Annotated in this window: 46 protein-coding genes, 1 tRNA gene and 1 pseudogene (1 of these 48 running past the window's edge); 16 read left to right on the top strand and 32 right to left on the bottom strand. The window is 35.4% G+C overall.

Annotated elements, in window-relative coordinates; translation table 11 throughout:
* A protein-coding gene (locus WFK35_RS00245) for a hypothetical protein (protein ID WP_336730808.1) crosses the window boundary here: on the top strand, positions 1-50 show its final stretch. The gene continues 427 nt to the left of window position 1, outside the view; only the last 50 of its 477 coding nucleotides appear in the window; its start codon lies off the left edge, out of view; its stop codon occupies positions 48-50.
* Here WFK35_RS00245 and WFK35_RS00240 read toward each other — a convergent pair.
* From WFK35_RS00240 to lpxB, 9 genes are all read right to left on the bottom strand, one after another.
* A complete protein-coding gene (locus tag WFK35_RS00240) occupies positions 47-712 on the bottom strand; it encodes a DUF6048 family protein (protein WP_235131826.1) in 666 nt (221 codons plus the stop codon). The genes WFK35_RS00245 and WFK35_RS00240 overlap by 4 nt on opposite strands.
* Positions 678-1,160: a DUF6452 family protein gene (locus WFK35_RS00235; RefSeq protein ID WP_235131825.1), complete on the bottom strand. Its 483-nt coding sequence runs from the start codon at positions 1,158-1,160 to the stop codon at positions 678-680. The genes WFK35_RS00240 and WFK35_RS00235 overlap by 35 nt, the downstream gene beginning before the upstream one ends.
* A gap of 76 nt (positions 1,161-1,236) precedes the next feature.
* Positions 1,237-2,649 (bottom strand): 23S rRNA (uracil(1939)-C(5))-methyltransferase RlmD, encoded by a 1,413-nt coding sequence (rlmD, locus tag WFK35_RS00230; RefSeq protein ID WP_336730806.1) that lies wholly within the window; start codon positions 2,647-2,649, stop codon positions 1,237-1,239.
* Positions 2,650-2,754: 105 nt separating this feature from the next.
* On the bottom strand, positions 2,755-4,320 hold the full coding sequence (locus WFK35_RS00225; RefSeq protein WP_336730804.1) for a TlpA family protein disulfide reductase: 1,566 nt from the start codon (positions 4,318-4,320) through the stop codon (positions 2,755-2,757).
* A gap of 135 nt (positions 4,321-4,455) precedes the next feature.
* Entirely contained in the window at positions 4,456-5,223 is a 768-nt protein-coding gene (locus WFK35_RS00220; RefSeq protein WP_076390676.1) for a succinate dehydrogenase/fumarate reductase iron-sulfur subunit, read from the bottom strand.
* 25 nt (positions 5,224-5,248) lie between these two features.
* Positions 5,249-7,261: a fumarate reductase/succinate dehydrogenase flavoprotein subunit gene (locus WFK35_RS00215; protein WP_336730802.1), complete on the bottom strand. Its 2,013-nt coding sequence runs from the start codon at positions 7,259-7,261 to the stop codon at positions 5,249-5,251.
* 15 nt (positions 7,262-7,276) lie between these two features.
* Positions 7,277-7,939: a succinate dehydrogenase cytochrome b subunit gene (locus WFK35_RS00210; protein ID WP_336730800.1), complete on the bottom strand. Its 663-nt coding sequence runs from the start codon at positions 7,937-7,939 to the stop codon at positions 7,277-7,279.
* 142 nt (positions 7,940-8,081) lie between these two features.
* Positions 8,082-9,857, bottom strand: coding sequence for a ComEC/Rec2 family competence protein (locus WFK35_RS00205; protein ID WP_336730799.1), 1,776 nt, complete (start codon positions 9,855-9,857; stop codon positions 8,082-8,084).
* A 142-nt stretch (positions 9,858-9,999) separates the two neighbouring features.
* Complete coding sequence (lpxB, locus tag WFK35_RS00200; RefSeq protein WP_336730797.1) at positions 10,000-11,103, bottom strand: lipid-A-disaccharide synthase; 1,104 nt, start codon at positions 11,101-11,103, stop codon at positions 10,000-10,002.
* Positions 11,104-11,181: 78 nt separating this feature from the next.
* Between lpxB and WFK35_RS00195 the strand changes: the two genes are divergently transcribed.
* Together WFK35_RS00195 and WFK35_RS00190 are read left to right on the top strand one after the other, a co-directional pair.
* Positions 11,182-11,691 (top strand): DUF2480 family protein, encoded by a 510-nt coding sequence (locus WFK35_RS00195; protein ID WP_214591023.1) that lies wholly within the window; start codon positions 11,182-11,184, stop codon positions 11,689-11,691.
* A 123-nt stretch (positions 11,692-11,814) separates the two neighbouring features.
* Complete coding sequence (locus WFK35_RS00190; protein WP_214591024.1) at positions 11,815-12,468, top strand: DUF937 domain-containing protein; 654 nt, start codon at positions 11,815-11,817, stop codon at positions 12,466-12,468.
* Between the two features lie 55 nt (positions 12,469-12,523).
* Here the strand turns inward: WFK35_RS00190 and WFK35_RS00185 are convergent, their stop codons facing one another.
* Positions 12,524-12,643 carry a 30S ribosomal protein THX gene (locus WFK35_RS00185; RefSeq protein ID WP_214591025.1) on the bottom strand — a complete coding sequence of 40 codons (120 nt, stop codon included), beginning with the start codon at positions 12,641-12,643 and terminating at the stop codon, positions 12,524-12,526.
* Positions 12,644-12,830: 187 nt separating this feature from the next.
* Positions 12,831-14,225, bottom strand: coding sequence for an MATE family efflux transporter (locus WFK35_RS00180; RefSeq protein ID WP_336730792.1), 1,395 nt, complete (start codon positions 14,223-14,225; stop codon positions 12,831-12,833).
* Between the two features lie 203 nt (positions 14,226-14,428).
* Between WFK35_RS00180 and WFK35_RS00175 the strand changes: the two genes are divergently transcribed.
* The 7 genes from WFK35_RS00175 (at position 14,429) to WFK35_RS00145 (ending at position 21,090) form a co-directional block, all read left to right on the top strand.
* The gene (locus tag WFK35_RS00175; protein WP_336688423.1) at positions 14,429-15,025 is read left to right on the top strand and encodes a DUF2975 domain-containing protein; all 597 of its coding nucleotides are present in this window, start codon (positions 14,429-14,431) and stop codon (positions 15,023-15,025) included.
* A 3-nt stretch (positions 15,026-15,028) separates the two neighbouring features.
* A complete protein-coding gene (locus WFK35_RS00170) occupies positions 15,029-15,235 on the top strand; it encodes a helix-turn-helix domain-containing protein (RefSeq protein ID WP_039365153.1) in 207 nt (68 codons plus the stop codon).
* A 132-nt stretch (positions 15,236-15,367) separates the two neighbouring features.
* Positions 15,368-17,548, top strand: coding sequence for a S41 family peptidase (locus WFK35_RS00165; protein WP_336730790.1), 2,181 nt, complete (start codon positions 15,368-15,370; stop codon positions 17,546-17,548).
* A 57-nt stretch (positions 17,549-17,605) separates the two neighbouring features.
* Positions 17,606-18,037 carry an ankyrin repeat domain-containing protein gene (locus tag WFK35_RS00160; protein ID WP_336730789.1) on the top strand — a complete coding sequence of 144 codons (432 nt, stop codon included), beginning with the start codon at positions 17,606-17,608 and terminating at the stop codon, positions 18,035-18,037.
* A 138-nt stretch (positions 18,038-18,175) separates the two neighbouring features.
* Positions 18,176-19,930: an aspartate--tRNA ligase gene (gene aspS, locus WFK35_RS00155; protein ID WP_336730788.1), complete on the top strand. Its 1,755-nt coding sequence runs from the start codon at positions 18,176-18,178 to the stop codon at positions 19,928-19,930.
* Positions 19,931-20,101: 171 nt separating this feature from the next.
* A complete protein-coding gene (locus tag WFK35_RS00150; RefSeq protein WP_336730787.1) occupies positions 20,102-20,494 on the top strand; it encodes a hypothetical protein in 393 nt (130 codons plus the stop codon).
* Between the two features lie 50 nt (positions 20,495-20,544).
* A complete protein-coding gene (locus WFK35_RS00145; protein WP_336730786.1) occupies positions 20,545-21,090 on the top strand; it encodes a hypothetical protein in 546 nt (181 codons plus the stop codon).
* A 295-nt stretch (positions 21,091-21,385) separates the two neighbouring features.
* On the opposite strand, the gene WFK35_RS00140 is transcribed toward WFK35_RS00145, so the two are convergent.
* Positions 21,386-21,712, bottom strand: a complete 327-nt coding sequence (locus WFK35_RS00140) for a DUF4870 domain-containing protein (protein ID WP_336730785.1) — start codon at positions 21,710-21,712, stop codon at positions 21,386-21,388.
* A 169-nt stretch (positions 21,713-21,881) separates the two neighbouring features.
* Positions 21,882-23,555, bottom strand: a complete 1,674-nt coding sequence (locus WFK35_RS00135) for a helix-turn-helix transcriptional regulator (RefSeq protein ID WP_336730783.1) — start codon at positions 23,553-23,555, stop codon at positions 21,882-21,884.
* Positions 23,556-23,752: 197 nt separating this feature from the next.
* Here WFK35_RS00135 and ku point away from each other — a divergent pair, with 197 nt between their 5' ends.
* The 3 genes from ku to ligD all read left to right on the top strand — a co-directional run bounded on the left by ku (position 23,753) and on the right by ligD (position 27,098).
* Positions 23,753-24,538, top strand: a complete 786-nt coding sequence (gene ku, locus WFK35_RS00130; protein WP_336730782.1) for a non-homologous end joining protein Ku — start codon at positions 23,753-23,755, stop codon at positions 24,536-24,538.
* Complete coding sequence (locus WFK35_RS00125) at positions 24,538-25,140, top strand: DNA polymerase ligase N-terminal domain-containing protein (protein ID WP_336730781.1); 603 nt, start codon at positions 24,538-24,540, stop codon at positions 25,138-25,140. The genes ku and WFK35_RS00125 overlap by 1 nt, the downstream gene beginning before the upstream one ends.
* A gap of 77 nt (positions 25,141-25,217) precedes the next feature.
* Positions 25,218-27,098 carry a DNA ligase D gene (gene ligD / locus WFK35_RS00120; protein WP_336730780.1) on the top strand — a complete coding sequence of 627 codons (1,881 nt, stop codon included), beginning with the start codon at positions 25,218-25,220 and terminating at the stop codon, positions 27,096-27,098.
* A 2-nt stretch (positions 27,099-27,100) separates the two neighbouring features.
* Here ligD and WFK35_RS00115 read toward each other — a convergent pair whose 3' ends face one another.
* From WFK35_RS00115 to nusB, 5 genes are all read right to left on the bottom strand, one after another.
* Positions 27,101-27,562 (bottom strand): hypothetical protein, encoded by a 462-nt coding sequence (locus WFK35_RS00115; protein ID WP_336730779.1) that lies wholly within the window; start codon positions 27,560-27,562, stop codon positions 27,101-27,103.
* 8 nt (positions 27,563-27,570) lie between these two features.
* Positions 27,571-28,302 carry an SDR family NAD(P)-dependent oxidoreductase gene (locus WFK35_RS00110; protein WP_336730778.1) on the bottom strand — a complete coding sequence of 244 codons (732 nt, stop codon included), beginning with the start codon at positions 28,300-28,302 and terminating at the stop codon, positions 27,571-27,573.
* 655 nt (positions 28,303-28,957) lie between these two features.
* Positions 28,958-29,320, bottom strand: coding sequence for a preprotein translocase subunit YajC (yajC, locus tag WFK35_RS00105; RefSeq protein ID WP_214591145.1), 363 nt, complete (start codon positions 29,318-29,320; stop codon positions 28,958-28,960).
* Positions 29,321-29,330: 10 nt separating this feature from the next.
* Positions 29,331-29,828: a DUF1573 domain-containing protein gene (locus tag WFK35_RS00100; protein ID WP_336730777.1), complete on the bottom strand. Its 498-nt coding sequence runs from the start codon at positions 29,826-29,828 to the stop codon at positions 29,331-29,333.
* A 9-nt stretch (positions 29,829-29,837) separates the two neighbouring features.
* Positions 29,838-30,743 carry a transcription antitermination factor NusB gene (gene nusB, locus WFK35_RS00095; protein ID WP_302718328.1) on the bottom strand — a complete coding sequence of 302 codons (906 nt, stop codon included), beginning with the start codon at positions 30,741-30,743 and terminating at the stop codon, positions 29,838-29,840.
* Between the two features lie 91 nt (positions 30,744-30,834).
* Here nusB and WFK35_RS00090 point away from each other — a divergent pair, with 91 nt between their 5' ends.
* Both WFK35_RS00090 and WFK35_RS00085 read left to right on the top strand, forming a co-directional pair.
* A complete protein-coding gene (locus WFK35_RS00090; RefSeq protein ID WP_336730774.1) occupies positions 30,835-32,496 on the top strand; it encodes an ABC transporter ATP-binding protein in 1,662 nt (553 codons plus the stop codon).
* Positions 32,497-32,595: 99 nt separating this feature from the next.
* A complete protein-coding gene (locus tag WFK35_RS00085) occupies positions 32,596-32,931 on the top strand; it encodes a DUF3276 family protein (RefSeq protein ID WP_002976288.1) in 336 nt (111 codons plus the stop codon).
* 279 nt (positions 32,932-33,210) lie between these two features.
* Here the strand turns inward: WFK35_RS00085 and WFK35_RS00080 are convergent.
* From WFK35_RS00080 to WFK35_RS00055, 6 genes are all read right to left on the bottom strand, one after another.
* A protein-coding gene (locus WFK35_RS00080) for an IS3 family transposase (protein ID WP_336730773.1) occupies positions 33,211-34,367 on the bottom strand; the annotation gives its coding sequence in 2 pieces (ribosomal slippage) (positions 33,211-34,112 and positions 34,112-34,367; 1,158 coding nt in all).
* Between the two features lie 297 nt (positions 34,368-34,664).
* Positions 34,665-35,015 carry a hypothetical protein gene (locus WFK35_RS00075; protein ID WP_336730771.1) on the bottom strand — a complete coding sequence of 117 codons (351 nt, stop codon included), beginning with the start codon at positions 35,013-35,015 and terminating at the stop codon, positions 34,665-34,667.
* A 49-nt stretch (positions 35,016-35,064) separates the two neighbouring features.
* On the bottom strand, positions 35,065-45,453 hold the full coding sequence (locus WFK35_RS00070; protein ID WP_336730770.1) for a SpvB/TcaC N-terminal domain-containing protein: 10,389 nt from the start codon (positions 45,451-45,453) through the stop codon (positions 35,065-35,067).
* Positions 45,454-45,567: 114 nt separating this feature from the next.
* A complete protein-coding gene (locus WFK35_RS00065; RefSeq protein WP_336730769.1) occupies positions 45,568-47,532 on the bottom strand; it encodes a T9SS type A sorting domain-containing protein in 1,965 nt (654 codons plus the stop codon).
* 99 nt (positions 47,533-47,631) lie between these two features.
* Positions 47,632-49,869, bottom strand: coding sequence for a S8 family serine peptidase (locus WFK35_RS00060; RefSeq protein ID WP_336730767.1), 2,238 nt, complete (start codon positions 49,867-49,869; stop codon positions 47,632-47,634).
* Positions 49,870-49,887: 18 nt separating this feature from the next.
* Positions 49,888-50,778, bottom strand: a complete 891-nt coding sequence (locus tag WFK35_RS00055; RefSeq protein ID WP_336730766.1) for a hypothetical protein — start codon at positions 50,776-50,778, stop codon at positions 49,888-49,890.
* A gap of 566 nt (positions 50,779-51,344) precedes the next feature.
* Here WFK35_RS00055 and WFK35_RS23255 point away from each other — a divergent pair.
* Positions 51,345-51,868 (top strand): annotated as a pseudogene (locus WFK35_RS23255) (transposase).
* Between the two features lie 63 nt (positions 51,869-51,931).
* Here the strand turns inward: WFK35_RS23255 and WFK35_RS00040 are convergent.
* The 8 genes from WFK35_RS00040 to WFK35_RS00005 all read right to left on the bottom strand — a co-directional run.
* Positions 51,932-52,007 (bottom strand) — tRNA-His (locus tag WFK35_RS00040).
* A gap of 35 nt (positions 52,008-52,042) precedes the next feature.
* Entirely contained in the window at positions 52,043-52,762 is a 720-nt protein-coding gene (gene bshB1 / locus WFK35_RS00035) for a bacillithiol biosynthesis deacetylase BshB1 (protein WP_214587378.1), read from the bottom strand.
* A gap of 78 nt (positions 52,763-52,840) precedes the next feature.
* Positions 52,841-54,490: a tetratricopeptide repeat protein gene (locus WFK35_RS00030; RefSeq protein WP_336730762.1), complete on the bottom strand. Its 1,650-nt coding sequence runs from the start codon at positions 54,488-54,490 to the stop codon at positions 52,841-52,843.
* Positions 54,491-54,585: 95 nt separating this feature from the next.
* Positions 54,586-55,458, bottom strand: a complete 873-nt coding sequence (locus WFK35_RS00025; RefSeq protein ID WP_336730761.1) for a PstS family phosphate ABC transporter substrate-binding protein — start codon at positions 55,456-55,458, stop codon at positions 54,586-54,588.
* A complete protein-coding gene (locus WFK35_RS00020) occupies positions 55,448-55,645 on the bottom strand; it encodes a DUF308 domain-containing protein (RefSeq protein ID WP_250902056.1) in 198 nt (65 codons plus the stop codon). Before WFK35_RS00020 ends, WFK35_RS00025 begins: the two co-directional genes overlap by 11 nt.
* 75 nt (positions 55,646-55,720) lie before the next feature.
* Positions 55,721-56,563 (bottom strand): energy transducer TonB, encoded by an 843-nt coding sequence (locus tag WFK35_RS00015; RefSeq protein WP_214587381.1) that lies wholly within the window; start codon positions 56,561-56,563, stop codon positions 55,721-55,723.
* A gap of 24 nt (positions 56,564-56,587) precedes the next feature.
* Positions 56,588-57,163, bottom strand: a complete 576-nt coding sequence (locus WFK35_RS00010; RefSeq protein WP_214587382.1) for an ExbD/TolR family protein — start codon at positions 57,161-57,163, stop codon at positions 56,588-56,590.
* A gap of 12 nt (positions 57,164-57,175) precedes the next feature.
* Positions 57,176-57,671 (bottom strand): biopolymer transporter ExbD (locus WFK35_RS00005; RefSeq protein WP_336730760.1); only part of this gene is annotated, 496 nt, incomplete at its 5' end.

Genomic DNA, 57,671 nt, shown 5'->3' with positions numbered 1-57,671 from the left:
TATTGAAGGGTAAATCCGGATCAATTACAAAATTACCGGGATCCCGTTAAAATTTATACGCCAGATTCCAGGCAAAGCCCATTCCGAATTTAGACGAGCTTCTGCCGAATCCCGGCACGATCATGGGCTGGATTTCATCCTGCTTTGTGGTATATACCAGATATCTCGGCTGAAGATTGACATCAATGTAGAAATTAGTTTCAAAAAGCTGTACTCTTCCTCCCAGTGTTCCTTCCAGCCAATAAGATGACTGTGTAGAGGAAGGAAAAGATATTGCAGAGCTGCTTCCACCGTAACCACGAACCGGAACTGCCATATATTCCTGTTTGTAAAATGAACCGGCTACTTTTCCCCCCGCATAGAAACCATTAAATTCATTTTCAAGATCTTTAGCCAGCATATAAAAGGCTCCGATCTTTACGAAAGGTCCATTTGCTTTTCCGTCATACCCATTCTTTTGATAAACATTAGATTCGAAACCGGCTTCTGCGATGGCATGAAGATTATCTTTCAGCTTTGAAGACACAAATCCCTGATACAGCTTTCTGTCTGAAAAGAAAGAAACTCCCGTATTCAGAACATCAAAACCGATCATGAAATTCGGTTCATATTTCCATTTTTCCTTTGCAATTTCCTTATCTTTCTTCTCCTGAGCAAAACTCAAAAGACTGATTACACTAAAAAAGAAGGAAAAGATTAGTCTTGTCTTCATTCTCTATAAAATTTTGTCCGGCCTGAATTTCCTTTACCGGAGTCGTTGTGTTTGGATCTAATACAGAATTTAAATTTTCGTAGGTAAGCTTTATTCCGCATCCCGGAGAAACATATGCAGATTTCGTAGTGTAATTTACTCTTACTTTAGATTCCGCACCTTTATTGGTAGTTCTGAAATAAATATCTGTATACGCAGAATTGTCTACCCTTAAAGGAATAACCCTTGACGTAATTTTAGCCTGTCCTCCCAACTGCACTTTTCCGGAACCGTAATCTACCGCTACATAAAGAGAATCCAGCGTTCTTTCCTTATCGGTTGCCTGTGTTTTGAAAGAAACTCTCATTCGTGGGGTTCCTTCCCCGCTTTCGCAGATATCGTTATCTCCTCCGCATGAAAACAGCAGACTGATAAAGGAAATGGCAATTAAAAATTTAAAATATTTCATCTGAACATTTTGTTTTACTTTACCGGACAAATCCGGCATTTCATCTTAAGATTTGATTCCTTCAAAAGTAATTAAATTATTTCTTAATCAACAACGCAATATTTTCTACGTGATGTGTCTGCGGGAACATATCCACAGGCAAAATCTTCACGACATTATATTGTTCTTTCATTAAGGCTAAATCTCTTGCCTGTGTAGCAGAGTTGCAGCTTACATAAACCACTTTTTCCGGAGAAAGCTTTAAAATCTGTTCAACCACTTTCTGGTGCATTCCGTCTCTTGGCGGATCCGTGATCAAAACATCTGCTTTTGGATGATTTGCGAGGAAATCATCATTGAAAATATCTTTCATATCTCCGCAATAGAATGTTGTATTCGTAAGACCATTCAGTTCGGCGTGTTCAATCGCTGCATCTATGGCTTCCTGTACAGATTCTATCCCGATCACCTGCTTTGCATTTCTGGCTACATACTGAGCAATTGTTCCTGTTCCCGTATAAAGATCATATACTACTTCATCTCCTTTTAAATCTGCAAATTCAAGCGTTTTTCTGTATAATTCCAAAGCCTGTTTGTAGTTGGTCTGAAAAAATGATTTCGGGCCGATTTTAAACTTCAGACCATCCATTTCTTCCATTAAATAACCTTCCCCGAAATACACATTGATATCCAGATCATAAATAGAATCATTGGCTTTAGGATTAATCGCATACACTAAAGTTTTGATCTGAGGGAATTTTTCAAGCAGGAAGCTGAATAATTTTTCTCTGCTCTCTTTTTCTTCTCTGAAAAGCTGGAAAAGAACCATCCATTCGCCTTTCGAGTTTTGTCTCATCATTAAAGTTCTTAAAAAACCTTCGTGATTGCGGACATCAAAGAAGTCTAAACCTTCATTTACAGCATACTGTTTTACTGCCAATCGGATCGCATTCGAAGGATCTTCCTGAAGGAAACATTCTTTAAGGTCTAGAATTTTGCTCCACATCCCCGGAATATGAAATCCTAAAGCGTCTCTGCTTCCGAAATTTTCTTCGGAACTGATCTCATATTGGGTTAGCCAACGGGAATTGGAGAAAGAAAACTCCATTTTATTTCGGTAAAAATACTGTTCTTCCGAACCTAAGATGGGAACGGTTTCAAAGTTTTCAATCCCTCCAATTCTTTTAATATTATTGTACACTTCCTCCTGTTTGAAAGCAAGCTGTTTCTCATAGCTCATATTCTGCCATTTGCAGCCTCCGCAAACTCCGAAGTGAACACATTTCGGCTCTACTCTGTAAGGCGATTTTTCCAGAACTTCCAAAGCTTCACCTTCAAAGTATTTGGATTTTGCTTTTTTCACTCTTACATTCACCACATCTCCCGGAATTGCGCCGGAAACCATTACGGCTTTCCCTTCTTCTGTTCTTCCTATTGCCACTCCTTTAGCTCCTGCATTTAAGAGTTTTATATTTTCAAGAATTAAATTTTTCTTATTCTTTCTGCTCATTATCTATTTTCTATTTTCCTAAAGAAACCTTACGTTTCAGTCTGCAAAAATACAATAAAAAAAACCTTATCCGAAGATAAGGTTTATATCTGTACTCAATTTAAATTATTTCGTCTGAGCCGGCTGAGGATTTGCCTGTTGCTGAGGAGCCTGTTGCGCTGCTGCCTGCTGAGCCGCAACCGCTGCAGGATCCATTCCTAATCCCGGTTGTAACTGAACGTTAGGATTTACCTTTGGTGCAGAAAGACCTGTTTGCTTGTCTAAAACCGTTACCAATTCAGGATCTCCTAAGTTAAAGAACGGCTTGCTTGCAATTTTACCGTCTTTGTCTACTACGATAAAGCAAGGTAACTTAAATGCATAAACTCCGTATTTTTTAGCAATATCAGAATTTAGCCCGTTCTCGCCATATACATTTGTTCCTGTAATTCCTTTTAATAAAGAGCTGCTTGTTTTTACAAACTGATCTTTTGTATCGTCAACATTTACAAAAACAAAGTTCATTTTAGATTTGTAGAAATTCACAACTTCCTTTAATACGGGAGTTGTAGCTTCTCCGATGTATGGATTCCATGAAGCGTAGAACGCCAATAAGTATGGTTTTCCTTTATTTTCAGAAAGATTGTAAGATTTTCCGTCTGCTTTTACCAAAGAAGCTTCAGGAGCCGGTTCTCCAACTTTGAATCCGTTGATGGCAAACTGAATTTTCTTTAGATCTTCTTTAATGGTAGCATCTTTAATATCTTCATCGATAATTTTTTTGATCTTCTCAACCGTTTTCTCAGGTGAACCCGGATGAATATCCGACTGCGCCATTACAAATGCCAGTAAATAATCTTTAGCGGTCTGTGAAAGATCTTTCTGATTTTTCTTTAGATATTCTGTGAATAGTTCTGAAGTAGTAACATCCGTTTTCCCTGCAGTTTTTGCCTGAGCATATTTCTGGAAATCAGGGCTCATTTTTGTTAAAAGATATTCTCTGTATAAAGGATGTTCTTTTACCAGTACATCTTTGTTCTCTTCCAGTTTACCGGCAAAGTCCGTGAAAGCTTTAGTCACTTTAAATGAAGGATTCCCCATCTGCTTATGACCCATTTCATACTGGTTCAGGATGGTAAGCAACGTTGTTGAAAGATCATTTTTCTTCCAGGTTACCACTTCATTGTCAGGGCTGAACTTCTTAACGTTTTCATCGATATTTTTGTTAATATCTGCCTGAACTTTTTCCATTCCTTTAAGGAAGGTTTTTTCGTCTTTAGACATCAGCTCATTCATATTAACCGTCTGAGCGTATGTTGCAAGATATTTCTGGGTAGCCATAAAGAAATCGTTGTTATTCTTCGCATCTCCCGTAATCACATATTCTGTCGGGAAAGTCATTGCATTTCCTGAAATTTCAAGTTTCTGACCTCCTTTAAGGTAGATTAAATTTCTTTTTCCTCCGTAAGAAAGCAGATACATTCCGCTTTTCGGAGCATCGAAATTTCCTGTGAAAGTTCCGTCTTTATTAACTCCGATGTTCATTAATGGTAAAGTAGCTACTCCCGAAGCTTCTATTAATTCGATTCTCTCCAGTGGAGAACCTCCCGTGATTTTTCCTTTTACTTCTACTTTTTTAGAGCAAGACATCGCAAAAACCGCGATGATAAACAATAAAAGATATTTTTTCATTTTGAATTTTATAATTACGCAAAAATAGTTTTTTCAATAAACTAAAAGCAATTAAATGTTACTTTTATGAAAGATTTAACTAAAAAAAATCGCCATCCGGTGAGGAGACGATTTTTTATGTTATCTCAATAGGTTTTATCCTCTGTCAGCAAAAGCTGTGATGAACTCTCTGTTCATTCTGGCAATGTTTTCAAGAGAAATCCCTTTCGGACACTCTACTTCACAAGCTCCTGTGTTTGAACAGTTTCCGAATCCTTCTTCGTCCATGGCTTTCACCATGTTCAGCACTCTTCTCTTCGCTTCTACTCTACCCTGCGGTAAAAGTGCGTACTGAGAAACTTTAGCTCCAACGAAAAGCATTGCAGATCCGTTTTTACAGGTAGCCACACAAGCTCCGCACCCGATACAAGCTGCCGCGTCCATTGCTTTGTCTGCATCTTCTTTAGGAACCGGAATTGCATTGGCGTCCAGAGTATTTCCTGAAGTGTTCACCGAAATGAAACCACCTGCAGCCATTACTCTGTCGAATGCGCTTCTGTCTACCATTAAGTCTTTAATAACCGGGAAAGCCGCACTTCTCCAAGGTTCGATAACGATGGTTTCACCGTCTTTGAACATTCTCATGTGAAGCTGGCAGGTAGTGATCCCTGTATCCGGACCGTGCGCTCTGCCGTTGATGTAAAGAGAACACATTCCGCAGATTCCTTCACGACAATCGTGATCGAAAGCTACCGGCTCTTTTCCTTCGTTAATTAAACTCTCGTTAAGGATGTCCAACATCTCCAAAAATGAAGAATCTGTAGAAACATCCGATATTTTATAAGTCTCAAACTGACCTTTAGATTTATTATTTTTTTGTCTCCAAATTTTCAGCGTAAGATGTAAGCCTTTTTTTGCACTCATAATTGTATATTTAAAAGATTGGAGATTATTTGTAACTTCTTGTTTTAACTTCGATGTTGTCGTAGATCAGTTCTTCTTTATGCAACACTTCCGCGTTGATATCGCTTCCCTGATATTCCCAAGCTCCTACATATTTGTAATTTTCATCATCTCTTTCAGCCTCTCCGTCCGGAGTTGAGTGGTCTTCACGGAAATGTCCTCCACAAGATTCGTTTCTGTGCAATGCATCGATAGCCATTAACTGTCCAAGTTCTAAGAAATCGGCAACTCTGAACGCTTTTTCAAGCTCAGTATTCATTCCGTCGTTATCTCCCGGCACTTTTACATCTTTCCAGAAATTGTTTCTTACTTCTTCAATTTCTCTGATGGCTTCTCTTAACCCTTCAGGGGTTCTTCCCATTCCTACTTTATTCCACATAATGTTTCCTAACTGCTTGTGGAAATAATCTACCGAATGGGTTCCTTTATTATTTAAGAAGAAATCAATTTTTTCTTTAATTCCTTTTTCAGCCTCTGTAAAAGCAGAAGAATCTGTAGGAATTGCTCCTGTTCTGATATCTGCTGAAAGATAATCTGCAATGGTGTAAGGAAGTACGAAGTATCCGTCTGCAAGCCCCTGCATCAAAGCGGAAGCTCCCAATCTGTTGGCTCCGTGATCTGAGAAGTTCGCTTCCCCGATAACGAAACATCCCGGAATAGTAGACTGTAAGTTGTAATCTACCCAAACTCCACCCATGGTATAGTGAACCGCAGGATAAATCTTCATCGGAGTTTTGTAAGGATCGTCTGCTGTAATTTTCTCGTACATCACGAAAAGGTTACCGTATTTCTCCTCAACCCACTTTTTACCCAAATCATAAATCTGATGATCGGTAGGATTGCTGATGTGTTTCTCAATAGCGGCTTCTCTACCTTTTTTCATGATCTCTGTAGAGAAATCAAGGTAAACACCTTCCTGAGTATCGTTATTTTCGATTCCGTATCCGGCATCACATCTTTCCTTAGCTGCTCTTGAAGCAACGTCTCTAGGAACAAGGTTACCGAATGCAGGATATCTTCTTTCCAGATAATAATCTCTGTCTTCTTCTTTGATGTTTTCAGGTCTTAATTTTCCTGCTCTGATTGCTTGTGCATCTTCAATCTTTTTAGGAACCCAGATTCTTCCGGAGTTTCTTAAAGATTCAGACATCAAAGTAAGCTTAGACTGCTGTGTTCCGTGAACCGGAATACACGTCGGGTGAATCTGTACATAGCAAGGATTTGCGAAATACGCTCCTTTTTTGTGAATCTTCCATGCTGCAGAAACGTTGGAACCCATTGCGTTTGTAGAAAGGAAATATACGTTTCCGTATCCTCCTGAAGCAATAACCACTGCGTGTGCAGAGTGTCTTTCGATTTCACCTGTCACAAGATTTCTTGCGATGATTCCTCTTGCTTTTCCGTCTACGATCACAAGATCCATCATTTCATGACGGTTGTACATTTTAATTCTGCCTTTACCGATCTGGCGGCTCATTGCAGAATAAGCACCTAATAATAACTGTTGACCTGTCTGTCCTTTTGCGTAGAATGTTCTTTTTACCTGAACCCCGCCAAATGAACGGTTATCTAACTGACCTCCGTACTCACGCCCGAAAGGAACTCCCTGAGCAACGCACTGGTCGATGATATTTGCAGAAACTTCAGCCAATCTGTAAACGTTTGCCTCTCTTGCTCTGTAGTCTCCCCCTTTAATGGTATCATAGAACAATCTGTACGTAGAGTCACCGTCTCCCTGATAGTTTTTAGCTGCGTTGATACCTCCCTGAGCTGCAATAGAGTGTGCTCTTCTTGGAGAATCCTGATAACAGAATGCTTTTACGTTATATCCCTGCTCAGCTAAAGTAGCTGCTGCAGAACCACCTGCCAAACCTGTACCTACAACAATAATATCAATCTTGTCTCTGTTGTTTGGTGCAACAAGGTTCATATGGTCTTTATGATTTTTCCATTTATCCTTAAGAGGACCCGCTGGAATTTTTGAATCTAATTTACTCATATTAGTATATTGATATTATTGAGTTACAAAGTGATAAATTGCGATAAAGATAAAACCTGCAGGAATCAGGATAGAATACCATTTTCCGAAAGCCTTAATTACCGGCGTATATTTTGGATGTCTTGCCCCGATTGACTGGAATGAAGACTGGAATCCGTGAGCCAGGTGTAATCCTAATAAAACGAAAGAAATTACATACAAAGCCACTCTCCAGATATCTGCAAACTTCTCGTGAAGTTCCGGCCAGAAACGTTCAGCATCAGGAGCAATTCCCTGAACATACTTGTAGTTGATTTCGTGTAACCAGAAATCATAAAAGTGAAGCGCCAGAAAAGCCAACACTACAGATCCGGAAATAATCATATTTCTGGACATCCATGAAGAATTTGCAGAAGCGTTATTTGCTTCATACTTCACAGGACGTGCTTTGTTATTCTTAATTTCAAGAACAAATCCCATAATGAAATGGAAAAAGACTGCAAAACCAAGAATAGGCTGCATTAAGAACTGCACAAAAGGATTATAGCCCATGAAATCTGATGCGGTATTGAATGCATCACGGTTTAGGACTGATAACAAATTGGTCGTCAAATGCAGTATAAGAAAAATCAGCAAAAACAGAGCTGATAATGCCATAGCATATTTTCTACCTATCGTAGAACTCGTTAAACCTGCCATATAAGTTTAAATTTGATTTTCCACAAAATTAAGAAATGTTAACAACATCAAAAAGTGAGAAATCTCACAAAAACCCAGTTTGTAATCTTTCTAAATAAGAGTTAAAATATTATAAATAAAGGAAAAATAGAAAATGTAATGATTAATTAAAGTTATAAATTTTGCCATTATAAACTACTTTTTTTACATCTTTCGGGAAGGTTTTAATCTTATAATTACTGATCCTTCTTGAAGAACAATATGGATTAATTATAAACTGAATAATTTTTCTCTGATCTGAATTTTCCTCAATCCAGAAACAGACATTGTTTTCTTTTTTTACAGATAAAACTTGGTTTTTAGAAAAATCATGAAACAGAACTTCCTCACGCTCGTTTTCGTAAGAATTAAAACCAATTCTTAAAATATAAAAAGCAAAAACTGCTGTCATTACGATTGTAAAATTTTTCAATTTCGGTTTCAGAATAAAAAATCTCAGAAAATAAACGATTAGAAATAAAGCAAAAACTTCAAAAAGATTCATGGGAATATTTTCAAGGAATAAATGATTAAAATCTGCAAACCAATGAATAACTTTTAATAATAGCTGAATGATGAAATCATACGCAACATTCATCAGATTAAAATCAAGATTTAAAGTAATGAAAATGGTCATTAAAAATGAAAAAACAATGATTGCTTCAGAAAAGGGAACAATAAAGAAGTTCGCAGCAATTGAAATAAACGAAAACTGATGAAAATAGTACAGAACCAAAGGAAGCGTTGCCAACTGGGCAGAAACAGAAATGGAAACGGTATTAAAGATTAACTTTTTCAACCAGTTATCCTGTATCGGAAAATAATTTAAAATCAGCTGATTCAGCCAGTAAATTCCCAGAACCGCACAAAAGCTCAACTGAAAACCGACATCAAAAAGCTGCTGAGTATCAAATATTAAAATAATAAAAGCAGACAGGGAAAGTGAATGCAGCAGATCGGGTTTCCTTTGCAGCAAAACGTAAACAAAATAAATACTCAGCATTAAACCTGAACGCAAGACGGAGCTTCCGAATCCGATAAAAATTATAAACAACCAGATAAAAATTAAACTGGAAATTATTGCGTATTTTCTGAATTTTAATGGTAAAATTTTAATTAGTAAAAGATAAAACAATCCGAAAATGACGACAATATGTGTTCCTGAAATGGCAAGAAAATGCACCAGTCCGGAACGGTTAAAATCCTGAACCGTCTGCACATCCATTTCCGTTCGGTCGGCAAGAATAATTCCTTTTAAAAATTCTTTCGACCTTGAAGACATTCCGGCTTCGTCTATTCTTTGCAAAACTTCCAGTCTTTTCTGAGAAAATTTCTCCGTGAAGCTTAAATCTTTTCTTTCCGCTTCCGCAATTTTATCATTGATATAACACTGGTATTCAATATTTTTCCTTAAAAGATATTTCGAATAATCAAACTGAAAATCATATTGTGGCGGCTTCGGCTTTGAAATGTAAGCCTGAGCCTGATAATAATGTAAGAAATCAAGTTCCTTTTCGCTTTTCGGGATGTAAATAACAGCATTGAAAGTTTGCTTTCCGGCTTGTATCACGCCTTCATACTTCCGATTTTTGTCACTGGAATTCAGTTTTTTAGCTATTTTAAAAATAATGGTTTCATTTTTAGAAACCGAAACATTTCCGGAGGCAAAAGCATTGAAAAAATGCAGAATGATTCCGATCCCGAAAAACATAAAACCGAGTAAATATGGTTTTGCTTTATGGAGATAGTAATTTTTAAGAAAAGTGATGGCTAAAATGAAAGCACAAATAATGATAATGAAGTAAACAAAATTTTGATCCAGAGAAAAAAAGTCCTGAATAAAAATACCCAAAATAAACAAGATGGCAAGAATTAAAATCGGCTGTTGATTCAATTTCAAAATTTGTGCTTCTCAAAAATATTTAATTGAATAACAATCGGCAAATCAAAATTTTAAAATCTTAAATTTTGACCTCAATTCATGATATAAAAGAAAAATCGCAGAAAAATTTTCTACGATTTTTTATGGTTTGTTTGATTTTTTAAACTTTCAAAATAACATCAGCCGCATTTTCACTGGCTCCTTTTCCGCCTAGCTTTTCTCTCAGCAAATCGTAATCTCTTAAAAGCGGTATTCTTTTATCAGTTTCTAAAATCTTTTTCAGTTCTTCCACCAGATTCTTCGTGTTAAGGTCATTCTGAATCAGTTCTTTAACAACCTCACGATCCATAATCAAATTCACCAGAGAAATATATTTGATGTTTTTAACGAGTCTTTTCGCAATTGCATAAGAAATTTTGCTTCCACGGTAGCAAACCACTTCCGGAACATTCAGTAAAGCAGTTTCTAACGTGGCTGTTCCCGATGTTACCAAAGCTGCTTTCGAGCACCTCAGCAAATCATACGTTTTATTTGAAACAAAATGCACATTTTCGTCTACATAATTCTGATAAAATTCTTTAGGCAAACTCGGCGCTCCTGCTATAACGAACTGATATTCTTTAAAATAAGGTCTCACAGAAAGCATCATTTCCAGCATTTTTTCAACCTCCTGTTTTCTGGAACCCGGCAATAGCGCAATAATCTCTTTTTCGTTTAAATTATTTTCCTTTTTAAAATCTTCAACGTCAATATTTTGAAGCGTTGAAATCGCATCCAACAAAGGATGACCTACAAAATGCGAATGTACCCCGTGTTTTTTGTAAAAATCTTCTTCAAAAGGAAGAATGACCATCATTTCATCCACATATTTCTTAATGATCTCTACTCTACCCTCTTTCCATGCCCAAAGCTGCGGCGAAATATAATAAACGACTTTAATGCCCAGTTCTTTGGCAAATTTTGCAATCCTTAAATTGAATCCGGGATAATCCACCAGAATTAAAACATCCGGTGTGTTATTTCGGATGTCTTCCTTGCAGAATTTAATATTATTGAGAATCGTCCGAAGATTTCTGGCTACTTCCAGAAATCCCATGAAAGCTAAATCACGATAGTGCTTCACCAAGGTTCCGCCCTGTGTTGCCATTAAATCTCCACCCCAGAATCTGAATTCTGAATGGGGATCTTTCTGCTTTAAAGCCTTCATTAAATTGCTTCCGTGCAAATCTCCGGAAGCCTCTCCTGCGATGATGTAATATTTCATTTCTATAATCAGAATAGAGAACAAATAAGACGTTGTACGATCTTAATTTGTAAATTTGTCCAAAGATAATGATAAAAAATGTCAGAAGAATTTGAAATACGGAATAAAGTTGCGGAAAGCGGTTTAATCAATTTTGATCTTACGGATCTTGTTCCGAAGGGAGCCAGAAAAGGAATTGATCTTAAAGATTTTCTTTTCATGGAAATGATCTTAAAGGAAAAAGACTTCCGCGAAAAAGTGGCAGCCATTGATGTTGAAGAATATCGTGATGCGTATGTATATGTATACAATTCTGCGGATGCGATCGTTCCGCTTTGGGCGTATTTTTTAATCACGGCAAAGCTTACAGGGGTAACCAAAAAAATAGTTTTCGGAAACCGTGAAGATCTGGAAGTTATTCTGATGCACAACGCTATTCAGAGTCATGATTTTGATGAAATGCGCGGAAAAAGAGTGCTGGTAAAAGGATGTTCAGATAAAGAAATCCCTGAAAACGCCTACATCGAACTGGTTGAACAACTGCAGCCGATTGTTAAGTCGCTGATGTTTGGAGAAGCGTGTTCCAATGTTCCGATTTTAAAAAATTAAACCCTAAAAATCAACAACTTAAATTAAATTATAAAAATTAATCTCAAATTTTAATTAAAAAAAATCTTTGGGGAATATTTTTTGATAACTTTGGTTTACTTAATAATAAAATAAACACAAACTATGAGTTTAATCGACCTACTTACAGGGAACACCGGCAACCAGGTTGCTGAACAGGCTGAAAACAAATTCGGGATCAGCAAAACGCAGGTTATTGCTTTACTTGCAGTCGCTGCACCATTAATTATTTCTTACCTTAGAAACAAATCTCAGGACGCAAAAGAAGCTGAAGCGTTGAACAATGCTTTGGATAAAGATCATGACGGAAGTATTCTGGACGACGTTTCTCAGGCAGATGCGAGACAAGCTGAAGGAGGTTCTATATTAAGCCATATTTTTGGTGGAGATAAATCGAATGTAGAAAACCAGCTTTCACAGAATACAGGAATTTCCATTGACAAAGTGGGACCTGTTTTAGCCATGCTGGCTCCGGTAATTATGGGCTACATCGGCAGAGAAAAGCAGCAGAACAATGTAGGAGCAGGTGGTTTAGGTGATCTTTTGGGGGGAATTCTTGGGAATGCATCCAATCAGGCTCAGCAACAGCAGTCTAATCCATTGAATGATATTTTAGGAAGCGTTTTAGGCGGTGGAAATTCTCAGTCCGGAAATCCTTTGAATGACATTCTGGGAAGCGTTCTTGGAGGAGGCAATCAGCAGAAGCAGCAAGGCGGAGGCGGTTTGGGAGATATCCTTGGCGGATTTTTCGGAAAATAATTTAATTTTGTTACATAAAAAAGACCGGAGAAAAACAATCTCCGGTCTTTTTATTTTAATTTTTAGCTTTTTCTTCTGAGGCAACAACTGTTTTTGAAGCTTTTCTCGGTCTTCTTTTTCCATAGCTTCCATTGTTGATCTTACCTCTTCTAGATTTTTTGTCTCCTTTTCCCATAGAAATAAATTTTAGTTGATTGATGACGAAATTAAAAAATACCCTTTAAAAATCAAAGATTGAAGCTGTTAAAATTTTTATAATTCTGTAGCGGGAAGCCGAGAGAAAGGTGTTGGAAGATTATATTAAAGCGTAAATCTATCTTTGTTAAAAAACCTTTAGCTCCAATCTTCCATCATCCATACTTTTACACTTTTACCGTTTTCCATTTTCCATTTTTAAACAAAATAAAAGCAACGATAGTGATTAAAGTTTCGGTTACGGGAATAGATATAAAGACACCTTTCGGTCCCATTCCGAAATATTTGGACAAAAAATACGCTAAAGGAATCTGGAACAGCCAGAATCCGCACAAATTCACCCAAGTCGGAGTCCAGGTATCTCCAGCTCCGTTAAAAGCATTAATCATCACCATACCTATTCCGTAGAAAATAAATCCTACCGCCATAATATGCAAAGCATTGGTAGCAATAGTTTTAATTTCAGGTTCGCTGGTGAAAAATCCGACTAAAAAATCTCCCATAAAAAAGAAAATAACACTTACGGTTACCATAAAGATCACATTATACTTTACAGTTTTCATAACGGACTGTTCTGCTCTCAACATTTCGTTGGCTCCCATGTTTTGTCCGACTAACGTTGATGCAGCGTTGCTTAATCCCCAAGCCGGAAGCAAAAAGAACATCATTAAACGCAGAGCGGTCTGATATCCTGCAGAAGCATTTTCACCGCCGGTTGTTGCGACCAGTTGAGCCAGAAAAATCCAACTGCATGAAGCAATTACAAACTGAAAAATTCCGGGAGTTGCAATTTTGATAACCGATTTAATGATTTCAAAGTCGGGTTTAAAATATTTTGACTGAATTCTGATCTGCGTATCTGCAATCAAAAGATGATACAATTGATAGATCACTCCAATACTTCTGCCGATGGTAGTAGCCAAAGCGGCTCCCGTTAATCCCATTGCCGGAACCGGACCAAAACCTTTGATTAAAAGCGGACATAAAATTATATTCGCAATATTAGCGATCCAGAGAGATTTCATTGCGATGGCAGCATTTCCTGCGCCGCGAAAAATTCCGTTGATTAAGAATAAAAGTATGATGATGACGCTGCTTCCCATCATAATTCTTGTGAATTCTTTTCCGTATGCTGCTGCTTCGGGCTTTGAACCCATCAGAATTAAAATTTCCTCAGCGTAGATCACTCCAAGCAGACTCAATAGAAAAGTAATAACAAAAGAGACCAACAAAACCTGCGCTGCACTTCTGGAAGCCTGTTCGGGATTTTTTTCTCCCACTCTTCTTGCTACCATCGCTGTTGCCGCCATACTCATCCCGATTGCGATGGAATACATCACGGAAAGTACAGATTCTGTTAATCCCACTGTCTGTATTGCAAACCCACTTTCTTTAAGATGACCTACAAAATACAGATCCACCAATGCGAATACAGATTCCATTGCCATTTCCAGCATCATGGGAATGGCGAGAAGAAGAACCGCACTTCTTATCGTTGCTTTGGTGTAATCTACTTCTTCACCGCTTAAAGCTTTCTTCAGAAAATTGAAATATTTTGACATTGTTGATTCGGTTTTATATTCCGCAAAAATATAGATTCAAAAATGATTATAACTTGGCTTATGAAAAGTTTTCTGAAAAAGATTCTGAACAGATCAGTCGAAGCGCATTTATCAACTCAGAAAAATAAAAATAAAAATTTCAATAAATAATTATCGTAAAACAATAAATAATTATATATTTGCAATAATAAAAATGAATAACCATGAAAATCATCGGTAAAAATTCTCTTTCACAATACATCAGCTATCTGCTTTTATTTCTGGCAGCTTTTTTTGCTCTTCAGCTTATTTACATTACCATTGGTTTTGCTGTTTCTTTTTATAATTTCAAGACAGCAAATAATATTCTTTCAGACTTTTTTATCATCGGAACCGATGTAGGCTGGTCTACAAATGAATGGAGACAACCAATGGAATATCTGATGAAATTTAAGTTCTTTATTCCTTTCACCGAACAGAATCTTCTTACAGGACTGTTTAATCCGGGAAATGTGTTAAGCAATGTTTTCAACGAAATTTTTATAACCCTGCTTTTTTTAATCAGTTATAAATTTTTACGAGAAATCAGCAAAGAAAATGTATTCAATGCCGATGCTTTACTTTGGCTGAAAAGGTTCGGCTGGCTTAATATTATTTATACAGCTGTTACATTGGCTATCGTTCCTTTTACGGTAAAAAGTTTCTTTGCGGTTATGTATTCTGTTGTAATATTCTTATTTTTCGGAGCCTTAATATTATTCATTGTAGAATTTTTCAAAAAAGGGTTAGAACTTCAGGAACAAGCAGATTTAACAATTTAATTTATGCCAATAATCATCAACGTAGACGTCATGTTGGCGAAAAGGAAAATGCAGTCTCAGGAACTTGCCGAAAAAATTGGCATTACTCAGGCTAATCTTTCCATTCTTAAAACCGGAAAAGCCAAAGCCGTAAAGCTTTCAACACTGGAAGCCATCTGCAAAGCACTGGATTGCCAACCCGGAGACATCCTGGAATATGTAAAAGATTAATATTCTTTAAGATTTTAAAACTAAAAAATCCGTTAAAAGTATTCCCAAACCTCACAAACTTCCTTAAAACCATTATTCACTCACAATAATATCAGATCTGACTTTTTAGATTTGACAAAAAATTTAATCACTATGAAAAAATATTTCATCGTCCCATTTCTTCTATGGGGAATGGCTTCTTTTGCCCAACAAAAAAATGAGAATCTCGATTTTGAAACCACAGAAAACAATTCTCCCGCCTTATGGAAATTAATGGGAAATAATTCCGCAAAAGTATTTTCGGATTTTAATGAAAAACAGCAGGGAAAGGCATCTGCAGTGATAGAATCTGAAGGTACAGAAGGCTTCAGAGCAATCATGTACACCCTTCCCAACAATTATGCAGGAAGAAAAATTACGCTTTCCGGATATCTCAAAACAGAAAATGTAACGGATGGATTTGCAGGATTATGGATGAGAATTGATCCTGAAGTTGCTTTTAACAATATGCAAAACGTGGGTCTGAAAGGCACAAACGACTGGAAAAAATATGAGGTTACCCTCAATATGTCTCCCGAAAACACACAGCAAATTGTTATAGGAGCATTGCTTTCAGGAAAAGGAAAAATCTGGGTAGACAACTTAAAAGTTTCCATCGACGGAAAAGACATTGATCATGCTAAAATTTTCGAAAAAAAATTAACGAAGGTTGAGCTTGATAAAGAATTTGATAAAGGTTCTACAATTTCCAATATCAATCTCGGTCAGACAAATATTGAGAACCTTAAAAAACTGGGATTAATCTGGGGGTATCTGAAATATTATCATCCAAGTGTAGCAGAAGGAAATTACAACTGGGATTACGAACTTTTCAGAATTTATAAAAAAACTGAAAATGCTGCTGCTGAACAGAGAGATCAGATTTTAACAGACTGGATCAAAGGTTTAGGCAAATTTCAGACAGCAAAAAATTCTGAGCCGAAGAATGTAAAAATTAAACCGGATCTCAACTGGATCATCGATTCCGGCTTCTCGAAAGAACTTATAGAGCTGCTTTTACAACTGAAAGATGCTAAAAGACCAAAAGTCAATTATTACGTCGATTTCTTTCCGAATGTAGACAATCCTGATTTCAGGCATGAAAATCCTTACAGAGAGATGAAATATCCTGATGAAGGTTTCAGACTGCTTTCTCTTTACAGATACTGGAACATGATTCAGTATTATTTTCCTTACAAAAACCTCATCGAGGAAGACTGGAAAGGTGTACTCAAAGAATTTATCCCAAAATTCATCAACGCAAAAGACGAAACGGAATACAATCTCGCTTCTCTGGAACTGATCGGAAGGATTCACGACACTCATGCCAACATTTGGGGAAACAGCAAATCGCTTGAAAAATATTTTGGCGAAAGATATTCTCCGGTACAATTAACTTTTGCAGAAAATAAACCTGTGGTTGAAGGCTTTTATGACGAAAATTCAGGAACACAGACAGGATTGAAAAAGGGAGATGTGATTACAGAAATTAACGGAGAAAATGTAGATACCATCATTAAAAAAAGTCTGAAATATCTTCCTGCGTCCAACTACCCTACCCAACTTCGGGACATCTCAAGAAAATTATTGCGAAGCAATGCAGAAACCATCAATCTTACCATTTTAAGAGACGGAAAAAAGGAAGAAAAAACCATCAAAACCTATCCTTACTCTGAAATTAAAATAAAAAAAGAGCCGAAAGAGTTTTTTAAAATGCTCGATGGAAACATTGCTTATGTTTATATGGGAAGTGTAAATGCCGATCTTCTTCCTGAAGTTTTTGAAAAAATTAAAAACACGAAAGGTTTGGTTATCGATTTCAGAAGCTATCCTTCAGATTTTGTGGTTTTTAAAATGGGAAAACTGCTAAAACCAGAATCCTCGGATTTCGTAAAATTCACGAATACAAGCAACAGTCAGCCGGGACTTTTCACTTTTACACCAAGCTTAAAAACTCAGGGAACCGGAAAAAAATCTTATGCGGGTAAAATTGCCATCTTAATTAATGAAACCACGCAAAGCAGTGCAGAATATCACACCATGGCTTTCAGAACCGCACCCAATGCGAAAGTTTTCGGTTCTACAACGGCGGGAGCCGATGGAAATGTTTCGGATATAAAACTCCCGGGAAATATTTCCACCATGATCAGCGGAATCGGCATCTATTATCCCGACGGAAAAGAAACCCAGAGAATAGGAATTGTTCCCGATGTAGAAGTAAAACCTACAATACACGGAATTAAAAACAATAAGGACGAAGTTTTGGAAAAAGCAACGAAATGGATTAATAATTAGCAACATTGATCGAAAATTTTATTTAGCTTTGTATATTCTTTAGATAAATCAAGTTTTATGAAAAAAATAATTACAGCAACTTTGCTATTCGGACTTTCTGTTTTTGCCAACGGATTATTTGCACAGGAGTTATCAGCAGACCAGTTGAAAACCTTCCGCACCGATAATCTGGAAACTTTCCAGAAAGCTTTCAGTCAGGAAGATTTTTCAAAATGCTATACCGTAAATGGTACAAAGACAGATTTACTTTCTTTGAGCGTAAAAGAAAACAAAAAAAATGTCTTCAATTATCTGGTGAGTAAAACTGACGTAAATAAATCGTGCAGCGACATTACTCCTCTAATGAGCGCAGCAGCTTCAGGAAATATGGATGCCGCAAAAATGCTGATGAAATTCGGGGCTAAAAAAGAGGCAAAAGACAGCAAAGGCAAAACGGCAAAAGACTACGCTGTTAAAAATAAACAGTCTGCAATGGCAATGGTTCTTTAATTTTTTTAGAGATAAATAATTTAAAACTTCCTTCGGGAAGTTTTTTTGTTTTTAAAACCTGCAAAAATCTTATCTTTGCCAACGGAAAATTCAAGGTTCGGATCTGAGCCTTAAACATTGAACTTTAAACAAATAATTATGTTTCGATCGCACACAAACGGAGAATTATCTCTTAAAAATCTTAATGAAGAAGTTACACTTTCAGGATGGGTACAGACTATCCGTGATAAAGGATTTATGATTTGGATAGATCTTCGGGATCGTTACGGAATTACGCAGCTTGTTTTCGATCAGGATCGTTCTACGGCAGAACTGATGGAAAATGCAAAAAAACTGGGACGTGAATTTGTGATTCAGGTTACCGGAAAAGTTATCGAAAGAGTAAGCAAAAACCCCAATATTCCGACAGGAGAAATTGAAATTTTAGTAGAAAAACTAACGGTTCTTAATGAATCTCAGCTTCCGCCTTTCACCATTGAAGACGAAACGGACGGTGGCGAAGAATTGAGAATGAAATACCGTTATCTGGATATCAGAAGAAATCCTGTAAAAGATAAATTGGTTTTCCGTCACAAAATGGCGCAGAAAGTGAGAAACTATCTTTCAGACAACGGATTTATTGAAGTTGAAACTCCGGTTTTAATTAAATCCACTCCGGAAGGAGCGAGAGACTTCGTGGTTCCGAGCAGAATGAATCCGGGACAGTTTTATGCGTTACCACAGTCTCCGCAGACTTTCAAACAGTTATTGATGGTCGGCGGAATGGATAAGTATTTCCAGATCGTAAAATGTTTCCGTGATGAGGATTTGAGAGCCGACAGACAGCCGGAATTTACACAAATCGACTGCGAAATGGCTTTCGTAGAGCAGGAAGATGTGATGACTGTTTTCGAAGGAATGACGAAAACTTTATTGAAAGATATCACCGGTCAGGAATTCGGAGATTTCCCGAGAATGACTTTCGCTGATGCGATGCAGAAATACGGAAACGACAAACCGGACATCCGTTTCGGAATGGAATTCGTGGAACTGAATGAACTGGTAAAAGGTAAAGATTTCAAAATATTTGATGAAGCAGAATTGGTTGTCGGAATCAATGTTGAAGGTTGTGCAGATTATACAAGAAAACAGATCGATGAGCTTGTTGACTGGGTAAAAAGACCACAAATCGGAGCTTCAGGAATGGTTTGGGTGAAATTCCAGAATGACGGCGTAAAAACTTCTTCGGTAAATAAATTCTACAGCGAGGAAGATTTAGCAAAAATTATTGAGAAATTCGGAGCTAAAGAAGGAGACTTGATGTTGATTCTTTCCGGAAACGAAAATAAGGTAAGAACGCAGCTTTCGGCTTTAAGAATGGAGCTTGGAAACCGTTTGGGATTAAGAAAAGGAAACGAATTCGCTCCACTTTGGGTAGTTGATTTCCCTCTTTTGGAATTTGATGAAGAAAGCGGACGTTATCATGCAATGCACCACCCTTTCACTTCTCCCAAACCGGAAGATATTCATTTGCTGGAAACAGATCCGGGAAAAGCCAGAGCAAACGCTTACGATATGGTGTTGAACGGAAACGAAATCGGCGGTGGTTCCATCAGAATTTTCGATAAAGATCTTCAGTCTAAAATGTTCGATCTTTTAGGATTCTCAAAAGAAGAAGCAGAAGCACAATTTGGTTTCTTAATGAATGCCTTCAAATACGGAGCGCCGCCTCACGGTGGATTAGCTTTCGGGTTTGACCGTTTGGTAGCAATTCTGGACGGAAACGAAGTAATCAGAGATTATATCGCTTTCCCTAAAAATAACTCAGGACGTGATGTGATGATCGATGCGCCTTCTTCGATTGCTGATGAACAGCTCGATGAACTGGAACTTAAATTGAATTTAAAAGCATAAATTAGAAGCGGGGAATTTTTCTCCGCTTTTTTTATGAAAACACTAATTTCTCTAATAGCCACTTTAGGATATATTTCTGCAATAGTCTGTGCAGTTTATTTCATAATCATATTCATAAAGAAAATACTTTATTACCCTCCGAACGTAAAAGAAAAAATTTATGAAGAAATAATGAAGCTCTCTTACATTTCAGGATTATTGCTTGTATTTAGCTCAACCTGCTTTGGGGTGGCTAAAGAAATCGTAGAATATGATTTTAAAAGAACGTTGAGAAAACACACTATTGTTTCAGCAGATATTGAAAACATATTTTTCAGTCAGGAGGATATGAGAGGTATTTTTGATCATTTCGAAAATGATGAAGGACGTTACAGGTGCGAAAGCTTTAGCGGAATTATTAATCTGGATAACAACGAATCGATTTCTGTTGAAATTATAAAGCATTGCTATGAAAAGAACAGATATATTATTGTTTCTAAACAATACAGCGTAGAATCTACCATTGGAGACATCAGAACAGACAAGTTTGATTATTTAAAAAGCGACAACATAAATACTGAATAATTCATAAAAATCTATATTCACAGAAAAAATAAAGACTAATATCTGAAAACATGAACGAAGAAATTCTTACTTACGACACACCTTCCTCCGAGGAAATTTTAAAACAGATTAATGAATATGAATTTAAAAGGATTTGGGAAAATAACCTTGCAAAAAACAATAAAAATCTTTTGGGCGGCATTACTACTTCAGTAATGGCAGTCGTTTTCTTTATTACTAAAAATCATGGATTTGCGGGATTATTTGCTGGATTCAGCATTGCTACTTGCATCAATTACATCTATTATTATTCGTTATACAGAAAAAATAGAAAAAAGTTTAGGGAAATAATTGAAAAAGAAATGACAGATTTAAAAACAAATTCTAAGGATGTCAACTGGGAATTCACTCCTACCCATTTTTCTTTTAAAAATTATAAATCTGAATATAAATTTATCTGGAATGAAATTACATATTGCGTTTTAGACGATCGATATCTTTACATTACTGCTAACTCGGTTTTGAATTTTATTTTGGATAAATCCAATGTTGATAAAGAAAATCTTGATAAAACACTGTTATATCTCAAGATGAAAGCAAAGTTTAAAAAAATTTAAAAATACCACACCTCCAGTAAATTCATCATACAACACAACCCTTATACAATTTACCTACAAAAAAGCAATATAAAACGGAATAACTTTAGATCCTTCAACATTACTGCTGATCTGTAAAAATAAAAAGGTCTGAATTTCTTCTGACCTCTATTCGTTTTCCTCAGCTCATTTAAGGATGATTTTATGTTGATGTAATGGGTGTATCTTAAACCGTGATAAGAAAGCTTTTGCAAAAACTGAAAATCTTTTTATGGAGAATAAAAAGATTTGTCAGTCTTTGTGAAGAAATGAATTTTTAATTGATAAAAGAAAATTTATTTACAAACATATTACCGATAATCGGTAGTGGAGTTTCTTTTTCATTTGCGGCATTTATTATTCCCAAAATCATTAAAATAAAGAATAAATAGCCAATGTAACCTAAAAAGTGTAATGACGGGACAATAGCAGCGACTATCGTCAGCGCAATATTAAATAACGTGGAAACTATTGCCAATCCCAAACTCTGGCTGAGATGAAAATTAACCAGCCTGTCTTTTTGCGATTTGTCTCTTAAAAAAAATGCGATAAGCCATCCGACAAGCGTGATATACGAAATAATTGCTAAAACTTTGTTGTTCATGTTTTGAGTTTTTAAATTTCTGAATAAGATTATTTTCAACCCGGCAAAGATATTAGCGGCAAATCAGCAACAGCAATTTTGGGTGTCTATAAAGTGTCTATGAGGAAATTAAAAACGTCTACAAAACGTCTACACCAAATTTAAATTGCTTATTTTAAACCATTTACAACTAAGAAAGCTGCTGTATAAATTGATCCAGATCTTTGTCTTTCCCCAGATTAAGCTTCTGTTTTATTCTGTAACGCGCCATTCTTATACTTTTTGGCTCTACATTCATCTGGGATGCAATTTCTTTTGTGGAAAGTTTCATCAAAATAAAACCACAATATTTTAAATCCAGCTGTGTAAGATTCTGGTTGGCTTTATCCAATAGCTTACTGAAAAACTCAGGATAAATGGTATTGAAATTAGATCTGAACTTTTCAAAATCATCATCTACCAGAATCCCCTCATCTATCGATTTAAAAATCTGATGATCTATGACGGAAGGCGCGGCGGATTTTTTTTCCATCAGTTTTTCTTTCAGATTATTCAAAATTTCATTTTTCTTTTCAAGATGAAGCACACTTCCGATCAATTCTTTACGAACCTGATTTTTTTCAATCTCTAATTGCTTATTTTTCTCCGAAATAAGATGCATTCTCAGCTTATTATTCTTCTGATACTGATACCAGATGATCAGCATTAATACAATCACAACAATCATGATCAGGATATAGATTCTCTGGTTAAAATTTTTAGACAACAGCGTTTCTATTTTCTCTTCCTTTTCTTTCATTTCATATTTTATAATGCTGTTTTGTATCGCTTTGTTTATATTTTCATCATTTGCTTTTTTACCGGCAGCCTGAAAAAGCTGGTCGATCCTGTAGAATTCTTCCCAATCTTTTTGCATCGCTGCAATTTTCTTCAGGTCTTCGTAAAATAAAAGTTCTGTGACAGCATCCGGATAAGGCATTGCCTGTGCCTCCTTCAATCCCCGATAAAAAAAAGCTTTAGCTTCATCTATTCTCTTCTCTTCCAGAAGAATATCTCCTTTTGCACCATAATAATTCCTGTATATGGACAGATAGTTATACTTTTTAGCAAGATGTAATGCTTTATTAAGATAAACATCGCCTTCCGGATTTTTCTTATAAAAAAGCAAATTATATCCGTAATTAAAATATAATGAAGCCAAAGCAAATTTCTGCGTGGTTTCATTTTCATTCTTTACCAGATCTACCGTTTCCTTTAGATATTTTAACAGCTGCTCTGAATTGTATTTTGACGCCCTGTTATTATTAAAATCATTCTTCATATAATTGGCAAATCCGCATCTGGCATTAATGATTGCTCCCACATCTTTGCTTCGATCCGCCAGTTCCAGAGATTCATTCAAAATTTTCACATCATTATAATTGGAAATATAGAAAACAGAGACTCCAGCATCACTTGCCATTGCAAAATTTTCATTCAGCTTGAAAAGCCTGAAACTCTTTAAAAAATAATTAATTGACTGGTCATTAATCTCCAGAATCATGTAGAGCTTTCCAATTGCGAAATTGTAATAGGCTTCTGCCGGAGAACTTCCATTCTTATCGGAAAATTTTTCAGCTTCCGTAATATACTTTTTCGCAGATTCATAATCTTTCTTGGTAATGTAGGTTAATGCCAGTAAAGAATTCAGAAGCAGTTGGCTCTCATTAGATTTCGCAGATTTTTTTAATACAGATAAATCTTTTACTGCTTTGTTTAAATCTTCGTTTCTGTTGTTAAAAATATCAATTGCTTTTTCGTTCTGCGCTAAAAGCAACGTCTGAAATAAGAATAAAAAAAATACTGTGATAATTTTAAATTTCATAGAATTTTACCGATATATCTTGCTGTGATTAAATAAATGTTACGGTAAAGGTAATATTATACTTCCGGATTCTTACGGAGTATTTCTTACATAACCTGTTCCTAAAAAAACATAAATAACTCAATTGTAATTATTTAAGATACCACAAAATAATTACACGGCACAATCATTGTACGTTTTACTTAAAATAAAGTACAATGAAAGCAATCTGGAACGGCGCCATTGGCTTTGGATTAGTCAATATTCCTGTCAAAATCTACTCTGCTACCGAAACCACCAAACTGGATTTGGATATGCTTGATAAGTCTGATTTTTCGAATATCAGATTTAAAAGAGTGAACGAAAATACAGGCAAGGAAGTGAAATGGGAAAATATTGTAAAAGGATATCTCATGGACGACAAATACATTATTCTGGATGAAGAAGATTATGAAGCTGCAAGTCCTGAAAAATCCAAAATCCTTTCCATCGATCAGTTTGTAAAAGAAATTGAAGTAGATTCTGTTTATTTTGAAAATCCGTACTATCTCGAACCTCAGAAAAATGGTGAAAATGCTTATCGCCTTTTGCTGAAAGCTTTAGCAAAAACAGAAATGGTAGGAGTAGGAACATTTGTTCTGCGCGAAAGTGAAGCCATCGGAATGATCCGCCCTTATAACAATGAAGTGTTGGTTTTAAACCGATTGAGATTCGCACAGGAAATCAGGGATTACGGAGATCTTAAAATTCCGGCGGCGAAAGCTCCGAAACCTGCTGAATTAAAAATGGCGGTGAACCTCATCGAACAGCTTTCACAGGAATTTGATCCTGAAATGTACAAAGACACCTATTCTGAAGCTTTAATGAAGATCATTAAACAGAAAGCGAAAGGTAAAAACATCAAAACGAAAAAAGCGGAACCTGCAAAAGAAGGAAAAGTAATTGATCTGATGGCGCAGCTAAAAGCCAGTTTACAGAATACCAAATCTAAAAACGCATCATAATGGCTCTGAAAGATTACAACCAAAAGCGGAAATTCGACGAAACCAGCGAACCGAAAGGAAAAACAAAAAAGAGCAAAGAGCAGCTTATTTTTGTGATTCAGCGGCACGCTGCATCACGACTGCATTATGATTTCCGTCTTGAAATGGATGGCTTGCTGAAAAGCTGGGCAGTTCCGAAAGGTCCGTCATTAGATCCTAAAGACAAGCGTCTTGCCATGATGGTGGAAGATCATCCCTACGATTACAAAGACTTTGAAGGAAATATTCCGGAAGGAAATTACGGAGCCGGACAGGTTGAAATCTGGGACAGCGGAACGTATGAACCTCTCGACAACCATTCCAAACTTTCTGACGAAAAAGAGCTACTAAAAGAGCTTCACGCCGGATCTTTGAAATTTATCCTTCACGGAAAAAAGCTGAAAGGCGAATTTGCTTTGGTAAAAATGAAAAATACGGAAGAAAATTCATGGCTCTTAATCAAACATAAAGATGAATTTGCGGAAAGTGATTATGATGCAGAAGAAAATACCGCAAAAAATTCTCAGGTCACAAAATTTTTAGAGGAAAAAAAAAGCCTCAAAAGCAGCAAAAAAAAGTCATAACCTCAGAAATAAAGCCCAAATTCAAAAGATACAATTCTTTAGTTGACGAAAAGAAAATTGAAAACTTTATCAAACCCATGCTGGCAAAACCTCATGATGAGGCTTTTGATGATGAAGACTGGATATTTGAAATCAAATGGGACGGTTATCGCGCTGTTGCCGATTTAAGTACCGATCAACCTCTCTTCTACTCCCGAAACGGAATTTCTTTCCTTTCAAAATTTGAAAAAATATCACGGGATTTTGAAAATCAGATTCATCATATGATTCTTGACGGTGAAATTGTTGCTTACGATGAAAACGGACAACCTAATTTCCAATGGCTTCAGCAGATCGGGGACAATCCGGATCTGGCTCTCACCTATCAGGTTTTTGATATTTTATGGCTGAATGGCCATTCTACGGAAGAACTGCCGTTGATTCAGCGGAAAGAACTCTTAAAAGAGGCTCTCATCGAAACCGACGTCATCAAATACTGTGATCACGTTCTGGAAAAAGGAATCGCATTTTTCAGTCAGATGAAAAAGATGAAGCTTGAAGGGATGATCGCTAAAAAAGCCAACAGCATTTATGTAGAAAATCATCGGAGTTCCGACTGGCTGAAAATCAAATTTACCAATACTGAAGAAGCCATTATTTGTGGATTTACAGAACCTCGTGGTTCAAGAGAAGGTTTCGGAGCTTTGATTTTAGGAAAATATATTGATGGAAAACTTACCTACAGCGGACATACAGGAACAGGATTTAACCGTGAACTGATTCAGGAAATTCTTCAGAAACTAGAAAAAATTACTGTCGCAAAATCACCTTTCGAGATCAAACCTAAAACCAATATGCCTGTAACATGGACAAAACCTGAACTGGTGTGCGAAATAAAATATTCAGAAATTACGAAAGACGGAATTTTTCGCCACCCTGTTTTTGTGGCATTGAGAGAAGATAAAGAACCTGAAGAGGTTAGAAATTCTTCTGAAGAAACAGAAACTATTTCCCAATCAAAAACAACGACAATGGCAATCCAAAAAAAAATAAAATCGTCTGAAAACGAGCAAGAAATTACCCTAAACCGACACAAAGTAAAACTGACCAATCAGGACAAAATCTATTTTCCGAAAGATGGTATTACAAAAGGCGATGTCATTGAATATTACCAGTCGGTTGCAGACTATATTTTACCCCATCTTAAAAACCATCCGCTTTCGCTAAACCGCTTTCCGAACGGAATTGAAGAGCAGAATTTTTATCAGAAAGATGCAGGTGACAGTATTCCGGACTGGGTTAAAACAACGAAGGTTTACTCGGAATCGAATGATAAAGACATTGATTATATTTACTGTAATGACAAAGCTACTTTAGCTTATTTAAACAATTTAGGCTGTATCGATATGAATCCGTGGAATTCTTCACTTCCTGATCTCGATCATCCTGATTTCCTCGTGTTAGATCTCGATCCTTCGAAAAAGAATACGTTTGATGAGGTTATTGAAACAGCTTTGCAGGTAAATGAAGTTTTAGAATCTGTAAAAATCGACGGATACTGCAAAACTTCCGGAAGCACGGGAATTCATATCTACATTCCGATGGGCGGAAAATACGATTTTGATCAGGTAAAAGATTTTGCGCATCTTTTAATGAAACAAGTCAATGAAAAATTGCCGAAACTCACGACACTGGAAAGAAGCTTACAAAAACGTGACAACAAGAAAATCTACCTTGATTATCTTCAAAACAGAACCGGACAGACTTTAGCAAGTGCTTACAGTTTGCGGCCAAAAGAAGGAGCTTCCGTTTCGATGCCTCTGGAATGGAAAGAGCTAAAAAAAGGGTTAAAACCTACAGATTTTAATATTCATAATGCGTTGGAAAGAATTAAAGAAAAGGGAGATTTGTTTAAACCTGTTCTGGGAAAGGGAATTGATATGATGGAGGCGCTGGAATTGTTGGGAGATGCTGAATGAAATTAATGCTTTAAATTTTCAATCATTTTTAAGCAAAAATCGATGCTATTTTCATCTCTTAAATGATTGATGAGTAGGTATAAATTGTTAACAATATCATCAACAGATAAAATTAAATCATCGTTAAAAAATTTTCTCTGCATTAAGTACATTTCCAAATTAATATAAATATATCTCAGATATTCAACATTATTAATTTTTGAAAAACACTCGCAGAAAACGTAGGATGAATCATATTTTCCTTTTAATATAAATTGTGTAAAATCTAAAAAATCTGCAACAAAATATAATTGATGATCTTCCCATTTAAAAACTTCTTCTATAAAATCATCATGCTGTTTTGCTGTAAAATGATCTAAAATATTTTTAAGGTACGGAAAATGATCATATTCAAAACTTTCCGAACTGTCACAAGAGCTTATATTGTCAATATAAGTTTTAATTTCTAATAACTGATCATTCATAGTATGAGTTAAGGAAGTTTCGCCACCAGACTTTCAGGCAGCATTTTCAAAATCAGATAAATGATTTTCCATTTAAAATTCGGAACAATGGTGAAAGAATTTCCTGCGTTTACGATATGTTTTGCTACATAATCAGGCTCCATCATTAACGATTCATTCAATTGTAAACCTTCATTGATTTTTGTACGGATGTAGCCAATTACCAAAGCATTAACTTTTATATTTCTTGAAGCCAATTCCTGTCTTAAGCCAGCTAAATACGTAGTAAAAGCAGCTTTTGTACTGCCGTAAACAAAATTGCTTTTTCTCCCGCGAACTCCCGAAAGTGAAGATAACCCAATAATTCTTTCGAGATTTTTATTGTTTTTATCCGTTGCAATAATATTCAGAATAGAAACGGCTCCCGTATAATTGACCAACATCATTTGCTGAGCTCCTTTGAAGTCAATTAAAGCGGTTTCATTATCCACTAAAAAACCTGCTGCATACACCACAATATGAGGTTTTACAGGAAGTTCATCATAAAATTTCTGGTGAGAATCAAAATCAACAGCATCGAAAGATAAAACCTTCACTTTGGAATTCAGATTATGTTCTGAAACAAATTGTTCTAAAGATTTTGTATTTCTGGAAGCGGCAATTACGGAAAATCCTTTTTCGACGTATTGTTTCGCTGCCTGTTTTGCAACATCGGAATTCGCGCCTAAAATGAGAACGGTTTTGTTTGTGTTTTGATTCATGGGGCAAAGATAACTTAAACCACAAATAACACAAATATTTTCAATAATGGCACAAAGATTTACCGCTATTTTTGTCATTTCGACGTTAGGAGAAATCTATTTTTTAAACCATTAAGATTTAGTTGAGGAGTTAAGATTATTAAGGTAAAAGCTTCGCTTTTAATTTTCAGATTTTTTTTAAACACTAATTGCACAAATGTTTTTTCACGAATAAACACAATTGCTAAATGCTCTCCTGTCATTTCGACGGAGGAGAAATCTATTTTTTAACCGTTAAGATTTAGTTGAGGAGTTAAGATTATTAAGGCTGGAGCTTCGCTTTTGATTTTTTCAGAGTTTTTTTAAACACGAATTTCACAAATGTTTTTTCACGAATAAACACAATTGCTAAATGCTCTCCTGTCATTTCGACGAAGGAGAAATCTAATTTTTACCATTAAGATTTTAGTTGAGTAGTTAAGATGATTGAAGTAGATTCTTCTCTCCGCTTCGCTGCGGTCAGAATGACAATCCTACGTTAAAAATAATTGTAGGTTAAATTTCTACGAAGGATAACCTTTCCGGATATTAAAATCGAAAAGTATTCATATAAAAAAGTTTCGGCGGGGTGAGTTTTGCTCACCCGCCGAAACGAAATATTTTAAAAACTGAAAAATTATTTTTTCTCAGTTTCGATTTCTTTTTTGTCTTCTGCTTTATCAGAAGTCTTGGATTTATCTCCAAAACGCGCTTCCGTAAATTCTCTGGAAACGGCTGCTTTTTCGAATTTCAGCTTTCCGGATAATGTTTCGATAACGAAACCATCGTCCTGAACCTGAGCAATTCTTCCATGAAGTCCGGAAGTAAGAACCACTCTTGTTCCCACTTTAAGAGTTTCCTGGAAGTTCTTCTCCTGCTTCTGCTTTCTCATCTGAGGTCTGATCATCAGGAAGTAGAAACCTACCACCATCACCCCCATCATGATCATCATCATTCCTCCGCCGCCTTGTGGCTGTGCCTGTAAAAATATGGATAACATGTTCATGATCTTATGGTTGAATATTAGCAGTGAAATTGATTCGGATCGGTGCTTTTTCTACGTTTGCAAAAACATCTGCAAATTTGTTAACATTTCCGTCGAAGTTTGTAGAATCGAAATGCAAAGTAATTTTTCCTTTTTTACCCGGCATAATTGGGTCTTTAGTAAAATCAGGAGCTGTACATCCGCATCCGGGCTTTACTTCAGAGATAACCAAAGGATTTGTTCCGGTATTGGTAATTTCGTAAACGTGCTCTACTTTATCACCTTTTTTAATTTTTCCGAAATCAAAATTGTTTTCAGAAAGTGCAACCGTAGTGAGTGGCTGATTGGAAGCCGGAGCCGCAGTTGTTTCTCCTGAAACCGGAGCTACAGCAGCAGAGTCTCCCGTTGCTGCAGGCGTTGAAGCAGCAGTTTCAGTTCCTGTAACTTCTTTATTTTCTTTTTTGCAGGAAACGAATCCAAAGCCTATGACAGACAAAGCAATGATGGATAATGTCTTTTTCATGAAGATAATTTATATTCTGTTTAAATCTTTACAATATTTATCTAAAATTCCGTTAATGAAAATATTGGAACGGTCTGTTGCGAAAACTTTTGCGATCTCGATATATTCATTAATGATTACTCTTGAAGGGGTAAAAGGAAAATTGTCCAGCTCCGCCATTGCTGTTGATAAGATCACTTTATCCATTAGAGAAACTCTTTCAAGATCCCAGTTTTCCAGTCTTTCTTCCAGTTTCTTTTCGTTGTTTTCCCAACTGTCCAAAGTATTTCTAAGAAGTTTCATTGCGAACGTTTTATCTTCTTCGTCTTTAATCATTTTAATTAAAGTTCTGCTTTCTTCATCTTCTTTCAGGAAACCGATGGTTTTCTGCACCATTGAATTCGCGATGTGGATATCATCATACCATGAAAGTTCTTTATCACCAAGATAATCATGAAAATCATCGTTTTCAGCAATGTATCTTAAGAATAATTTCCCGATAAACTTCTGATCTTCCTCAAAAGAATATCCTTCTTCTTTCATAAAATCCTGATAACGCTTTCCGGCAGACATTCTCTGGAAAGTTTTTACCAAAAGATCATCATGCAGATCCCATTTCAATTGTTTGTGCTGTCCTGTGAAAAATAATCTCTCAGGATTTTCTTCCAATTTAATTAAAACTTGATTGTTGATGAATTTTTGGTTAGGATTAATGTCAGCATCGGTTTTGATGTATTTGTTTTTACCGATCTCAATCTGATTTTCTGCCAGTTCTTTAAGGGCAACCAAAAAGTTTAACTGATAGATGTAGAGATAATAGATTTTCTCTATTCCGGCAAACATATTTTTCTCTAATACATCAAACTTTACAGGATTCTGGTAATAAGAATACACAGTCTGTACTACTTTTTCACGGATTTGTCGTCTTCCTAACATTCAAAGAGCTTTTTTATGGGTGCAAAGATACGAAATTTAAAATTTATGAAATTCGTAGTCTGAGGTGATTTTTGTAATTTTGTGAAACTTTATGAAAGCGCTAAAAACATTAAACCCCTATTTCTGGAAGCACAAAATATTGTTGTTCTGGGGAGTATTATTCATCATTGCAAGTAATTTTTTCAATATATATAAGGTACAGTATGTAGGAAAATCTGTAGACGAGCTTACGAAAAACGGAAATTTAGGCTTCAACAGACAGGTTTTAGTGTATGTTGCGATTATTGTCGGCTGTTCTTTACTCACCGGATTTTTTACTTTCATGATGCGGCAGACGATTATTGTGGCTTCAAGAAGAATAGAATATGAACTTAAAAATAAAATCTACAGACATTATCAGGATTTATCTCTAACAGATTATAAACAAACCACGATCGGAGATTTAATGAACCGTTTAAGTGAAGATGTGGTTGCAGTAAGGATGTATCTTGGTCCGGGCGTGATGTATGTTGCCAATTTAATTGTTCTTGTGGTAATCACAGCAATTTATATGCTTACTACGGATGTCTCGATGACACTCTGGACTTTGCTTCCCCTTCCGATTTTATCCTTTGCTATTTACAAGGTAAGCTCAATAATCAATCAGAAATCGAAGATCATGCAGAAAAGCCAGTCGGCGATTTCCACTTTTGTACAGGATAGTTTTTCGGGAATCCGTGTGGTGAAATTTTTTGCAAAGGAAAATTATATCAAAAAAAATTATGGTACGAAGGTAACCGACTATCAGAACAAAGCACTGGATCTGGCAAAAACGGAAGCCTATTTCTTTACGATTATTTTATTTGTTATCGGTTTGCTGAATGTTGCCATTATCTGGATCGGCGGACAGAAATACATTGCCGGAGAATTAAGCATCGGTAAAATTGCCGACTTTTTCATGTACATCAATACGCTTATTTTTCCTTTCTCAATGGTTGGCTGGGTTACCTCCGTGAATCAGAGAGCAGAAGCTTCCATGCAGAGAATTAACGAATTCATGGATAAAAAATCTGAAATCGTTAATAAGAACTTCGACAATTATGAAATTAAAGGCGATATTGAGTTCCGAAATGTTTCTTATGTTTATCCGAATACGGGAATCAGAGCTTTGGATAATTTAAGTTTTACTCTAAAAGCCGGAGAATCTTTGGCGATCATGGGAAAAACAGGAAGTGGAAAATCTACGATTGCCTTGCTTCTCTGCCGTTTGATTGATCCTACGGAAGGTGAAATTTTAATTGACGGTAAAAATTTAAAGGAACATAATTTAGAAAACTACAGAAATGTCATCGGATATATTCCTCAGGAAAGTTATCTTTTTTCAGATTCTATTGAAAACAACATCGGTTTTGCGATCGACAGACCTTCTCACGAAAAAGTGGTGGAATACGCTAAAATTGCTGATGTCGACAAAAATATCATTGAGTTTAAGGAACAGTATCAAACCATGGTTGGAGAGCGTGGCGTTATGCTTTCCGGAGGTCAGAAACAGCGAATCTGTATTGCCAGAGCGTTGATTAAAGATCCGAACATTATTATTTTTGACGATTCCCTGTCTGCTCTGGACACTGAAACAGAACAGAACATTCTTGAAAATATAGACCGAAAAATCCGTAATGCAACTTCTATAATCATCACACACAGAGAGTCTAGCGCACAGAGAGCCGACAAAATCCTCAACTTAACCGAAATTAACAATTCCGTAACAGCATAGCAGAATCGTTCACAAATGTTAAATAAATCATAAAAAAAATTTTGTGATTAAAAGAAAACTTTTATATTTGTTCTTAACAAGATTAAAAAATATCTAACAATGAGTGAATACAAGGAACGCCATGAAAATGAAATTTTCACGAAGGTGTTAAAAGCAGGGAGAAGAACTTATTTCTTTGATGTGCGCGAGACGAAAGCAGGAGATTATTATCTTACGATTACCGAAAGCAAAAAGAATTTCGGAGAGAATGGAGAAGCTACATTCGAGAAGCATAAAATTTACCTTTACAAGGAAGATTTTAAGAGTTTTCAGGAGATGTTTAATGAGTCCACAGATTTCATCATTAACGAGAAGGGTGAGGATGTAATATCAGAAAAACACGACAAAGACTTCAAAAGCAGATCTTACACTATCGATTCTGACGACGAAGTTTAAAAAAGAATAATTCTAAAAACACAAGCATCTGAAAAAGGATGCTTTTTTTGTGCCTGTATTTCATCTGAGCAGAGCATATTTTTCTTTTTCCTGAGGAAAATAAATTATCAAAAATCTAAAATCCGCCACACAAATAGCTGTGAGACGGGTTCTTATATTACATGCACGAATTACAAATCCGCGCTATCGGGGTGTGTGGAATATATGCCTAAATGTAAGTCTCCCCGAACGTTGGACAGAATTATACCCTCATTTTGTTTTGTAAAACTATAAAATATTTCATTCTGTTGTTGGTGTTGTAAAACTTTGTTGAAAAGGAGAAAACTCGATGTTGGAATCTTGCGTTGGCGAGTTTTCCTTTTTCAACAAATACTGCATTGGGGATAGATTTCCTAAACTTTCATGAGGCCTTTCGTTATTGTAATGTTCCAGCCATTCTGCTGTGATTTCACGGACTTCAATTAGGTTACTAAAGATCCTTGCATCCAGAACCTCTGTTCTATAACTTCTGTTAAACCTTTCAATAAAAGCGTTTTGAACAGGTTTTCCGGGTTGGATGTATCTGATTTCAATTCTGTGCTTGTGACACCAGTTCGTGAAAGTAGAACTAGTAAACTCGGGACCATTATCAGTTCGAATTGCTTTTGGCTTTCCTCTCTCTTTTACAATCCACTCTAATAGATCGGTCATGTGCATAGCCCCAATGGAAAGTCCGATCTCAATCCAAATGGCTTCCCTGTTGTAATCATCAATAATATTAAAGGTTCGGAATCTTCTCGAATTGAATAACGCATCACTCATAAAATCCATACTCCAAACTTCATTGTAATGACTCGGAACTTCCAGATTTTGACGTTCTCTTGAAGCGAGTCTTCTTCTGCGTTTTCTCAAAAGATTCAGTCCCAATTTTTTGTAAACCCTATAAACTTTCTTGTGATTCCATCCAAATCCCTGATTCCGGAGACTATGAAACAGCTTCTTAAATCCATAGCTGGGATGTTTCTCGGAAAGCTGGTTCAGGCAATCAATGACCTTCGTATCATCTTTTCTTTTGAGATGATAGTAATAGCTGCTTCGCTCCAAATCCAAAGATTTACATGCCTGCCTGATGTTCATCGGATATTCTGAAACCAGATAAGCAACCACTTCCCGTTTTTTGGCAGGCTTCACCACTTTTTTGAGAGTACGTCTTTCAGTGCTTCATATTCCAAACTAAGGTTGGCAAACATCTTCTTCAAGCGATTGTTCTCAGATTCCAGTTCCTTGATTTTCTGTAGTTCTTTTGTAGAAGTTATCCCTCCAAATTTCTTTTTCCAATCGTGCAAAGTTTGGTAGTGGAAACCGTATTTTCGAGATAATTCTTTTGCGGTCTGTCCTGATTCATACTCTTTCAAAATTGCCAATATTTGGCTGTCTGTAAATTTGCTCGTTCTCATAGCCTAAAATTAATTGTTTTTTCTCGTTAATCTTAGCGTTATAAATTGTCCAGTTTTTTGGGAGACTTACAATTGAAATCAAAATGTTATCGAAATTTTAAGGAATGATTATTTAAAGGAAGGTGTATCACAACTAAACGATGTGGGTTGAGAATCGCTTAAACGAAAACCCTTCTCGTATAGGTATACAGGAAAATTTCATAAAAAAGGCCGTTTTCACGAGTTGTGAGACGGCCTCTTTCTATTACAGGCACGGATTACAAATCCGCGCTATCGGGTGCTATCGGGGGATGCCACCTATTTATGTATCTTTATTTTTTCAGAAAATTTTTCAGGTAGTATCATTTTTTCCTTAATAAAATTATGTTGCTTATAATTCTCTTGTGAAAGCCAAACTGAACTATTTCCATAATCAGAATTAAAGAACCATACATTTTTTTTTTCGTCAATAAAAATGCTCCAAAAAGAATTTTTGTTAAAGCATTCATTGATATTACCATCAATATAAATAATGTTTTCTTTTCTTTTCTTTAATGAAAATGTATAACAACCATTATCAATATTAGATAATTTTAAAGTGTTTCCATTAAAGTAATAAATTCCGGGAACAGTAATAAATTCTTCTTCTGTAATAACAGAACTTTTCATAGTATCAGAACAAGAGAAAAAGAAAATAAAAACTACTAATATGATCTTTTTATAATCGAGATCTATTACGACCTCTACTTGTTTCAACATTTCTATTATCATATGTTTTATATTTGGTTCCCTTTAAATTTGTTCTTTCCGAGCCTTTAAGTTTGACACTTTGGCTCCAAATAATTCTAATTTTATAATCGGTAGGATCAGCAGTAGGTAAAGATTTAGCTGCTTCTGCATAAGGCATATCACCTTGTGTAGTATTTGGATCAATAGTATCTTTCCATTCTAATGTGTAATTGAAACTATATGTATCCGTTTTCTTGTCATATTCTCCTTTTACATTTAGAATACTAAAATTACTAGTTCCATGCAACATTTCATACCCTGTCAAATATCCATTGTCTATTTCGAAAGGAAAAGTATCTACTTTAAAATCTTGATATTTACTACTTTTACTTCTTTCCATCATTAGTATATGTCCTAAAGATTCATCTATTAACATATCATTAACAATGTCACTTGCTCTCATGTAATCGCTCCATTTTTTATCATGCATATAGGTTAAGTCTCCATTGACTTTTTGTAATCCATTAACCCAATAGTAAAACATTTCATAGCCACGTGCATCAAAAGGAAAATTATAAAACGTTCCGTTTCCTGCACTTTTTATAAAAGTATTCCAATACCATAGTTTAAGTTTTTGATATTTGGTAGGAGGGTCTCCCGGCTCCATTCCATTTGGATCAATAAATTTAATAGGATTACTAAAGGTATATTCGTAAGGCGAACGACCTGGGAATTTCTCCGCTAGCGGATCTACATTCAACCAAAGAGAAATCCTAGGATTGTAATATCTCACGCCATAATAGTAATATCCTGTTTCAGAATCCATTTCCTTCCCATTAAACTTGTACTGGCTGTTTAAGTCATCTTTATAATGGTTTTCTACAAAGATTTCTCCACTTGGGAAATACTCCATATTCTGGGTTACTTCGCCATCTAATCCGGTAATGAAAGAACTGCTGCCCAAATGATCGGGATGGAACCAATAGATTTCCTTCTCCTCAACATTGCTTGCATACGAAGATACGCAATTTCCGGTATATCCTCCATTTTGCCCATAATTGATCGGCGGGGTAAGGTTATTGGTCTGCATAATCACCAGATTGCTTTGGGTAGCCGTCTGCAAGATCTGGTTAGAAACATTCACAGGATTAATCGGCGGCGTTGTTCCTCCAAACGGAATAATAAGCCACGCACAGTCAAATGCGCCTACGCTTCCGCTGTTTCCGTTTTTAGACTGTATTCTCTGGCTTCCTGCATAATAATGCTTGGTGTAGCTTGGCTCCTGTAACATTCCATTCTGCAAATCGTAGGTAAGATTAAGCGTAATGAGTCCGCTTGGATATATCGCCGCTTTATGAATGGTTTCGCCACTTACTTCTATATGCTCGCTATTGTATTTTCCTATTTTTCCTTTAAACAGAACATCTTTTATAATACGCTCTCCTCCTGCATCATAGGTATAAATTGCCGCACCATCTGCTTCCGGTGTTGTAGGATTGGTATCTACAAATCGTAAACGGTTTTCTTCGTCCCACAGATACACTGCTTTTTCTTCCTGATTGGTACACGTCTGCTGCAGGATCTTCGTAGGGTTTCCTTTAGGATCATATTGATAATCCTGGAATTTTACTCCCGGATCGTCCGGATTACAGCATGTAGCATTCGGGACAACATTCGGTTCATCTATAATTCTGGATGGCGCATGCGGATGCGAAGGATCCTGATATTTATAGTTCAGACGGTAGGAAGTCGGTTCAACAGTAGCCCAGTTGTTAGAAGTAGTACCTTCTACCCACTCATGCTTTTGCGTTTTGCTCATGATATTATGCATATTATCATACGTCATCCCTACGGTGAAACGGTGTCTCTCTTCTTTAGGAACGTAAATAATATTACCCTGAGAATCATAAGTTTCCTTCATTTTAATCCCTCTCCAGTTCCCTGATGAAGACGTAAGACGGTACAGATCATCATATCCATAGGCATAGTTGGTTCCTCCTCCTAATAATCCCTGTACCACAGGCGCGTTATTGTGTACCTGCATTACATTCGATACCACATCATACTGGTAAGTATTCTGCATAAAGTATCTGTTGCTGTTTTTAGCATACATTTTAAGCAGTCTTCTGCGGTTGGTTTCGTATTCATAGGTCGTTTCCGTACCATTTCCATACTGAAGATAGACTCTCTGCTCAAATTTATCATACCCCAGATTCTTTATAATGTCTCTGCTGAAACCATCTTTTACAGAGTTCATCTTGAAAAGATTACCTGCCTTATTATAGGTGTATTTCACTTCTTCTCCATCCGGATACGTGATTTTTTTCACACGGTTCCATGTATCATATTCCCATGAAGTTCCAAACCAATATACTCCAGCGTCTGGAACGGCAACAGAACGGCGTTGGTAAGTAAGTTCGCCCAATCTTCCGTATTTCAGATACTGCGTTCCTGTAGCATCTGTCTGATACCAAAGTCTTCCCACCGCATTATTATCCATTGCAGATGCATCCATTGCAGCTCCATAATAATATTTAACATTATTTTCAGGATACACAGGATAGTTTACTTCTTTCAGCCTTGTATAATCATACTTGTAATTAACAATTTCATTGGCAGCATTGGTTTTTGAATTCATATTTCCTGCCGGATCATACTTATAAGTGGTAATGCCACTATCAGGATGCTTGTATGAAATTCTTCTTCCTAAATCGTCATATTGTGAGGTCGTGATATTTCCTGCCACGTCTTCCACCTGAAGGATCTGTCCGATCGCATCATGAGTGAATTTTGTTTTAATATCTCCGGTGTTCGAAACTTCCCAGACAGAAGTTGTTCTGCCTTTGATGTCTGTATAAGACTTTTTAATGCTTCCCAGTTCATCCTTAAAGGTGGTTGCAAACATCTGTCTTCCCTGTACATCATCAGCAAAGCCATATTCTATGGTTGAGAACAGGTTTTCTCCCGGTAGTTTCGTATACACTACTCTGTCCAATACATCATACTGATTAATTGTTGGCTCAGTAGTGTCCACAGAAGCATTGTACAAGGTGTTTCCACTTCCTAGGTTTTCTGTTGTAGGATAGTATGTTTTTAACGCTCTTCCGAAAGCATCTGATTCTACTTTTCCGGCAACAATATATTTAACTCCATCATTATAAATATCACCCGTTTTCTTCACCTGAATGGCTTCACCAAAACCGTCCGCAATGGTGATGGTATTAATGGAACTGTTGGTATATTCCGGATCATAATGCTTGGTTACTGCGTAAGATTGCGCATTGGTAGCATTAAGCGGAGCATTGGTAATAGGGTTGTATTCAAACTTTATTGTCCAAGGTATGTTGTTGAACATTTCATACGGTCCTGTAATTTCGGTAGTTCTTGCTTTTGCATCATACACATATTTCATTGGCTGCAAATTCATGTCTTCCGTAAGCGTAGGTACACCGAAACGGAAATCGTACTGCGTTTTGCTGGTGTATCCAAATGCGTCCTGAACTTTTACAGGATAGGTCTTCACATTGTCATCATAGGTATACTGATGGAAGAATCTCTGGTTTACGCTGTTTGTAGGCCCTCTAGATTTCGTAATGTTTCCGTACACATCATATTCAAAATCATATACAGAGTAATCTACACCTTGATTCTTGATGACAATTTTATTCAGATCTCCTGTTAAAGAATTGTATTCTGCTCTTTTTTCTCTAACAACACCTGTTGCTGTATTTTTTACTGTTTTAGGAGCAATGACATATTTCCCAGGAGCAACTTCTTCGTAAGTAACTTTAGATATGATCCCATCCGATCCTAACACCTGTGTTGATCCACTGATATCGAAATCCCCAAAATCGGAAACTAATTTGATATTTCCCCATTGATCATATTCATCTATTATTGTTTTTGTTGATTTTTTTGCAACCCCTGTTCCTTCATAAAATTTAGAATCTGTATTCTTAAGCGCAACAAAGCAAGCATAATCCGTATGATTCTTTTCAGATTCTTTTTCCAGATTTAATAGGGTGTTTAATGTATTTGGACTATGAATTTTTCTCAGTTCATAAGTATTATTTTTTTCAGTCCAAATTTTCCCAGAAGCATCTAATAATTTTTCATTAAGCAATGCTCCTTTTAAATAGTAGTTTTTATTATTGAACGTTTGCTCTGTTTTTCTGTAAATTACATTTGAGGAAACTCCTCCTTGTTTTGTGTCAATCTGATTAACCGTAACTTTTTCAAAACCATAGAAAGTACGTTCTCTTCTGCTGTGATAAGGATTTGCATACTGAATGGTAACTTTTGAAACATCAGGGCTGAATGCATTATCTCCGGTAAATCCATCATTGGTCGTTACTGTTTTTAATACATATTTGCTTTGTGGCATATCGTACGTATTCCCAACTCTCTCATATTCCACTTCCCAGCTTCCTCCAGATGGAGTGGTTACTTTGCGTAGGAGGTTGGTGGTGCCGATTTGGTTAAGTTGTACCGTGACAGAGTTTGTATCGTCCGATGTTACAAAATCTGGATAGCCGTCTCCGTTTACATCTTTAAAAGTAGAATTTGATTTCGTTGCTGAAAAACCTTTTGAAACTCCTGCAGTAATATTCAATTTTAGTCCTGTTGTAAAAGCGGGAGCAAAAGGAATTGGTATTAAAACTGTTCCAGCCACATTTCCTCCGACATTAACAGATTTATCTTTATGCAAATCTGTTGCGCTTAAAGCAGATACATTAGGTAATGATGCTGAAGAAATTCCGTTTCCTGTGTTCAAATAAATAGTTGGTAAAGAACCACTATAAATAATTTTGTCAGGTAAACCGTCTCCGTTGATATCAATTAATTCTTTGGATGTCGTACTTGTAGTGGATGAATAACTCAAACCAAAATCAAAACTACCCCTGAATAGAGAAATCCCTGCTCCTAGCCCTGCCCCAGTACTCTCTCCTTCGGAAACGAAATTATTGCCCCAAGAATCATTTCCTGCGAATTGCTTTCCTATATTTAGCTGAAAATTTCCATCACTATATTTGTCTGGTAATCCATCTCCATTAATGTCTAAAAATGTTTGCTTTGTAAATTCTGTAGACTGTTCAATATTTCCACTGATCGATAGTTTCGTAGCTGCTTTTCTACTTTCGCTTTCGCTATTAACAAGACTTTCATTGAATGCATTTTTATCTTTATTTCCACTTTTTGGCTGTATAAACGCCATTCTTGTCGAGTTTCCATGAACGAAAGAAAAACCAGAACTTAAACCAGAGTTAGAGGCTCTGGACAATGATTGACTTCCCACATTTAATGGATCTGTATTAGATAAAAATCCTAATGGGAAAGTTGTTTTAATGTTTGTCTTATTAAAATCGTCAGGAAATCCATCTCCATTGTAATCTAAAACATTACGTATGGATTTTCCTTCGGAAAAGATAGTTCCCGATGCATTTACGCTTGCATTTCCACCACTTACTCCACCTGCTACACTTACACTTTGATTCCTTAAAATAATAGAAGGAGCTGAGAGTTGTGAGCCTATGGTCTGACTTAAAGAATAATTATTGAAGTTACTATCTATATTATGAACTCCTGCTCTAGATGCAATTATTAAATTTTGATTAATGTATATTGATGGATCTACATCTGACCACCTTCCTTTATCCACATTATTTATATTGGACGTTAAGGTCAGAAAATAGTTCTTTGATAAAGAAGCATTATTATCATTTATAGTTACATTTCCATTATTGTCAATAGTCGGATTATTAACCGTTGGATTGGTTCCTGGATCTTGCGAGTATACTTGGCTTAATGCTAATCTTGTCTCGTCTACTTTCATTTCTGTAATACTACCTCCATTAGCATAGTTTCCTGCAAGTGTATAATTTTCTGTAATGTTACTACCATTGGCCTGATTATTACCATTTAGAACAAATCCGCCCCAACCTCTGTATAATAATCCAAATCTATTATCATATTGATTGGAAGCTAATGCTATCGATGGATTTTCAGGTGTAAATATTGGTCTATGAGCAACAATAGGATTAGACGTAATAATTGTTTGGCTTGTTCCAACATTATTAATACTGATTCTTGCTCTTCCCCCATTAAAAACATTCAGTTCATATGAGTACGTTCCTTGAGCTATTGGTGTTGAAACTAAAGAACTCTGAGAAGAATCTGCAAATAAATTAGCAACAATATTTCCTTGATCATCATATACAGTCAATTCTGCAGTAGAAGCACTATTGGGATCTGGAGACGAAAAGGCCATAACATTAAGAGTCAGCGTATTATTGGCCAAAGGGGAACCTACATATATAGATCCTGTTTTATTAACTAAAGTCTGAATGGTAGATGTTCCTGGGTTATCTATGTAATTCCCTATATAACTTGCTAGTGTAGTACTAAGATTTGGTAATGCTGCGGCAAAATCTTTTTTAGAGTTAATGGTATGTTCAATATAAATTATTTTTCCTACATCAACCTGTTTTACTTCATAAGGGGATGTATAGATGGTACTATTAACATAACTGTTTCCTACTTTTTTTCTAGCAACAACGGTTTTTGAAAGTAATTTATTTACAAATTTTAAAGATGATGTTATGCTTCCCTCATAATTAAAACTACTTGTAGGAAAATTATTAATTTTAGCATACAATTTCTTTCCTACATCTGTAGATTGTATTGTATAAAAGTATTGATCTCCTCTATCGTTATACATTGTGTACTCCACCTGTACATAATACTTATCACCAGTCTGACTTTCAGTAAATTCAGGAATTACTTTAAATCGTGTCCAGTCAATTTGTGTATCAGTCAAAACTCTTACAGACACCTTATCATTTGGATTCAACTGAATAGGAGATGAATTAATGTTTCCATTATATATATCCTCCGAAGCAATATTATACTCAGGCTGATCAATATCATTAATTGTCCAAATTACCTTTGCATTATCGGATAATGGAACACTTTTATTAAGTGAAATATTTAATGTCCCTGCATTTCCCGCGTAAAATACACTATTGTTAGAACTTACGAAATCTTCTTGAGCTCTATATACAGATAAGTTTCTATTATCACTGTCCACGGCTGGATTATTGAGAACAGAGTAGGTAATCTCTGGATTCCAACTGACCTGATCTAAAGTGCCATCATATTTTGAAGATATTCTAAAGTATAATTTCTCTCCTTTGGCTATATTTATTACTTGATCTGCAAAAGAATGAGAAGTGTAATCTCCAGCATTAATATTCTGTACTATTGGATCATTATTTTTATACTGGAAAGAAACAGCAACCCCATCTGCATTACCACAATCTTCATCTGGACTACAAGACAGCTGATTTAAACTAAATGTATTTTTTACTGTAACAATACCCGTATTTGGAGCTACCCATATTCTTACAATATCATGCAACGGATTTTGTTCTAACATTTTCTTCTTATCTGCCTTATCTTCATTATCAAACAATGAAGAAGACGTTTGTACATTAGAAGCTGTAATGTTTATAGGATAAGGAGTTTCAGTACTATCTAAGTTAAATGTTGGAACAAATTTTTGAATTATCGAATCATAAACCAATCTGTTAAAATATACTTTGCCATCTTTTACAAAATCTACCAACCCGTCACTATTAAAATCCATAAAATATGACGTAGTAGTAGATGTACTGTTAGAATAATCGAATCCAATACTTCCTCCTCCAAAGTTCCCATTAATACCTACACCCCATGCAGAACTTTTAGATTTTCCAACTTCTGTTAAGCCTGCAACTTTTATTATTGAATCAAATTTTTGAGTCCCTATGCTTGTTAATGAAATATTTTTAGAATAATATATTATTCCATTATTCAAATACACCCTATCTGGCAAATTATCCCCATCAATATCTATAACGCTTATTTTACTATCTGACAATGAATTAGACACCGATCCATGCGCTCCAAAAGTCCCTTGTCTAAATGAAAATAATCCCTGATCTCCCACTGGGTTTCCTGCCATATTGTAAAAGCCAATATTTACCCCAAAGCTATATCCTGTAGATTTGGAATAATTTCCAGATAACATAGAATAGCCCTGAATGAAATCTCCAGAAGATAATAGCCCTGAAAAACTCGCATTATCTGGTGCTATCCATGGTTGTGGAGATCCAAATAATGTTGCAGGAGCCTTATCATATTCAATTTTATTGGTATAGAATATCACATCTGAAGCATCTTTTTCTGTGATACTCTCTAATAAAGATTTTTTGAAAGACGAGTCGTCATTTCGATAGGTAAATCCATAACTTCTAATCTTCTCACTTCCGTATTTTACTTCTATTGAAGAAAGTCTTTTGGATTCTATCTGCAAAAATCCTAAGCGTCCATTTATTTGTACATCCTCCCTTCCAGAAACTGTATTAAAAGTCACTTTATAGTTTTTGGGAGGATTTTGTATATCATGCAACGTATAGTTAATTTCTGAAATATGCATTTCTTGTCCTCCATTTCCAGGATTCCCTCCGTAAATAGATTTATCATACGTGTACACTACATAATTTCCATTGGTATCTATGGTTTTATACAATGCCCAATGTCCTATGTTGCCGCTAGTATCTTTTAAATAATATTGTTCTGGATTATTGGCTGTTCCATCATTTCCAAAAATGCTTCTCGTTCCGTCTTTAGATATAACCTCCCACCAATATTCTTTAGGAGAACTTCCATGACGGATAATCTTGTTGTATCCTCCCTCTATTCTTGGATAAAACCTAGTATAATCTTGTACAACGCCATTTTCTATTTCAAAAATACCATTCCTATTTTTTTTAAAACCTTCTGCTCTATTCGGAAGAACATAAGTATTTGTTGTCACATCTTTAAAGGTAAGCTGTTCTCCTCCTAAAGTATAAATTTCTGATTCAAAAGTAGGATCATAAGTAGGAACTCCCCATCGTGTATCAATGGAAATCGATGGAATAGAAAGATCCCAACCTAATCCTAACCAGCCATTTCCGCCTTCGCTGCTGTAATTCACTGAAAGTGAAGGCTGCATTCCGCCTCTTCCTGCTGGTAACTTAATTGGAAAACTTGTATTAACAGTTCCCATATTGTTCGCAGTAGGTGGTGCAATAGAAACTATTCCTTCTGTTGGATTAGCAGCTTTAATGTTTTTTATGGAATTAGGAGCATAACTTCCTGTTTCCGGAGATTCGGGAACTTTAATGATTCCGTTTACCATATCCGTAAAATGGGTTGTTTTAGATACAATAACATTGCTACTTTTTTGAAGAGAATCTCTTTCGGCTTTCTCTAAAGGAATCCATTTTTTCTGAGTAAGATCAAAATAAAAGGTTTTGATATCCTGTTCGGTATATCCTGCCGGTATTTTAGATTTATCATATCCAATGGATACTTTTGCCGGCACCGAAAAATTCTCTCCGTGAGGTAAAAATCTATATCCGAAATGATCTGCCGTTACATTTATCATTTCAGGAGTAAGAGCAGGCATATCAATGTCTCTGAGAGCAGTAATGGAATATACTGCAGTATTTTTCACAGAACTTCCTTCTATTTTTAAGGTAGCTGAATTTAAACTTAATTCTTCTGTCTGGCTTTGAGCATTTATATATTTAGAATTGGTTTGACCCAAATATGAATTTGCAAATTCTGAAGGAGTACTCTTTTTATCCGAAACAACTATACGAAGATTTCTGATTTTGTAGCTGTAATCGGAAGAATTAGGAATTGTAAATACAATAATATTTTTGCCTTCTTTAACAACAGTTGTTTTTACCGGCTCTGTTTGGTGTGTCCAAAATGTTGTTTTTTCCACGTTCTGACCTCCTACAGCCAATTCATCATTGATAACTTTGCTTACCTGCTTATAATCTTTTAATCCATAAAGATCATATTCCAAGCTATATTGTTTATCAGATCTGATTTTTTCATTTACTGTAACACTAAATATGTTATCATATATCTGATCTATCGGATGTTCGGAATCTTTTCCTATAATTCCTTCTTTTATATCAGAAATATACAATCCTGATACCGGCTGATTAATAAAAGCCTTTTGCCCGCTAATCAACGTTTTATTTCCATTTCCTGATCGATTAAGGATATCTTCAGAATCAATATTTTTCTCATTTGGATAAGAAATAGTATTTTCTAAAGTCTTATCGGTTGCTGAAGTTTTTTCAGTATTCTTCAAAAAGCTGCCGTCATTTTGAACAACAGTTGAATAATGAAAATCTGCACCCGGTAAAGTTTCTTTGGGCTTATTTAAGTACGCTGTATTTGCGTAAGCATGAAGCTGTGTCCATGAAGTAAGAAAAACCAGAACTTTTACAATTTTAGGATTTTCTCTTAATCTACTTAATATCGAATTTCTCATTTGTGTATATGCTTTTCTACTACAAAATGATTACCTGTAAACTGTTGAAAGAATTTCAGGCAATTAGTTTTTGTTTAATTCCTTTTTTATCTATAAGAGATTGTTTATTAGCGGCTAATTGGTGACGATGAGCTTAAATACTTTTAATTCAGAAGTCGTTTTCACAACAATTACATAAGCTCCCTCTACTAAAAGCGTATCTTTAATTTCATAATAGTCTTTTCCATTATCCTGTATGGTCTTTACAAGCCTTCCCGAAGCATCATAGATTTTGATATCTACATTCTCTTTTATATCTGATATAATTCTTATGGTAAACACTTGACCTTTAGGCATTGGATTTGGGTATAATACAATTCCGTTTTCTCTTTTACGAGTTACTTTTACTGTATCTTTTTTTGTACAGCCATCTGGTGTATTCACTGTTACCGTATAAACTCCAGGTTCATACACTGTAATATTAGCGGAAGAGCTGCTAAATCCATTATCTGATGTCCATTGATAAGTAGCATTCGGATTCGAGATCTGGGTACTTGCATCGAAATGAGCAGATCCTCCGGAACTTATTATCACATCAGGTCCTAAATCTAAATTGATCGAGTTAAAATCATTGACTGTAAAATCTTCATTAATTATATTCCCATCCGCATCCGTAATGATAAGATGATAGTTTCCGATTACCAAGTCGGGGAAAGATAACTGGGATGTAGAAACATTAAAATTCTGATTAATACCGTTACCCGTTAATTGAATATGGTAAGGAGCTTTACCTCCTTTAATATTTATATTTAATGTTCCCTTCTTCTGTGTACAAGTAGGCTGCTGAAGTTCATTAATTGATAATATTTTATTTCCTAAAGCAAAAGTGAAAACATCTGTTCCTGATAAATCCTGATCAAAGGTGATATTATTAAAATGAACATTTTGATCTGCATCTACATAATCCATAGGAAATACTTCTACGTTGGCAGAATTAAAATTTCCCTGTCCGGTTTTATCGATAAATAACCATAACTTTTTATCTGCAGGTATAGTAAGTATGTTTTTGACAGAAAAAACCACTTCAGTCGGAATGGTCTGAGAAGTCTCTGTAGAAAATCTGGTTTTCCATTTTCTTTTAAACAACTGATATCCGGAAGTAGGAGTATCTAACAATAATTGCTCTTTATTATCTCCCCATATAAGAAAACTTTGATCGGGAAAATCTGCATCATTGCTATTGTTATCTACAGCTAATTTTTTAGCTGCAATAATAAGCCGCTTATTTTCTGAAGAACTCGTTGCCTGTTTCTGATACAAACCTGAATACTTATCTCTGGCAATTCCTGCAATGTTTGCAGAGTAATTAGTAAAGTCATCCTGCTTCCATATCTTTTTACTTTTTGAACTATAATATTCAGTATAAGGCATTGTAACTGCATATTTTACAGCCAGATAAGAATTTACACGGTTTCTTTCATTTTGAGTAAGAATTTTACGGTATATGAAAAATTCAGGAAGTTTACCTTTAAAATTCTGCCATGCGGTACTTCTTATATCTTTTCCTACGTACATAGAAGATATTCCCGTCGTACCTATAACAGAATGAATCTTTTCTGAGGGAATTCCGAATCTTGTATACATACTGAATGAAGGAAGATCATCAATGGTACTGGTATTGATATAGTTAATCTGTTCATTGTTATACCGGAAAATATTTTTTGTGCTGAAATATATTTCCTTCTCGTAAGACTTTTCTGAAGAAAACATAGCTGTTTCCGTGGATGTATTTTGATTTTGATACGCTGTAAAGAAAGTAGTCTTATCCATAGTCTCCATCAAATATGGAAATTTCAGATAATCATCCACCCCGTCAAAATCCAAACTTTCATTATAATTAAATAATGTATAATTAGGTTGGTTCTGAGTAGATATCGCTTTAATTTCATTCTGATTCCCACTATAATCCTGATAAGTTAATGCAGGAGTTTGTGCAGAATTAGCTTTAAACCAAACACTCACTCCCGAAACACCGCCAGGAGACTGGGCAAAACACATATCCAGCAAAAGGATATGAAAAAAGAAAAGTATTTTTTTCATCATAAGTGTTTATCTCAAATTTTGAAAATTTGTAATCGCTGAGAATCGTCTAAAATATTTTTATCGCACTAAATAACGGCACATTCGATTCTCAAAGATTTATTTTTTAATAAGCTTTTTAGTTTCTTTAAAGTCACTACATTCTAAACTAACCGTATAAATTCCGGAAGGATAATCACTCACATCAATTGTTCGTAAATATTCGCCTTTTGGAAACGCTTCACTACTTTGGTTATTCAGAATAATTTTTCCGGAAGCATCATATACGGATATTTTTACTGCTGATGAGTTTTCTAATCTGAATTTTATATGAGCTTCATCTTTTGTAGGATTCGGAAAGATTGTAAAATTACTTTCGCTTTTTATAGTTTCAGGAAGAACATTCTGATCCGAAACTCTTTTTTGTGCAACATATCTGAATGCTGAAATCATATCAAAACAAGGAGTAATGAGTGCATGAAAGCCTGAAGCATTTTCTGCATGAAAACCAACTTTCAATGTAATATCTTTTGAAGCCAGATATTCAACATTTTGTACATGAGCAATAATTTTATTACTTGCTACGATCTGCTTTGCCCAGATAGTTTGTGGAGTTGTAATGTCATCAACCGGACTTGTAAGTATTTTTAAATCTTCTTTATAACAAAAATCTACATTAGAAACAACAATAGAAAAATTCTGAACACCATTTGGAAGTAATGGTGTTGTGTTTGTTTTTGGGGACACAATAATTTTGTAAGTGTCCTTAGTAGGATTTTTAATATCTACCCTCTCAATTGTATCTACATTATTCGTGGAATTTTTAGTCGCTGCTGCCGTAAGATTATTCATTCCTCCTAATTTCCAAGGGTAATAAACAGTCTCTGTACCATTTGAATTTACTTTAACAATTTTAAGATCAAGATCATTAACTAAATTAGGGGTAGAAAGATCTACAGTATTGCTCACAAGATTTCCTTGAGGATCAGTCCATGATATCGTGGCGGATAAAGGCTGGCTAACATCAAGAGGAACTACATACAAAGTATATTTATTTCCCTGATTAAGAGAAATCTCTTTGATTAATGTAGATTTTTTATAATCCCCAATAATTCCTTCAATATTATCATGTATAGCAGCAACTGCTCTTTTCGCATCTGCCATTCCCCATCCGTAAATATAATCTGGTCCTTCTGTTCCCTTATCATTGGCTGTATGAGCCAACAGAGCACGAACTGTAGAAGATTGCATATAGCTTTGAGAAGGACTCACAGATTTATAATATTGCTGTAATAATGTTATAATACCAGAAACTACAGCAGTCGCTGATGAAGTTCCTTTATAAGTTCCGTATGCGGAGTCATAAGTCTCAATAGATGAATATATAGTCTCTCCAGGTGCGCATAGATCTGGCTTTATCCTTCCGTCGTCAGTTGGACCATAACTGCTGAATGAAGAAATATCAAAATCTTCATCAGAATTCATATTAAGATTTTTTTTAGCAGAAGCCACAACCAAAACATTTTTAGCAATTCCCGCTCCTTCAAGTAAATCATATCCTCCCTTCACAGTTACCTGAGGAACAAGAGCAGGATCTATTTCTCTGGAATTTCCCGCAGCCTTAACAATTTGTAAATATGGTCTTAAATACATCAGGTTATCCCAGTTCTGTGCTGTAGAATTATATTTTCCAAATTGATAGGTTTGAAGATATAAAGGATCGAAACCATAACTATTATTGGCAACTAAAATACCCGTTGGATTATTTGGGGAATAAGCTTCATTAAGCATTTCAGATACATCATTTACCCAATCATATGCATGAAGTTTTGCATTAAATGCAATTCCTCTTGCATTTGTGTCTCCATTACTTCCAACCATTGTTCCTGCAATGTTCGTACTGTGCCTTGTTGTAGTTTGATTTTGAGAAGAATCATAAGTAATCTTTCCGGAAAGCAATTCATGTGTAACTCTTGGCTTTGAATAATCCCATTGTCCTATAATCATATTTTGTCCTGAAATGTCTAATCCAGTACTTCCTCCAGCATATAATGTATTAGCTTTTGTCATTTGTGCCGCTCCGGCATTCAATGTCGTATAGTATAATGGTCTGCCATTTTCATCAGAACCAACTAATTGCTTATTATTTCCATCTTTTTCAATAAATTCCGGAAATCCTAAAGATTTTAAACGTTCTACTTCCTGTTTCTGTTTATTCTCTTTATTTATAATCTGTAACTGGAAATTCTTTTGATCTTCTATTAATCGATTATTGGCATCTTGCTTTTCTTGTGAAAATACCGACATGAAAAAGAATACAGAAATTCCCAAAACTGACTTTTGGTATATTTTATACATCGGAAAATATTTTTAGGATTATTTCTGCTTTGCCTTTTCTAATTTTTCTAATCTTTCATTCAAAGATTTAAGAATATCTGCCTGACTTTTGATTAAGTCCTCTTGTTCTTTATTTTTTTTATTCAGATCAATAGAATATAAAGTAAGTTCTTCAATTTTTTCAAGAAGCTTATTTGTTGTTATTCCTAATTCTAATCCATTCTCAATAATTTCTTTTGAGGATGAAAAATTAGGCAAATGGTGGTATTTTTTGGTAAACTCTTCTACTTCATCTAAAGATAACATTTTATAATCATTCTTTAAATCAGAAGCCCCATTATAATACTTTTGAAAAACATAATCTGCAGGTACCTGTAAATCGATTTTCACTTCCTCTGCATGAATTTTTCCTTTTACTGTAAGTTTTGAATCTGGATTCATAGATCCTATTCCTACGTTACCCGATTGTGCCTTAACAACGAAAGCACCATTAGTAGAGTTAGGTTCTATTAAAACATCTCCATTTCCTCCCCTGATTATTGTTTTACTATGATACTGTCCTCCAGGATTCCCAAAAAATAATGTATTATCAGGGTATTCTAAATAGCTAATAATAGGGATATTGTATCCGTTTGCATTTAATTTAATATAGTAAGAACCCTCGTTGCCATTATTATATTTCTCATTAGCGATAACAGAACCATTAACATCTAATTTTTGGGTTGGATTTTCAGTCCCTACTCCTACATTTCCATTAAGTGTTATTCTTACCTTTTCAGAATTGTTTGTTCTAAATATTAAAGGCTGAGCATCTATAGTACCTAAGAAATTGGTTGATGGATTTGTTCCGTTGTTTCCTGTCGTATTCCAGATTTGTGCTGAAGAGAAAACAGCGATCAGAGAACTTATCGTGAGTAATATTTTTTTCATTTTTGTATTTTTTTTCGCAAATATATATATTTTTTTCACTCAAAAAAATTTGCATAAATCAACATCAAATGGTAATAAAATTTATTGGAATCACATATTTAAATACTTAAATCAAATTTTAAATCATAACCCTAATTTATTTACATTTTATCATTTGTAATTAATTATTATCCTTAATAATTTTTATTATTTTTTTATTATAAACCCGTGATAAGTAATAAAGAATAAGCATTTTGATTTTAATAGTAAAATCCACATTCTTTATTATCCAATATTTTACGATTTTTCTATCTCTTAAATGAAAAGGGTTAAAAAACGTATTTATAAAATCTTATCATTAATTATTCCCACAATTTTATATTTTTTACCATTTTACTTTGTTATTTTAAATCTGTAAGTAATAAATACAGTATTGTATTATAATAATTTTACAAATTCATAATTTTCTAAATTCATTAATTTACAATAACATATTTTAAAACATATGTATCAACCTTATTTACAACACTATTACAGCATTTGTTTGCAAGAAAAATGAAATTATAACACAATCCAGAGACAGGAAAGTGAAACCTGAAATTCAGATTTTTGAAGACCGAGATACCCGAAAACAACTCCTGATAAGAAGCCTACATTTACTTTTCGAAAGCATGGAAAAATGGACGGAAAATCGGATTACACGGGAAAAGATGCTGTTTAGAGAATATCTGGATTTAGAAAAAATATACCATTTATCGGATGGTTTAAGGAAGATATACAATCATAATATCTCCAGATCAGTTGCGATGCTATTGCTTGACTATTGGTTTAGAATATTGAAGAGTCAGGTTTTAAATCATTCTCGACGCTCAAAAATACCATAATAAATCATTACAACGACATTCTCAATTATTTTGAAGCAAGAAGCACCAGTGCCGCTGCGGAATCCTTCAATGCGAAAATAAAAAATTTCAGATTACAACTGATAGGTGTAAAATACAAAGCATTCTTTCTATTCAGATTAACTAAACTTTTTGCTCAGCCCCCAACTTTTGCGCTTGATCAAAAAAAATATACGCAAGAAAATCTCAGGAATAAACTTTTAATTTAATTTGTTGAAATTAAAATCTGTTGTAAAATAAAAAAGTACACTTTTAAAAAGTGTACTTTTATTGGGTGAATGATGGGTCTCGAACCCACGACCTTCGGAACCACAATCCGACGCTCTAACCAACTGAGCTACAATCACCGTTTTGTGAGTGCAAATATAGGAAAGATTTTTTAATTACCAAACAATTCCGTCAAAATTTTTCAATGCAATTAGCTTCTCAGACGTAAATCCCTCAGCATAAGCCACTCCCGATAATCTACCTAAATCCATCGCGCGGTAAGTTAAGCTGTCCAAAAAGTTTTTTGAAGTAATCGGAGTTTCCGGCTCTTTAGAATCCGGATCATAAAACTGAGTCTTAAAAGCCTTACAAGCTTCAATTTTCGCATCCAGAAATTCTGAAATATCAATAACGAATTCAGGTTCCACATTTTTCCATTGCATATAGTTAAAAATATGTTTTGGTCTCCATGCTTCCTGAATTTCGCCTTCCAAAACTGTTTCGATTTTTCTTAAACCGGCTAAAAAGCACGCATCCGACACTAATTTCGATCCTTTTGCATGATCGGGATGTCTGTCATCAGTTGTATTAGAAAAGACGATTTCCGGTCTGTATTTACGAACCATTTTTATAATCCTCATCTGATACTCCTCGTTATTTTCCAAAAACCCATCTTTCATATTTAAATTTTCTCTGATAGAAACACCGAGAATTTTTGCAGCATCTAATGCTTCATTTTTTCTGGTTTCCTCAGTTCCTCTTGTTCCGAGTTCTCCTCTCGTAAGATCAACAATAACGCAGGTTTTTCCTTCTGAAACCATTTTGGCTATCGTTCCTCCACATCCCAATTCTACATCATCAGGATGTGCACCAAAAGCTAGTATATCTGTTTTCATACTCTCAAAGATAGGGTTAAATTAAAAACTTCCCAAACATTAAGAATGGGAAGTTTCATTATTTATAATTGTATTAAATTATTTATTAAGTTCTGCATTTAATTTTACTGCGTCCTGATAAGTTGGATCCAACTGTACAGATTTCGCAACATAATCTTTTGCTTTTGCAAAGTCTGAATCTTTAGACATATATGCTACAGCAAAATAAGCGTAAGCAAGAGTTTGCTTATTGGCTTCCTGTTCTGTAGGTTTCACAGTGCTAATGAATTTTTCGTATGCCATTTTCGCTGCATCACTATTTCCGGCTTGTTGATAAGAATAGCCTAAACTGTAATAACCAGGTGCCCAATCAGGCAATAAAGCATTCATTTTTTGCCATGTCGCGATTGCACCGTTCCAGTTTTTTGCATCCTGATAAGCTGTTGCCAACTTAAATAGAGAGTCTGAATCCTGAGCATTCGCTGCAACTTTCTGCTTCAATCCTTCGATAGTAGGGTTTGTAGGTCCTGCATCAATATCAGCCTGAGAAGCGCCTCCTCCAGCTATTTTCACCAATTCCATATCCCACTTTAATGTTTCATCTTTTGCAGCTTTTGCAATAGCTATTTTTTGTTGTGCTTCAGATGTTAACGCTGCTTTCTTAGCGGTATCTTTTTCAGTTTTTGCTAAACCTGCTGCGATAAGCCCTTGCAGCCCCTGATCTGCAGGTTGTACTCTTGATTTATCAGCCTGAGAAACAAAATTATCCATGTTCTGTTTTGCTTCTGCATATTTTCCGTCAGCATATAATTGATACGCTCTCAATTTAAATTTAATAGGATCATTGATCTTATCAAAAATCTTATCTAAAACCTGCTTGGAATTTGCATAGTCTTCATTGGTAAAATAAAGCTTTGCAATTTCTAATTGAGTATATGGATCTTCATCAGCATATTTTGTATAGTTGATAAGATCCTGAGTTGCTTTTGCATTTTGCTGATATCTGATATCATAAGCAGCAAGAGCTTTATACGCAGGAGCATAAGAAGGATCTGTCGCGATTGCTTTATCTATGCTTGTTTTAGCTTGCTGCCATTGTTGCGCAGCCATCCATAAAGTACCAATCCTTGTATAAACCGATGCTTTATTTTTAGCCAGAGGAAGGGCTTTGTCATAAGCAGACATTGCATCTCCAGGCATTCTTTTTAGTCTGTAAGCATCCCCTAAAGTATAATAATAATGAGCCGGAACTCCTTTTTTCTCAGCTCTTTCAATCGCTTTATTCAAATACTGAATTGCAAGATCAGGAGAGTTATTTTTTTCAAATAAAGTCAATGCTTCTGCCGCTCTGAAAAGAACTTCTGCATCTTTCTCTTTTGAATCTGTTACAATTTTCTGAATTTCAGCAATAGCATTTTTATCTCCTTTTCCAAGTTTTACAGTTGCTAAACCTAATTTATTTAAATAACTTTTACTGTCTGCTGCAAGACCTTTGTTAAAATTCTCGGTTGCTGCCACATAATCAGGTTCTCCCTGCTTCAGATAGGTATTTCCTAAATAGAAATAGTTTTCTGCAGTAGGTGCTGAAGCGATCATGTTCGTAAAATTAGTTTTTGCCTGAGCATATTTATCACTATCGATACTGTTGATACCATCCTGTACAGTTTGTGCAACGGCAAAGTTGGTAAAAAACATTACAGCTGCTCCAAAAGCAAGCTTCTTTACATTCATATTCATTATATCTTTCATTTTATATTTTCTAATCAAAATTCAATTTAAGTAATACACAATTTTCAGACCAAAATAATACATTTATTTTGGTTAAAGGATTAATTTAATACTTTTTAACGCATCTGAACTTCTCTTCTGTAAAGATTATAAGGTTGCAAGCCTTCTTTCTGAACGATCATCTGTCCAAGTTGTGTGCACGAATACCTTATAAAACCATTGGCAAGATTGAAGTTTCCTTCGTTTGTTAAAAAATATAGGACTCTTGTAAATGGATAATTCATTTTACGCAGGTTTTCAAAATCTGTATTGTAAAGTTTTCCCTTGTCTTCAACAGGAAGAATTTTCACCATACTTCTCAACTGTTCAGATTCCTTATCATAAGGACGGCTGAAAGTATTAAGACCGATAACCCCTATTTTATCAGGATATTTATTGAGTTCTTCAATAATATTCTTGCTTCCCGGAATGACTGAAAATTTTAAATCTTTTGGGAGTTTTTTAAGCTTTTGCGCAACAAAATTCAGATTGCTGGAATTAGCTCCGTCAAAAATAAATACCTTATTGTCAGACTGTAATCCTTCCTGAATCTCATCAATTGTGATCTTTTCTTTGGGAGAATCTTTGGGAACAACAAAAATAACAGCATCTGCTGCAAATTTTGCGGGCAGAAATTTCAGTTCAATCTGTTTTTCATATTCTTTAATCTCTTCAGGAGTAAGATCTCTCGACATTACAGCGATTCTTACTTTATTGTTAAGTAAATCAATAAATCCGAGATCTTCTTTTTTGGTAGTTACTTTTATTTTTGTTTCAGGATAGTTGATCATATACCCTTCTGCTAAAGCCTCTGTTACACTTTTAAAAGATTCATCGGTGAGAATTGTCATTTCACCTTTATGGTATGACGCAGATTTATCTTCTTTTTTACAACCTACTACTACAATGCTAACGAAAAACAGCATTATAAGTTTAATACTATTCTTCATTTCCTGAATTTTTAATTCTAGTAATTGCTCTGTAAATTCTGAAAATTCCATATAAAATAAGAAGTCCACCTAGCGCATAGGCAACTCCAGGATCCAAAACTGTGAAGAAAAATTTGTAGAATATCACTACAATTCCCAAAACGATATAAAATAATCCCGTAACCAGAGATAACCAATTGAACATCATATAACAAAAATACCAAAAAAAATAAAAAGAGAAGCAAATGCTTCTCTTTTTTAATTATTATTTTAAAGATAAATATTATCCTTCAAAATTCATTGTTAAAGGTAATCTGAATCTGTAACGTACAGACTGACCGTTAATCTTAGCAGGAGTCCATTTATTTTTAATAGACTTAATGGTTCTGATTGCTTCAGCATTGAAGTCAGAATTTCCACCACTTGCTTTAACATCAGTAATACTTCCGTCTCTCTCTACCACAAAGGTAATCTCAGTTTTTACCGTACCTTCATCTCCGTTCATTGCTGAACCATCAAAGTTACTGGATACTTTATTTCTGAAAGCATTAATACCTCCAGGGAATTCAGCAGTCTGCTCAACTTCTGTATAAACCTGAGTATCGCTTACCTGTGGTTTTACTTCAGCGGTAGATGCCTTTGTACCTGTTGATGGCGGCGGCGGCGGCGGAGTGTAAGCCGGAGCTTTTACCCCTTCCTGATTTACCAGACCCGTCGTTGTTTCTAATTGCTTAGAAATCGGTGGTGGTGGTGTTTCAATTTTTGGAGCTTTTACAGGCTCTGGAACCACGTTTTGAATAATTTCAATTTTCTCTTCCTCTTTTGGCGGAGGTGGTGGTGGTGGTTCTTCTTCTTTTGGCTGCTCAATAATTTTATCTTCCTGAAGAACATCTACAAGATCAGCCTTAACTTCCTGTTTAGGCGGAGCAGTAAGTCTCTTAATGGTAAGATAGATAAATGGAGACAAAGCAGCAATAAGGAATAATGCTGTTCCAACGATGAAAGATTTTGTCAGAAGTTTTGGGTACTGATGTCTTAAATCGTATGCACCATATTCCTTGTTTCTATTTTCAAATACAATCTCATCTAAAGTAAGATTCGGATCGTATACATTTTCATTTGCCATAGATTTACAATTTTATGGTTTAAATTACTTAGTAGCCGGAGTTGCTGCTGCAGCTCCAGAATTACCCACTTTTTTATCGTAAATAGCTTTTTCCCAAGGTTTAAGATCAGTAACACCGTACTGCTCGCTTTTTGTAATTGCCATTTCGTCAAGGATATCTACGAAGTTTTTATATACAGCATCGTCAGTTGGCTTAATAATAACCGTAAATTTAGTTTTATCTGCCGCATTTGCTTTTGCCTGCTCAATTACTTTTCTGATTCCTTCTCTATCAAAAGTAGTTTCGTTAAGATTCTGATCTGTTAAAGACGTGTTGTCCTGCTGATGCCAGAAAATCTTATTGTCTTTACCTAATAATAAAGATATAGAGTTAGAAAGTTTAATTTCTGTTGGAGGTGGTTTTTTTGTTTCATCCTTCGGTTTTGCCGGAAGACCCAAATCCATTACATTCGGTTTAGAGAATGTGGTTGTGAACATAAAGAAGGTAATCAATAGAAAACCCAAGTCCACCATTGGAGTCATATCGACTCTGGTACTCTGTTTCTTGGAACGTACCTTGCCGCCTTTGGCGCCCTTTTCCTGTACTTGTACTTCTGCCATTTCTAAATGATATTATTCATTAGGTTTACCTTCTTGTGATGTAATCAACCAAAATTTAAGAAAATCTATATCTCTTAAACCCTCAAATAAGCTTTTTACTTTTGGGTATTCAGTTGTAACGTCTCCTTTAATTGCTAATTTGTAATCAGGATTTACGTTCAAACTTTCTTTTACCCAGTCTACTAACTGCTTATTTGTACTATCCATAGGAATCCCTGTAGGACTCTTGAAATTTTTCTGCTCGTCATCTGGCAAATCAAGATAGCTTTTAAGCTGGTTCATAGGAACCCCAATTGCTTGTACTTTCTGGAATGCAGCTTTTTCGTTATTGTCAAAAGTAATTCCATACTTTCTTCCCATATTGTCTAAAAGCTGTAGTCTCTCAGATGCATTTTCTACTGGCTGAAAATAAAATTTTCCGTCCGGAGTAGCGTTGATGGTCATCAAACTTGCATCAGGAAGTAACTTCTCTGATATTGAAGATGGCGGTTTAATCTGCTCCACATCA

Source organism: Chryseobacterium sp. VD8, from assembly GCF_037149975.1.
GTDB lineage: Bacteria > Bacteroidota > Bacteroidia > Flavobacteriales > Weeksellaceae > Chryseobacterium > Chryseobacterium indicum.
This window is presented reverse-complemented; position numbering and strand designations above follow the sequence as displayed.

Coding starts and splice junctions, on each gene's coding strand:
- WFK35_RS00210 (WP_336730800.1), bottom strand. CDS start 7,939: ATGGCAGGTTTAACGAGTTCTACGATAGGTAGAAAATATGCTATGGCA.
- WFK35_RS00075 (WP_336730771.1), bottom strand. CDS start 35,015: ATGAAAAGTTCTGTTATTACAGAAGAAGAATTTATTACTGTTCCCGGA.
- WFK35_RS00115 (WP_336730779.1), bottom strand. CDS start 27,562: ATGAATGATCAGTTATTAGAAATTAAAACTTATATTGACAATATAAGC.
- WFK35_RS00030 (WP_336730762.1), bottom strand. CDS start 54,490: ATGAAAGATATAATGAATATGAATGTAAAGAAGCTTGCTTTTGGAGCA.
- WFK35_RS00085 (WP_002976288.1), top strand. CDS start 32,596: ATGAGTGAATACAAGGAACGCCATGAAAATGAAATTTTCACGAAGGTG.
- WFK35_RS00150 (WP_336730787.1), top strand. CDS start 20,102: ATGAAGCTCTCTTACATTTCAGGATTATTGCTTGTATTTAGCTCAACC.
- WFK35_RS00220 (WP_076390676.1), bottom strand. CDS start 5,223: ATGAGTGCAAAAAAAGGCTTACATCTTACGCTGAAAATTTGGAGACAA.
- WFK35_RS00145 (WP_336730786.1), top strand. CDS start 20,545: ATGAACGAAGAAATTCTTACTTACGACACACCTTCCTCCGAGGAAATT.
- WFK35_RS00100 (WP_336730777.1), bottom strand. CDS start 29,828: ATGAAAAAGACATTATCCATCATTGCTTTGTCTGTCATAGGCTTTGGA.
- WFK35_RS00165 (WP_336730790.1), top strand. CDS start 15,368: ATGAAAAAATATTTCATCGTCCCATTTCTTCTATGGGGAATGGCTTCT.
- WFK35_RS00135 (WP_336730783.1), bottom strand. CDS start 23,555: ATGAAATTTAAAATTATCACAGTATTTTTTTTATTCTTATTTCAGACG.
- WFK35_RS00215 (WP_336730802.1), bottom strand. CDS start 7,261: ATGAGTAAATTAGATTCAAAAATTCCAGCGGGTCCTCTTAAGGATAAA.
- ku (WP_336730782.1), top strand. CDS start 23,753: ATGAAAGCAATCTGGAACGGCGCCATTGGCTTTGGATTAGTCAATATT.
- aspS (WP_336730788.1), top strand. CDS start 18,176: ATGTTTCGATCGCACACAAACGGAGAATTATCTCTTAAAAATCTTAAT.
- nusB (WP_302718328.1), bottom strand. CDS start 30,743: ATGTTAGGAAGACGACAAATCCGTGAAAAAGTAGTACAGACTGTGTAT.
- WFK35_RS00065 (WP_336730769.1), bottom strand. CDS start 47,532: ATGAAAAAAATACTTTTCTTTTTTCATATCCTTTTGCTGGATATGTGT.
- WFK35_RS00240 (WP_235131826.1), bottom strand. CDS start 712: ATGAAGACAAGACTAATCTTTTCCTTCTTTTTTAGTGTAATCAGTCTT.
- yajC (WP_214591145.1), bottom strand. CDS start 29,320: ATGTTATCCATATTTTTACAGGCACAGCCACAAGGCGGCGGAGGAATG.
- WFK35_RS00170 (WP_039365153.1), top strand. CDS start 15,029: ATGCCAATAATCATCAACGTAGACGTCATGTTGGCGAAAAGGAAAATG.
- lpxB (WP_336730797.1), bottom strand. CDS start 11,103: ATGAAATATTACATCATCGCAGGAGAGGCTTCCGGAGATTTGCACGGA.
- WFK35_RS00190 (WP_214591024.1), top strand. CDS start 11,815: ATGAGTTTAATCGACCTACTTACAGGGAACACCGGCAACCAGGTTGCT.
- WFK35_RS00090 (WP_336730774.1), top strand. CDS start 30,835: ATGAAAGCGCTAAAAACATTAAACCCCTATTTCTGGAAGCACAAAATA.
- WFK35_RS00110 (WP_336730778.1), bottom strand. CDS start 28,302: ATGAATCAAAACACAAACAAAACCGTTCTCATTTTAGGCGCGAATTCC.
- WFK35_RS00185 (WP_214591025.1), bottom strand. CDS start 12,643: ATGGGAAAAGGAGACAAAAAATCTAGAAGAGGTAAGATCAACAATGGA.
- WFK35_RS00140 (WP_336730785.1), bottom strand. CDS start 21,712: ATGAACAACAAAGTTTTAGCAATTATTTCGTATATCACGCTTGTCGGA.
- WFK35_RS00225 (WP_336730804.1), bottom strand. CDS start 4,320: ATGAAAAAATATCTTTTATTGTTTATCATCGCGGTTTTTGCGATGTCT.
- WFK35_RS00060 (WP_336730767.1), bottom strand. CDS start 49,869: ATGTATAAAATATACCAAAAGTCAGTTTTGGGAATTTCTGTATTCTTT.
- WFK35_RS00195 (WP_214591023.1), top strand. CDS start 11,182: ATGTCAGAAGAATTTGAAATACGGAATAAAGTTGCGGAAAGCGGTTTA.
- WFK35_RS00020 (WP_250902056.1), bottom strand. CDS start 55,645: ATGATGTTCAATTGGTTATCTCTGGTTACGGGATTATTTTATATCGTT.
- ligD (WP_336730780.1), top strand. CDS start 25,218: ATGCTGGCAAAACCTCATGATGAGGCTTTTGATGATGAAGACTGGATA.
- WFK35_RS00125 (WP_336730781.1), top strand. CDS start 24,538: ATGGCTCTGAAAGATTACAACCAAAAGCGGAAATTCGACGAAACCAGC.
- bshB1 (WP_214587378.1), bottom strand. CDS start 52,762: ATGAAAACAGATATACTAGCTTTTGGTGCACATCCTGATGATGTAGAA.
- WFK35_RS00180 (WP_336730792.1), bottom strand. CDS start 14,225: ATGTCAAAATATTTCAATTTTCTGAAGAAAGCTTTAAGCGGTGAAGAA.
- WFK35_RS00055 (WP_336730766.1), bottom strand. CDS start 50,778: ATGAAAAAAATATTACTCACGATAAGTTCTCTGATCGCTGTTTTCTCT.
- WFK35_RS00160 (WP_336730789.1), top strand. CDS start 17,606: ATGAAAAAAATAATTACAGCAACTTTGCTATTCGGACTTTCTGTTTTT.
- WFK35_RS00010 (WP_214587382.1), bottom strand. CDS start 57,163: ATGGCAGAAGTACAAGTACAGGAAAAGGGCGCCAAAGGCGGCAAGGTA.
- WFK35_RS00025 (WP_336730761.1), bottom strand. CDS start 55,458: ATGAAGAATAGTATTAAACTTATAATGCTGTTTTTCGTTAGCATTGTA.
- WFK35_RS00235 (WP_235131825.1), bottom strand. CDS start 1,160: ATGAAATATTTTAAATTTTTAATTGCCATTTCCTTTATCAGTCTGCTG.
- WFK35_RS00015 (WP_214587381.1), bottom strand. CDS start 56,563: ATGGCAAATGAAAATGTATACGATCCGAATCTTACTTTAGATGAGATT.
- rlmD (WP_336730806.1), bottom strand. CDS start 2,649: ATGAGCAGAAAGAATAAGAAAAATTTAATTCTTGAAAATATAAAACTC.
- WFK35_RS00175 (WP_336688423.1), top strand. CDS start 14,429: ATGAAAATCATCGGTAAAAATTCTCTTTCACAATACATCAGCTATCTG.
- WFK35_RS00070 (WP_336730770.1), bottom strand. CDS start 45,453: ATGAGAAATTCGATATTAAGTAGATTAAGAGAAAATCCTAAAATTGTA.